Here is a 42935-nt window from a genome sequence, read left to right on the forward strand (position 1 = left end):
TTTTTTGTTTTAAAAACACACCAATTTTACCATCTTTCTTGAAAATACCTGAAAAAAACAATATATTAACGCGAGATTTTTATATAATTTGCACAATCCGGTATTGCCATGAAACACATTCTCTGCGCCCTGATGGAACCGAACGAGGAGATTCTGAGACCGATTTACGAATATGGCCGGGAACACAACTGGCAGATCGAACGATGCGGCCGGCAGATTCCCGGCCACTGGTCGGGGGACGGGATCATTTCGGATTATCTGGAGCTGCCGGATTTTGCTGCGGTCATGGACTTCAAGTCGACTCCGACGGTGTCGCGACTGCTGCCGCCACGGGAAAACATCCGTACAATCCGCCCGGATACGCAGCAGATCGCCGGAATGATCGTCGACTATTTCATGGACAAGGGTTTTACGAGATTCGCGACCGCGGCATCGAAAATCTTCCCGGAAGATATCGACGGCAACCCCCGGGATGTGCTCATGGCCGTGCAGCATGAGCTTGAATCGCGTGGACTCCAGCTCTTCAGTTGTCTCTGGGAGGGATGGCTGCCGAGAGCCGACTGGAATGATTATCACAAACGCCGCAAGCTGCTGCGCCGTTTTTTTTCTGAAATCCCCCGCCCGTTCGCTCTCATTCTCTCGGCAAGCACGGTGCTGCCGATCATCTACCGGACGCTGGAGGAACTCGGATTGCGGGTTCCGGAAGAGGTCTCCGTACTCTGCAATACCGATGACTGGAACGTGACCGAAAACGCAATGGTGCCGACCTCCTACGTCAGCGGCGAATTTCCGGTGCTCGGCCGCAAACTCCCCGAACTCCTCGACCGGATGATGGCCGGCGAAAAGATCCCCGAGGAACCGATTTACGTGACTCCCTCCTCGATCATCTCCCGACGCAGCACCGATTCGCTGGCAGTGACCGACATCCGGCTCGCCAGAGCGGTCGGATTTTTCCTCCAGAACTATATGAATCTCATCGGGGTCGAGGACGCCGCCCGCGTTGCGGGCGTCTCCCGCGGGATGCTGATCCGGCTGTTTCAGCAGCATTTCGGCAAAGGCCCCCGCCGATTTCTGCAGGAGATCCGCATGAACCAGATCCGCTATCTGCTCGACGGTACGGAATTGCCGCTCTCGGAAATCGCCCACCGCACCGGATACGGCTCAGACATGGCGCTCTCTCTTGCGTTCAAACGTGAAACCGGCATGGCGCCGGGAGCTTACCGGATGCTCCGCCGCCACGCACCCCTGAAACGCGATCCGGAGTGAATGCAGCACCCTATGCCCGCTCCCGGACGGGGATGATCTGCGACTGGAGTTTCACCGCTTCGCGCAGGTCGCCGACCAGAATGCAGCCGATGAGGCGATTCGAGTCGTCATAGAACAGTTTCCTGAACGTCCCGGCGGCGGCATCCTGCGTGGTTTCGCTGCGCGCGCCCGCGAGTTTTCCGGCGGAAAAGAGCTTCACACCGAACACCGAGAGCCGGGCCGGATACGCCTGTGACACGAACGGCTGCTCCTCCCCGAGCAGATTGCGGGCGGCGACGCTCCCCATCGACCGCGCGGCGTCATAGAGCCCGTAGGAGGCCCCGGCGACTTCGGCGCAGTCTCCAGCCGCATAGATCTCCGCGACTCCCGTACGCAGGCAGCTGTCGGCCACGATCCCGCGGTTGCAGGGGATTCCCGCCGCAGCGGCCACTTCGATATTCGCGCGGACTCCCGCGGAAACCATGACCAGATCCGCCTCGCATGTCCCGTCCGCAAGCGTCACGCCGACGGCCCGGCCGTCCTTTCCGGCGACCTCTTTCACACTGCAGCCGAACCGCAACGTCAGATTGTCGATTCCGGCGAGTCTTTTCAGCACGACGCCGGCGGCCTCCTCGTCGAGGTTGCGCGGCAGCAGCAGCGACGAGCCCTCGATCACGGTGACCGTACAGCCGCGTTCGAGCAGGCTCTGCGCAAGCTCGAGTCCGAGCAGTCCGCCGCCGATGACTGCGGCCCGTTTCACCCCCGCGTCGAGCCGGGCGCGCAGTTTCTGCAGATCGGCATATTCGCGCAGGGACATCACTCCGTCGAGATCCATCCCGGGCACCGGCGGGTAGAAGCAGTGCGAACCGGTCGCAAGCAGCAGCCGGTCGTAATGCGCCGGAACCCCGGAGTCGAATGTGAGAGTTTTCGTTTTCGTATCGATCGCACAGAGTGTACGCCCGAGTTCGAGTCCGATCCGATTCTCCGCATAAAACGACGCCGGCTTGATGTAGAACTGCGCGTCGGCAAGCTCCTCCGCCGCCATCCGCGACAGCGCCGGACGCCGATACGGCGGAACCGCCTCCCGGCTGTAAATCGTAACTTCCGCTTCGTCCGAAAGGGAGCGGATATTTTTTGCCGCCTCGAATGCGGCGACGCCGCCGCCGATGATCGCAATTTTCATAAAAAACCTCCGTAACGCAGTTGCAATTCCAGTCTCATTCCTTTACATTACCGCGACAGGAACGGCAAGTCAATGAAAGAACTCCACTTTTTCAGCGATTATATCGCAAACAAGTACGGCGGGAAGCGCCATCGGATCGGCATCGACCTCGCGCTCGGCTGCCCGAATCGGCTCAACCGGTTCGGGCCCGGCTGCGTCTACTGCGCCGAGGACGGAAACCGCGCGCGTCATCTCATGCGCCATCTCGACCTCGCCGGGCAGGTCGAGGCGGGAATCCGGTTCGTGACCGACCGTTATGGTGCGACGGCCCCTTACATCGCCTATTTTCAGGCGTTCACCTCGACCTATGCGCCGGTGGAAACTTTGCGGAAACTTTATGGCGAAGTGCTTTCACTGGCGCCGTTCGCGGTGGTCATCGTCGGAACGCGCCCGGATGCGCTGCCCCCGGAAACGGTTGATTTTCTCGCGGAACTCGCGCGCAAATACGAGGTGTGGGTCGAACTCGGCGTCCAGAGTGCGCACGATTCGACGCTGGAATTGATCCGCCGCGGCCACAACTTCGCGGCAGTGGAGGATGCCGTACGGCGGCTCGATGCGGCCGGAATCCGGGTCGGCTGCCACATGATCGCGGGGCTGCCGGGGGAGGATCGTGCGATGTTTCTTGAATCCGCGCGCCGCATTGCACGACTTCCGTTCCGGGCAGTCAAGCTCCATCCGCTTTTAACGCTGAAAGGGACGCCGCTCGCGTCGCCCGATTTTCCGGTGAAACCCGCCGGACTCAACGAGTACGAGTACGCCGACTGGATCGGCGGATTCCTGCGCGAGCTGCCGGAAGAGTGGCTCATCATGCGCCTCACAGCCGAGGCGGAGCCGGAACGGATCATCACGCCGCGCTGGTGGATGTCCAAGAGCCGTTTTCTCGACTTCTTCCAGGAACAGTTCCGGAATCCCGCCCCGGACGGCGGGTTCGCGGGGGTCACGACCGGCGACGGGTCGCCGACGCTCTACCACCCCGGATTCCGTCAGCATTTTCATTCGCTCGCAGGAGCGGCGACCGAGGCGGAGCGGAAGTTCGTGCAGCCGTCCCGCCTGCGGGAACGGCTCGCCGACGGGAAACCGGTCCGCGTTCTCGACCTCGGGTTCGGGCTCGGAACGAACTGCTCTGCCGCGCTGCGCTGCGGGGGAAACTGCGAAATCGTCACGCTCGAAAATGATCTGCGTGTCCTCTCCGCGGCGCGGCGGCTCTATCCGGCGGGCAGTCTCGATTGCCGCCTTGTCGAAGCGCTCGCACAGACCGGGCGTTTCGCCGAAAACGGCAGCCGGGTCGAACTGCTCTGCGGCGACGCGCGCGATATGGTCACCCGGCTTGAACCGGGGAGTTTCGACGTGATCTTTCAGGACGGCTTTTCGCCGGACTGCAACCCGGAGCTGTGGAGCTATGATTTCGTGCGGCAGCTCGCGCGGTTGCTGAAGCACAACGGCGTGATCGTGAGTTACTGCAGCGCATTCCCTTATCGCGGCGCGCTTTTGCGGGCGGGACTCGCGGTCGGGGAGTCGGAACCGTTCGGCCGCAAGCGCGGCGGCACGGTCGCCGCGTTCGATCCGGCACTGCCGCCGCTGCCGCTCCCGGAGAAAGAGCGCGGCATCATCCTGCGCTCGACCGCCGGAACCGCCTATCGCGACCCGACGCTCGCAGGGAGCCGCGAGGAGCTCTTCCGCCGCCGCGAAGCCACCGTCGCCCGCCTCCGCCGCCACGGCGTCCCGAAATGGTTCAAGGCATAGGCTGAGAGACTCACTTCAGGAGCATGCAGTCGCCGTAGCTGTAAAAGCGCATCTTCTCGCGGATCGCGAGCTCGTATGCCGCAAGCACTTTCTCGCGGTCGCAGAAGCACGAAACCAGCATGAGCAGCGTGCTCTTCGGCAGATGAAAGTTCGTCAGCAGCAGATCCACCGCCCGGATCCGATAGGGCGGATAGAGGAAAATCTGAGTATTTCCGTGAGCAGGATGAACGATCCCATCCGGATCGGCACAGCTTTCAAGTGTCCGCACGGTCGTGGTGCCGACCGCGAGCACACGGTTGCCCGCCGCGTGGGTCGCGTTGATGAGCTCCGCCGTCCCGGGCGTGAGAAAATACTCCTCGGAGTGCATCTGATGCTCCTCGGCGTTTTCGACCGAGACCGGCTTGAACGTTCCGGGGCCGACGTGCAGCGTCACGGCCGCTTCCCGCACCCCCTTTGCCGCGAGGTCGGCGAGAATCTCCGGTGTAAAGTGGAGTCCGGCGGTCGGTGCGGCGACCGCCCCGGCCTTTTCGGCGTAGACGGTCTGGTAACGCTCGGAGTCGGCAGTCTCGTCGCCGCGCGTGATGTAAGGCGGCAACGGAATGTGACCGTAACGCGCCTGCAGCCGGTCGGAATCGGGCGTGTTGAATTCGATCCCGAACCCGCCGTCACCGCTGCGCCCGAGCACCGTGAAGCCGTCGCCGTTTTCGTTGAGCGTCCCGTCGCTCTCGAGCAACTGGGCAAAAACGCCGGGCAATGCCCGTTTGCCGGGCTTGAGCAGCACATTCCAGCGCCGCCGTTCCGGGTCGAGCGCCTGCACGAGCAGCAGCTCGAACTTCGCCCCCTGCGGATCGCCGTTCTTGCGCGCATACATGCGCCCGCGCAGAACGCGCGTATCGTTGTAGATGAGCGCGTCGCCGGGGGAAAGGTACTCCCGGATCGCCCCGAACGGATGGATTTCACACTCGCCGGTCACGCGGTCGAGCACGAGCATGCGCGACCCGTCCCGCCGCTCGGCGGGATGCTGGGCGATGAGTTCAGGAGGAAGATCGTAGTCGAAAAGCGAAGTGCTGAGCATGATCGAACCGCCCTATTTTCCGCCGCGCATCTCTTCGCGCGCCTGCCGCAGCCGCGCGAGCTCGTACTCGGAAAGACTGTTGATGCCGTAACGCGACACTTTGTCGAGCAGCGCATCGAGTTCGCGCGCACCGACCGGGCCGCCGCGCTGCGCCGCGTTCCCCGCCCCCCCGACGGGCGGCGGCTCCGGAGCTCCGCCGCGGAACTGCGGGCGCCAGGCCGCAGGCCTCCGCCGGAACGGATCCCACGCGAGGCGGTTTCCGTAAAGCAGCTTCATGTAAAGATATCCGCCGATCACGCCGCCGAGATGCGCGAGGTGGGCGATGCCGTCCTTGTTGTTGGCAAGCAGAAGCACCTCGAGGATCGTGTAGCAGACGACGAGCGTCCGCGTCTTCATCGGAATCGGCAGCGGAATGATGAAGAACTGCCGGTTCGGTTCAAGCAGTGCCGTCGCCACCATCACCGCAAACACCGCACCGGAGGCACCGAGCAGCCCGCCCGGCGAGTTCCAGTTCAAAACCAGATAAAGCAGATTCCCGGAGACCGCCCCGATCAGGTAGAGCCACAGAAACCGCCTGCCGCCGATGTGCGGTGCAACCAGCCCTCCGAACAGATAGAGTCCCCACATGTTGAAGAAAAGATGGAAAAATTCCAAATGCAGAAACCCCGCCGTGACGAGCTGATAAATCCGCCCGCTGCGGATTCCCTGCGGCGTGAGCAGCAACATCTCGGCAAGGCCCGGCAGAATGTTTCCCGCCAGAAACAGAACAACGTTGATGGCGATCAACACCATAATCATCCCCATCCCGGAGATGGCCTGCTCTCCGGGAGAGGAGCCGCGCATATAGCCTCGGTCGTATAAAGCCATGAAAAACGATTCCTTTCGTTGTTTCGGTTCAGAGTGTTCCGGCCGCGCTTTCGGCCGGATTTCCCGGCAGAAGCAGATTCAGCATCTTCTCCGTCGCGAAGATGGCCGCGACGATCTGATCCGGATCGATGCCGGTGGTCGTGACGTGTTTTCCCGGGAACGCCCAGGTGATCGTGGTCTCCACCAGAGCGTCGGTCTTGCCCCCCGGCGGGATGCGCACTTCGTAGTCAACCAGCTTCGGAAGCGTGAGGTTGAAAGTCTTCATGCACTTCCGCAGCGCCCGCATGAATGCGTCGTAACCGCCGTCGCCGGGGGAAGTCGCCTCGGCTTTCACGCCGTCCATCTCCACCGCGACACGCGCTTTCGGTGTGCCGCCGGAGCGGGTGCTGATTTCATAATCGACGACTTTCAACCGCGATTCCAGCGGGGAACTCAGGACCTCCGCGATGATGAACGGCAGGTCCGACGGGGAGACATTCTTCTTCTTGTCCCCGAGCCGGATCACCTCCTGAAGCACTTTCTGACGCACTTCGGGCGCGAGTTCGAGATTCATCGCCTCGAGGTTCTGGTCGATCGACGCCTTGCCGGAGAGCTTGCCGAGCGCATAGTTGCGCCGCCGCCCGAACCGCTCCGGCAAGAGCAGATTCGCGTAGAGGTTTCCCTTTTTGTCGCCATCGGCGTGGACGCCGCAGGTCTGCGTAAAGACGTCGGATCCGACCACCGGATAGTTCCACGCGCAACGCTTGCCGGAGATGCTCTGCACGAGTTCCGACGCATGCTGAAGCTCCATCTCGACCACCCGCACCCTGCGGTTGGTCATGTCGTTGATCGCGACCACGAGCTGGGCGAGCGCCTGATTGCCGGTCCGCTCGCCGAGTCCGTTGATCGTGGTGTGGATTCCGTTCACGCCCGCCCGGACCGCCGCGAGGCTGTTCGCCGTCACCATGCCGTAGTCGTTGTGCCCGTGAAAGTCGAGCCGCAGATCGGGAAATGCGCGGTAGAGCCACTCCAGATAGGTCGCCACCTCGGTCGGGTCGAGAATTCCGAGCGTGTCCGGCAGCATGATCCGCTCGACCGGCAGCCCCTGCAGCCGGGTCAGAAACTCGTGGACGTACGCGAAACTGTGGCGCATGCCGTTCGACCAGTCCTCCAGATAGACGTTGACCTTGATCCCCTGCTGTTCCGCATAATGGATCTCGTTGACGACATCCTCAAAGTGTTTGGCGGGCGATTTGCGCAGCTGAACGCGGCAGTGATTTTCAGAGCCTTTCGTCAGCAGATTGATGACCTTTCCGCCGGTTTCACGAATCCAGTCGATTGACCGGCCGCCGTCGACGAATCCGAGGATCTCCATCGATTCGAGGCAGCCGCGGTGCTCCGCCCATTTGAGGATCGTCGAAACCGCGTCCCGTTCGCCGTCGGATACGCGGGCGGAGCCGATTTCGAGCCGATCCACTTTCAACCGGTTCATGAACATCTTCGCGAGTTCGAGCTTCTCCGCGGGGGTGAACGCCACGCCCGGCGTCTGTTCGCCGTCGCGCAGTGTGGTATCCATGATCTCCACGTAATTGTCGGATTTATGTCTGGATTTCATCTGATTTCAACCTTGATTTTTCCTGTTTCCGTGTACAAAAAGACCATGCCGTGCGATTCCAATCCGGGGTGCGGCATGGTCTTTCTTCCATTTCTGCGGTTTTGCAACCTGTCTATCCGGCAGCTCCCGAACGCATTTTACGGGCCATCCCGGCGCACGCACCGGCATGACCCCGACTAATGCCGATCGGAATCAGTATGATCCGGTTTTTCGGTACCGGTCTGGCAAAACGCATCGGAACTCCCCCGCAAATAAAAAAATACGACAATGGAAATAAATTTCTTTACAATATACAATGTTTCCCGGAAAAATCAACCTCCGCCCGCACGGATTTTCTCCCGATCCGCTCAGGAGAATACGGCGGGGCGGATGTAGACCAGGTCCGCGAGCTTGTTGTCGAACGGCTTGTACTGCGCGAGCGCAAGCGCCTCGGGCTTGACCGAATCGAACGTTTCGATTTTCGCCGCGACTTCCGGCGCAAGCAGTTTCTCGAGCGCGGGCCGCTCCGCCTCGAGCGCGATCAGGTGATCGGCCGGGTAAGAGGCGAAGAACTCCGCCGCCTGCTCCGCGTTCAGCACCTTTTCCAGCCCGGTCGGAACCGGTTCCCCGTTGCGGATCTCCATCTCAAACAAAATCAGCTCGTGATTCCGCCCGTCGAAGAGTGCGCCGATGCGACTCCCCTCCGCCGGAGCGACGAGATTCGCCGCGAGCGCCACCGCGGTCGGCACGCACCGCGTTTCGATCCCCGCCTTGCCGAAAGTCCAGCCGTTCACGAGCGCCGCCGCGAGACGCATGCCGGTGAAACTCCCCGGCCCGGAGCCGACGCTCCACTTCGCGACTGAATTGAGCCCGATCCCCGCCTTGTTCAGTTCCGAGGCTGCCCAGGCCGCAAGCTGCGCCGAGTCCCGCCCCCGCATCGGCCGCGTGGCCGACAAAAGTATTTTCGTCCCGTCCAGCAGCGCAAAACCGGCCTCCCGTCCCGAGAGGTCGAGCGCCGCCGCAAAATTGCCGTTCATAACGATCTGCCCTCTTTCAGAATCTGGTCGCAGAGCTCCTCGGAGCTCAGCCGTCTCCGGACATAGACGACCTTTCCGCCGGAGACCACCACCTCCGCAGGCATCGCCCGGAGATTGTAGACACCGCCCATCGAATAACAGTACGCCCCGGCGTTCCGAATCGCGAGAATGTCGTATTCCCGGATCTCCGGCAGTTCACGCTGCTCGGCGAACCGGTCGCCCGTCTCGCAGATGTTGCCGCACACGTCGTAGACCTGCGGCTTCCCGTCCGGGTTGCTGAGATTCCACACCTCGTGGTACGCATCGTAAAGCACCGGCCGGATCAGCTGCGGGAAACCCGAATTGCATCCCGCGATCAGACGGCTGCGGTTGCGCTTGAGCGTATTGACCTCGGTCAGCAGATATCCCGCCTCGGCGAAGATGTATTTGCCCGGCTCGAACAGCATGTCGAGCTTGCGACCGTAACGTTCCGTGAACGCCTCGAACCGGCGCGTGATCTCCGCGCCCATCGCGACGTAATCGATCCGCGCCTCGCCCGGTTTGTACGGCACTTTGAAGCCGCCGCCGAAGTCGAGGAACTGGAGATCCGGGAAGTTCTCCGGCGTCGCGATCGCCATCAGATTCTCCATCGACTGGTAGACCGACTCCGTCCGCTGCAGGCCGCTGCCCGTGTGTTCGTGCAGGCCGATGACCTTCAGATTCCCCTCGCGGACGAGGCTCTTGACCTCCTCGACCGATTCGAGCAGGATTCCGAACTTGGTCAGATCGCCGCCCGTCATCGTCTTGGCGTTGTCGCCGTCACAGACGTCCGGATTGAAGCGCAGGCACAGCGACATGCCGGGGTGCGTCTTCGCGATCTTCCGCAACCGTGAGAGCGAACCGATGTTCATCACCACGCCGGTCGCGAGAACCTGCTCGAACTCCTCGTCGGTCATGTTGTTGGCCGTGTAGATGATCCGCTCTTTCGGGAATCCGAGCTTCAGAGCCATGATCACCTCGCCGGGACTGACCGTGTCGAGCCCCGCTCCCGCGTCGCGCAGCAACGCGAGCAGACCGGGGTTGTAATTCGCTTTCATCGCGCAGCAGATCTTCAGCCCCGGATACGGAATGAAACCGAAAAGATCCCGATACCGCGCAACAACCATGTCACCGTCATAAACGAACAGCGGCGTACCATATTCCCCCGCCAGCGCGAGAAGAAGTTCCCGATTCAGCATTTCAACGTCTCTCCCCGTCCGGTTCGTTCAGTAGGTGGAAATGACCGCAATGAGCTCAAGCGGCTCGTCGCTGATGCAGCGGATCGCGTGGCCGTCGCCGTTGCCGGTGAGGATCGTATCGCCCGGACCGAGTTCGACGACTTCACCATTGTCATCCGCTTCGGCGCGGCCGCTGATCACCACGAAAATCTCCTCCTCCGCATCGTGCGGATGGAAGCCGATCGAGCAGCCCGGATTCAGCGTCAGACGCGAAAACATCCGGTTTTTCGACCGCATCTCGGTTTTCGGAGCCCAGAACTCTTCGATTTTAACGGTTCCCCTGCCTCCGCGCATCTCCTCGCGGAACTCGACTTTGTACTCTCCGTTTCGGCGGATCATTTTTCACTCCTGTCAAATTACGATTTCAATGCACCGAAGATATTGCCGTACCGCTGTTCGTTCAGCGCTTCGATGTAGGCGGAGATCTTGGTTTCGGTGCTGCACGGGTCGATGGTCGGATCGACGCAGTCACCGTCGAGCACGAGCAGCGGAATCTCCGCCTTGTTCAGCTCCTCGCGCAGATGTTTCACAAACGAGCTGTCCGCCATCGAACAGCGGCCGAAACCGTGATTGTAGAGGATGCAGCCGTTGAAGTGAGCTTTCGGCGCCTGCTCGACGATCGTCTTCACACGCTGCGACGGCTCCATGAATCCCGTCGTCAGAATCTTCTTGGCGAGCGAACGGTACGGATCGGAGGCGTCCAGCGGTTCCCAGCCGATGTAGTTCACCTCTTCAAAGACGATCGGCGCGCGCCGGTTGATCTCGATGTAATCGAGCAGCGACGTGTCGTAGAACGGCGGCAGGTGCAGCCACAGCAGCCGGTGCGTATCCTCAAGTTTCACGGAGTCGCCGATCTCCTCGCGGATCTGCGTAAGCTCCTCAAAGAGTTTCTTCTGGATCTCGACGAGCTCCGGACGTCCCCAGAGCTGGCTGAAGATCGATGCGAAATAGATCGCCTGCGCGCCGCGGATCAGCGGCGGGCTGTTGAACCGCAGATCGTTCGCCAGCAGCGAGTAGTGACGCGCTTCGTTCGAAAGTTCGCACGCCTCGGCGAGCCGCTTCGGGTCGAGCTTCAGGTCCATCGCCTTTTCCATTAAATGCACGGCTCGGTCGATCTCCTCGGCGAGATGCTCGACCGCGAGCGTGTCATCCGCACCCGCCGCCGGCGTCTGCAGCGAAAAGAAGCGGTCCGACAGATCGTAGTTGCGCCCGAGATCGCGGAAGATCCGCTCCCCCTGCTGACACGGCTGCGAGGTCGAAACCCCGAACGCCGGGCGCGGCAGCTGCGACCCCTCGAGCACCCGCAGGAACGAGCAGGTCTCCCCCGAAAATCCCTTGCATGCCGCGTGGTCGAATGCGCGCTTGACCTTGTGACGGCTGCGGGCGAAGAGCGCCGCATAGGTTTCGAGCGTCAGGGAACGCACGCCAAGCGCATTCAGAATCTCGGTCGGGAAAAAGAGGTTGCGCCAGACGAGCGGCTCCTTGCCGTGACCGAGAAAATCCTTGCGGGTCGCTTTCGCGCGCAGATTGATCGATTCGAGATGGCGCTCCGGCGGCGGAAGTCCCCGCGTCACGTCGAGCTTGCCGCGCAGCGTGTGGAACTGCCGCGCGAGGCAGGCCGAGCCGAGCGCGCCCATCACGCCGTGGAGTTCCGGCGTGATGATGTTGTTGCCGGTGATCTCCTTGAGATAGTGCGCAACCGCCCGGTTGTAGGCGACGCCGCCCTGAAAGACGATGTCCCCCTTGTAGTTGAGAAAGAGCTCGCCGACGCCGGACATGATCGTGCGGGCCTGTGCGCGGCACGCCCCGCCGATGATATCGCCCATCGGAAACCGGTTCTTGAATTTGTTGATGCTGGTCGCCGAAAGCACCGCGCAGACACTCGAGAATTCGAGGTCGCTTCCGTAGTTCGCGCGGTCGGCCATCTCCTCGACCGGAACGTTGAGTTTGATTGCGACGCTGTCGAGAAACGCCCCGGTTCCGGCGGCGCAGATCCCGCTCATTTTGTAGTTCCACATGTGCATCTTGTCGTTGTAGACCATCGCCTTGCTGTCCTGGCCGCCGACGTCGAGAATCGCCTTGCAGTCGGGATAGTAGTGACGCGCGCCCGCGACGTGGGCGGTCACTTCGCTGACCTGAAAGTCGTAAGGCAGAAAGTCGTGCGTATCCTCGACGATCTGGCTGCCGGTCACGACCGTGCAGGTGATCTCTCCGAGCCCCTTGACGCCTGCATCCAGGAGGAATTTATCGACAGTCTGCCGCAGCTGACCGAAGTTGCACGCTCCGCACTTCGCGCATACGCCTGAGCAGCGAACCCGCCCGGTATCGACCGGCCGGGTCCGGCGGTAGAGAGCCTGACGAACCTGTCCTTTCTCGTTGAGCAGGACAGCCTTGAATGTAGTAGAACCGATATCGATTCCGAGATAGAGATTTCCCATAGAACCAAAAGTCCCGCCATTTGAATCACGGGGTGGCGCTCCCCGGGGTTGAACGTTAAAAATCATTTTGCTAATGATTACTATACACCACATTTGCAATTTTTTCCAACTTGACTGCGGAATAAACTGGAAAAACCGTGGAATGGCGTTATGTTAAATAATTCATGCTTCGCTTCGCAACGCGGAGAGACCGGAAATTCAGATACAGGCAGGGGAATTGGAAAGCCGATGAAGAAGAGCTTTGAGGAAAGATTGCAGGAGATCTCCGGCCCGGCCGAACTCAAGGCGGCCAAGGGGCTGCTGAAAAACGGCCGCCTCGCCGGAGCCTGGCGCGACCGCGACGGGAGGCTCTGTGGCCATTTTCATTTGAACGACGGAGGCGTCGACTGCCGGGTGCGGACCGGTGAGACGCCCTCCGCCGTCTGCTGCTGCGGTTCTCCCGCCGGAGGAAAGCTCTGTGAACATGCCGTTGCGCTCATTCTTTACGCCGGAAGATTCAATCTCGCCGGGAAAAAATGGGGCGAAGAGGAGGCCCCCTCCTATTACGGCGGACTTCGCCGCGAGAGTCTGCCGAAACTCGTCGAACGGGCCCGCAAGCCTCAGGCCGAACTTTCCATCGACGCGGTCTCCGCGTTTCCGCATGTCCCGAGCAAATGGGAGAACGCCGCGCTTGCCGTGAAACTCAAGGGCGCGGGCCGCGAATACATCGGCAACCTCAACAATCTGCGCCAGCTCTATTTCGACAAATCGCTGACCGTCACGCTGAAACTCGAATCCTTTTCGCTGCACGAACAGCAGATCATCCGCTTCCTCGCGATCAACGGCGAGGCGGAGAATTCGCAGATTCTGCTCAACTCCGAAATGACGGCCGAATTCTTCCACAGTCTCGTGAATTTTCCGCGCTTTACCCGCGACGGGCGTAAACTGCATGTGCGCGGCGAATTCGCCGAGGCGGTTCTCCTGGTCTCCGGGGTCGGCTCGAAAAGCACGATGTCGCCCGGAATCCGCGTGAACGGCGCGGCGCTGCCGACCGCGGGCGCGAAAGTCATCACCGGCCGCTCGGGCTGCTGGATCGGGCGCGAGGGAGAGTATTTCTTCGTCCCGGCGGTCTGCGAAATCAGCTGGCTGCGCAATTTCTTCCGTTCCGGCGTCCAGCCGCCGCCACAGGGAACTTCCGTCGAGGAGTTTCTCGCGGAGTTCCCGCTGCCGGTGATCCGGGTCGACGACTTCGAGCTCGAGACGCGCACTCCGGGCATTCTGCTCGACGGCGGGCTCTCCGCCACGGATGAATTTACGCTCTCGCTCCGCTATCTCTACGATGCCCAGGACGGCGGAAAACGGAGTGTGCCGCCGGAATCGGGCCGGCTTCTGTGCGAAAACGATCACTTCTGGCGACGCGACGAAAGCGGCGAACTCACATTCGAGAACGATCTGGCGATGTTCGGATTCACCCGGTCACAGGGAGATTACGTCATCACCGGGGCGGACCGGATCGGCATCTTCCTCGACCGCGCGCTGCCGGAGTATCTCGCGATCCACGACAATCTCGCGCTGTCGGGTCGGCTCGCGGGGCAGCTGCGCGGCAACGCCGGGCTGCCGGAACTCGAATTCTCCTGCCGCATGACCGCGAAACTCGCGGACGGATGGGCGATCGAATACACGCTCACCGGAGCGGGAGTCCCGGCCGACTGGAAGAGCTGCCTCGAGGCGGCGAAGTCCGGCACCGGATTTCTCGCGCTCCCCGGCGCGGGGATGGTGAAACTTTCTCCGGCCCTGATGCGCTTCTTTCCGGCGGCGGGCGGGGCGATCCGCAAGCTCGATCCGATCGGCCGCACGTTTGAGGTCGCCTCGTTCGCGGCGGAGTATTTCACGTTTCTCGTGCGCGACATCCCCGGCGCGGTGGTGCCGGAACTCGCGGGCGGCGGCATCGATGACGCCTCAACGGGGTACGATCTCACCCCGGACTTCCGGTTCGAGGGGACGCTGCGCAAATACCAGGAGGAGGGCGTCCGCTTCCTGCAGTACATGACCGACCGCAATTACAACGTCATCCTCGCGGATGAGATGGGGCTCGGCAAAACCGTACAGCTGCTCGCGCTGCTCGCATCGCGAAAGAAACGCGGCATGGCTCCGGCGCTCATCGTCTGTCCCGCGTCGCTGATCGACAACTGGGCGCGCGAGGCGGCCCGGTTCGTCCCGGAGTTCAAGGTCGCCTCTCCGCACGACGGGGCCGAACGTGACGTGCTCTGGAAGTCGCTGCCGGAGTACGATCTGGTGATTCTCTCCTACGCGGCCGCGCGGCTTTCAGGGACAAAACTCAAACATTACAGTTTCAGCTTCGTCGTACTCGACGAGGCGCAGCACATCAAGAATCCGGGCTCGTCGAATGCAAAGAACTGCAAGAGCATCGACGGCGCCCACCGCATCGTGCTGACCGGCACGCCGCTCGAGAATTCGCCCGAGGATCTCTGGAGCATCTTCGACTTTCTGCAGCCGGGCATGCTCGGAAGTCTCTCCGGGTTTCGCAAATATTACGCCGGCATCAAGGATGATCCGCAGCTGCAGCGCGATCTCGCCGCCCGCATCGCGCCTTTTGTCAAGCGGCGCACGAAAGCGATGGTCACGCCGGATCTGCCTCCGAAACTCGAGCGGACCATCTACTGCGAGATGGAACCCGATCAGCGGGAGCTCTACAACGCCGTGCTCGAAGAGGGCCGCCGAAAGCTCCGCGCGTTCAAAAAGGACGACGCGCACGGCAATGCCGCGATCTTCAGCACGCTGCTGCGGCTGCGGCAGATCTGCTGCCATCCGGCGCTGCTCCCCGACGGCGAGGGGAACGGCGTCTCCTCCGCGAAGATGGAGCTGCTGCTCGAACTGCTGCACGAGCATTTCGACAGCAACCACAAGGTTCTGCTCTTCAGCCAGTTCACAAGCCTGCTCGCGCTCGCGATCCCGGAACTCGAGAAGAACGGCATTCCGTTCGAGTACCTCGATGGCGGCACCCGGAATCGGCAGCAGCACGTCGACCACTTCAACAACGATCCCTCGATTCCGCTCTTTCTGCTGAGTCTGAAAGCGGGGGGCACCGGGTTGAATCTGACCAGTGCCGACACGGTCATCATCTACGATCCGTGGTGGAATCCCGCCGTCGAACTTCAGGCCGCCGACCGGACTCACCGCATCGGTCAGACCCGCCCGGTGAGCAGTCTCAAGCTCGTCGTGCGTGATTCGATCGAAGAGAAGATCCTCGAACTGCAGAGCCGCAAGCGGGAGATCTTCGACTCGGTCGTCGATTCTCCGGAAGCCGCTGCCGGCGCTCTCTCGATCGAGGAGCTCCGTTTCCTGCTCGACGCCTGAAGCGCAGCACTCACTCGGTTACGACGCGCAGATTTCCGTCCGCAAGCTGTGCGGTGAGGCGGGTCCCGGCCGGAACGTTCCGGGCGCTCGTGACCGGTTTTCCCGCGTTGTCGTCGAAGAGAATCGCATAACCGCGTTCGAGCTGCCGCCGCGGATCGAGCGCCGTAAGCGTGCTCTCAAGCCGTTCGAGCCGGGAACGCTGCTGCGTGTGAAACCGTTCGGCAGCCGTTCCGAGCCGCGTGTCGAGTTCATCGAGCTGCTGGCGGCGCATCTGCACAAGATGCACCGGTTCGCGGAAGACGAAACTCCCGGCCGCGCGCTCGAGTCGCGCTTTCGCCTGATTCAACGCAGCGTCGAGCGCATAACGCATATCTTTTTCACTGCGTTCGAGTTCGCGCACCATCTCCTCGCGGCGGCCGATGACGAGCTCCGCCGCCGCCGACGGAGTCGGCACGCGCAGATCGGCCGCAAAGTCGCAGATCGAGAAGTCGATCTCATGGCCGACCGCGCTCACGACCGGAATCCGGCTCGCGGCGACTGCGCGCGCGAGCAGTTCCTCGTTGAAAGGCCAGAGGTCCTCCATGCTGCCGCCGCCGCGCGTGACCACGATCACATCCGCACCGCCGGTCCGGTTGAAGAACTCCACTCCACGCGCGACCTGCGCGGCGGCGCCCGCCCCCTGCACCGCGCACGGATAGATCCGGATGTTCACATTCGGGAAACGGCGGTTGATGATCTGCAGAAAGTCGCGGATCGCCGCCCCGGTCGGGCTGGTCACGACTCCGATCCGTTCCGGCAGTTTCGGGATCGGCCGCTTGCGCTGCGGGTCGAAGAGCCCCTCGGCGGCGAGTTTTCGTTTGAGCTCCTCGAACCGTTTCTGGAGCTCGCCGATCCCGGCGCGGCGCAGCTGCCGGATCCCGAACTGGTACTCTCCGCGCACCTCGTAGACCGAGAGGTTGCCGAACGCCTCGATCAGCGTGCCGTTCGCGATGCCGAGCCGGGAGCAGGTTGCCGCCCCGTTGAAATAGACCGCCTTGATCTGGCTCTTCGCGTCCTTCATCGTGAAGTAGGCGTGGCCGGAGCGGTGCAGCGTGAGTGACCCGACCTCACCGGCCATCCAGAACGGAAGCAGCGCTCCCTCGACGATCTCGCGCACCGCGCGGTTCACGTCCGACACACTCCAGACCTGCTGCTGATTCTCCATGATGCTCCCCCTCACCCGAACACCAGAGAGAGACCGGCCATCAGATACGCCGTCATCACCGCGCCGATCTTCCAGAGAATTCCGAATGCGAAAAAGACCAGAAAGAACAGAATGAAGAAGATCCCTTTCATCCATTCGGAACTCAAGTCGCCGATGCGCGGCACGAAACTGCGCAGAATCGTCCAGCCGTCCAGTCCCGGAATCGGCAGCAGATTCAACAGAAAGAGGACGATGTTGAGCAGACTTCCGAGCCAGAGCATATCTATAGCGAATTCGTTGTTCGTGAACTTCGCCGCCCCGAAACAGAGCACGCCGAAGATGAGGAAGAGCCCGAAGTTCGTCGCGGGTCCCGCGAATGCCACAAGCGCATCGCTGTGCCGGTGGCGCATCAGATACGGGCGCACGGGGACCGCTCCCCAGGCGATCCCCGCCACCGCGAGCATGATGAGCGAAAACAGTCCCATCTGCTTGAGCGGGTTCAATGTGAGATGCCCCATATCCGCCGCCGTCGAATCCCCCTGTTTCAGCGCGACGTATGCGTGCATGAACTCGTGGCAGCAGATCGAAAAGACTATAAACACCAGCCAGGTGAAGAAAAATTGCGGATCACGAAACAGATTATTGATAAAGAGATTCATTTCTCCTCCATTCCCAGGTTGACCGGCCAGAACTGAAACGCCGGAGTTTCATACGGATGCGCCGTTCGCAGCGCGGCGAGAACGGCGTCGAGACAGTCGGCCGCGACCACCATTTCGAGCTTGTTCTCCGGCACGCGCTCGACCTCTCCCTCGCGGCCGAGGAACGGCGAACTGCCGGGCTGCGGCCGGAACTGGCCGACGCCCGGGCACTCCCAGATGCAGGAGTCGTAATTTCCGATCCTCCCGGCGCCCGCCGCCGCGAGAGCCGCTTTCACTTTCCCGGCATAATCGACCGGCACATACAGTTCAAGTTTGAAATATTCCATCGTAAAAAAGAATATAACCGCTCCGGCCCGTTAAATCAATCGAAAGAACGGTTTTTCCGCTTGCTTTCCGGAAAAAGCAGACTATGTTACCTCTCCTGCATCCATTTGATGGGAGTTTGATATGGAACTGTTCGGAATCAGAAAAGCATTCAACCGCCGGAATTTCATCGGCCGCGGCGGCTATCTTGAAATCTGCCGGATCGCTTATCCGCTGATTTTCATGACGGCGAGCAACAGCATCATGCAGTTTGTCGACCGTTGGTTTCTGGCGCACAATTCGACGCTCGACGTGGCGGCGGCGATTCCGGGAGGAATCCTCTATTTCACGCTCTTCTGCTTCTTCATGGTGACCTGCAACTTCACCTCCGCGATGGTTGCGCAGTATCACGGCGCAAACGACCGGACCAATCTGCTGCGCGCGGTCTGGGCGGGGCAGACGGTTTCGCTTGTGGCGGGATTGTTCATCACATTCGTAATTCCGGTGATCGGCCTGGCGATCCTCCGCAACACCGACCACGATCCGGAAATCGTCGGGCGGGAGATCGACTACTTCACCTCTCTGCTGCCGAGCGGGGTCTTCGTCTGCATTGCGGCGCCGTTCTATGCGTTTTTCTCGGGGCAGGGGCGGACGCTGCCGGTCGCGCTCATCAACATCGGCGGCTGTCTGCTGAACGTGCCATTGAACTGGATGTTCATCTTCGGCCACTGCGGACTTCCGCCGCTCGGAATCTACGGTGCGGGACTCGCGTCGAGCATCTGCGCAGCCGCGAGCGCGGCGGCGGTTATCGTCTACTTCTTCTGCCAGAACCAGCGGAAAATCCCGACCCGGAAGCGGTGGGAGTTCCACCCGGATCTCGTGCTCAAACTCTTCCGTTTCGGGATTCCGGCGGGATTCCAGACGCTCGTCGACACGGGAGCTTTCACGCTTCTGACGTTCCTCGTCGGCAGCCTCGGGGCGGTGGCGCTCGCGGCCAGCGGAATCGCACTCTCGATCAACAACCTCTTTTTCCTGCCGCTGACCGGACTGGCGGATTCGACCGCGATCGTGACCGGGCAGTACATCGGCCGAAAACGGCAGGGCATCGCGGAGAAAGCGGTCTACCGCGCGTGGCGGATCGCGGCGCTCTATGCGCTCTTCGGACTGGCGATCTACCTCTGCTTCCCGGGGGCGCTCGCCTCTTTCTTTGCGCCGGGAGGGGATTCGGCCGTCGATTTCGCCGAAGTCACGAAAATCTGCACGGGGGTACTGACCGCGGCGGCAATGTTCAACGCCTGCGACAGCATCAAATTCATCTTCATGGGGGGATTGCGCGGCGCGGGGGACACGCTCGCGATTTTCCTGCTGAACAGCCTCACGGCGTGGGGAATTCTTGTGCCGGGCATGTTCATCCTGACCAGAGTGTATCCGGTGTCGATCTACGTTGTGTGGGGATTTGTGGCGGTCTGCGGCCTGATCGACGCGATGGTCTTTCTCTGGCGCTTCAGCTCCGGAAAGTGGCGGAAGATCAGGATGATCGAACACGCCTGAACTTCCGCCCCCGCCCGGGCAGCGGTTACTTCATCCCGAACATCTTCTGCTTGAGGTCGAGATAGTAGAGATAGTCGTCCGGGGAGACGTTCGGCGGGCAGCGGTGGTCGCAGAACGGGATGTAGCCGCCGCGCTCGACGTAGGGAACGAGCGTCTCGAGGTAACGCCGGATCGCCTCGCGTCCCGCGCCGAGCTGGATCTTGTCCACGCCGCCCATGATCCGCAGCACGCCCGGGTAGCGGTCGAGCAGTTCCCCCGGATGGGCACACCCCATCACCTCGAACGGGAAGAGGCAGTTGATCCCTCCCTCGAGGAAATAGGGCAGCAGCGGCCGCACGTCGCCGTCGCAGTCGGTGTACCAGAGGTCGATCCCGTAAGAATCGAGCTTGCGCCGGATCCGCTTGTAGCGCGGCATGACCACACTCCGGAAGAAATCGACCGAGACGATCGGCCCGTTCTTGAAGCAGATATCCTCCCAGCCCGACGCATAATCGAAATCGAAATGCGGCAGCACCCGGTCGAGAAAATCCTCCACAAGCACGCAGCAGGTCTCGACCATGTCCTCGACCATATCGGGATAATCGTAGACAGCATAGGCGAGTCCCTCGAACGTCAGCATGTCGCGAATGCGGCCGATCATCGAACCGCACCAGACACCGAGCGGATAATCGCGGTCGGCGGGATGGGCCGCTTTGAACGCCTCGATGTCCGGAATGCGCGCCGGATCGTCGCGCCGGAACCGCTCCTCCTTGCATCGTTTCCAGTCGTCCGGGGTTACGATGCTCGATTTCAGGTAGTGCGGAATCGTGTCGTGACCGTCGGCGGGAACCTCGGCGAGCAGTCCGTCGGAGTTGATGATGATGTTCATTCCGTCGCGCTGTTCGACCACCCGGGCTTCAAACGGCGGTGACATCCAGGTATTGCCGCCGATCTTCTCGATCCGGTCGAAGCTGAAGAAGAGATCCGCCTCCTCGTTGTTGTGAATGCCGTTCTCCGCGAACAGCGGCCAGAGCGTGAAGTTCTCGTTCCAGTAACCGAACTCCATGTTGAAACTCCGGTCGACGCTCTGGAAGTGCATCTGACGTCGGAAACGTTCCCGGCCGGTCATCGTCCCCGGCCACGGCGGCAGCAGCGGTTGGATCGCCATTTTCCCACCTTTCCTCTTGAATTGATGTGCGATATGGATTATTATACTATAAAAAAATCCATTTGCAATGGTTGAAAGTATTGTAGACATGCACGATTGTAATGTTTCCACAGGGAGTGAGTCCCGGATTCATTTCGTGAATTACCGTTCCCTCGAGGAGATCGATTGCCCGGTCTGGGGGCCGCGGCGGCTCTCCGATTTCGAGATGATTCTGTCGCTGCGCGGCGAGTTCGAGTTCGTGAATTGCGAAACGGGCGAACAGGTGCGGCAGCATCCGGGGGAGATTCTGACGATCCGCCCCGGCGAAGAACATGTCTACCGGCTGATCGGCGACCCGGCGGGGGCGTTTTTCAGCTGCATCCACATCGATCCGGGGGCGGGAGCGGAAGTTCCGCCGCGACTCGTCGCATTCCCGCCCGATCAGGCGATGCCGGAGCTGTTCCGGCGCGCCGACCGGCTCTTCCATCATGCCGGACGGCGCGGTGAAGCGCTGCTCTCGGCGCTCGGCCGGGTGATCTGGCTCTATCTCTTCGAGCCGTCGCGCGGGGTCGGGGGAGACGGGAGGTTCGATTCGATGATCGATTTTCTCGAACGGCATCTGACGGAACATCCGACCCGGCTCGATCTCGCCCGGGAATTCCATCTGACGCCGCAGCGGATCAACGCGCTCTTCAAGGCGCAGCTCGGCATCTCCCCCGGGGAATACGTACACAGGGAACTCGCCGAGCGCGGGTATACGCTGCTGCACGACGAACAGCTCAGCGTCAAGGAGGCGGCGGACCGGCTCGGATTTTCGACACCGTTCTATTTCTCCCGGGTGTTCCGGAATGTTTTCGGCGTTCCACCGTCGGCAGTCAGGGGGAATTCCGCCGGATATATAACGGGGAAGTAACGGATTGTTCCGTCACTTCCCCTCAAAACCGGCGTTTTTTCACACTGTGAACAGGCGGTTCGTTCCGTTATTTCGCGTCGCGGACAAGTTCATATCCCCAGATGGTGTTGCCGCCGGCGAAATTATCCGCATGGAATGAGAGTTTTCCATCCCGGCTCTGGAACGGAACTTCCATGAGCCGTTTTCCGGAGAGGCCGAGCGCATGGAGTTTCCACCCCGCCGCCGGCAGTGCAAGCGAGATCTCCGCCGTGCCGTGCCGCAGCAGTCCGGGGGAGTTCGCCGGGCGCTCAAGATAGAGCTTGCGGTCGGCCGAAGCAAAGCGCGCTCCCTCCGAAAGTACGTCGGTCAGCTGCAGCACGAGCAGCCGGCCCGACTCCGCCAGCGGCGCGCCGTCGAGCGAAATCGCCGCGTAGACGCCGAATCCCTTGCCGGAGGTGACCTCCAGAACCTTTCCCGCTCCCGTCGCCCCCTCCGGGAGCACGAACGCCTCCGAACGCGGCGTCACGGCCGAAAAGGTGTTCCGACGGAAATCCGCCTTGAGTTCTCCCGACGCCGAGGTGACCGAATCGGCTTTCCCGTCGGGAAATTCCGGATAGCGCAGCGTCTCTTCCGGCTGCGAACCGATTCCGGCGATGAGCGCGAGCTCATTGAGCTGTCGCGGATAACCGGCGATGTATTCCGCCGTCACCGCCGGGACGCCGATCGGATATTTCACCTCCGCCGGAGTCACGTCGCCGCGGGTGAACAGCGCCATGCCGATCCGCTCGGAGAGCAGCCGGACCGGGTCGTTCACCACGTCGAAGATATCGATCGTCGTGCTCCGGAACATGCTGTCGGCACTGTTCGAGTAGTCGAAGCGGAAGAGTCCGCTCCAGTTCTGCAGCGCCGCATACGAGCCGGTCAGCACCGCGCCCTCCGCCCGGCAGGCGTTCGGGTAGCAGTAGTCGAACTCCGTGACGGTATAGGGTTTCCCGAGCACCCGCGCCGGGGCGAGCGCCGCCGGCACCGAGAGACGTCCCGTGAGCGCACTCAAGTTCGAGAGCCGCACCGGGAACTGCCATTCGACCTCCGGAAAAACCGGGTGATCCCAATACTGATGATTGTCGACATAATCGTATTTCGAGCGCATCCCGACCAGGCTCGGAGACATGATGTAGTTCTGGTCGGTCAGCGGCGCAGTGACGCCGAGTTCGCCGAAAAAGCGCTTCATCCCCTCGAAATAGTTCGCATAAACCTCCCGCAGGAAGCGGTGGAAGAGCGCTTTCCGGTTCGCATCCGTCACAATTTCGCTGTTCCGGGCTGCCCACTGCGCGAAAGCGTTGTCGTACTCTCTGCGCATTTCGGGGGTCGCGTTCAGAATGTTGTGGAAGATCGAGTTCTCGTTGATGATGCTGATCCCGAGGCAGGCGGGATCGGCACCGAGCGTCGTACCCGTGTAGGGATTCGGCGTCGCGAGCAGCATCCGGCAGAACTCCCGCAGGTCGTTGTTGGCCTCCGGCAGCAGCATCGCCGCGAGTTTGTAGTCGTTCATCGAATACGGCTGAACAACGCGTCCGATGTAACAGTCGAGCGTGAGGTACACTCCGCGCTTTTTCAGCGCTGACCAGAGGTAGAAGAAGCCGTCGAGATTCTCTTTCGTCATCGTCTCGTCGAAATGGTGGAACCGCACCGCGTTGTAGCCGATCCGGCTCAGCCGTTCCGCGAGGATTTCCGCCTCCTCGTGCGTGACGAAGTTCGCGCCCATGCAGATGTTGACGCCGTAGAATCGGATCGGCACTCCGGGGCGTTTTTCCAGCTCGAAGTGGTCTCCGACCGTCACGACCCGGCCATGTTTGCCGGCAGGGGCGTCGAGCAGGAACGAGAAGTCGAGCGCTGCCCCCGGCTCAATTTCCCGTTCGCTCTCAAACATGCGCCAGTCGCCGCCGCGGGCGGCGCGCCACTCGAGCGGAGCCTCCACCGCGGCCCGCTCCGTCGCCCCGGAGACCCCCGCGACCATCCAGACAGAATTTCCGTTGGATTTGAACCGGATCGAGCGGATCGGCCGGTCGGGAACCGGAAACGCCGAGAGAAAGAGTCCAACCGGATTGCCCTCGCGCGAAAATCCGCGCCACGCCACGGAACCATTTGCGCAGGAAGAGGGATTCCACCAGTCGCCGACGTCGCGCCCGCCCGAAACCGGGATCACATGGCTGCTGCCGTTCAGGAATTCGAGCGTGATCGATCCGATCTCGCCGTTGCGCGCCCATGCGAGAGCGTGCAGCAGAAAAAGCGTGCGAAACCGTTTCCCGGCCCCGGGAACGACCGCTTCGCGCGGGAAATATTCGCGCCCGCCGCCGCCGAGTGCGATGCAGGCTTTCCCGCCGTTCTTCGCGGGGTCGAGGATCTCGAACCGCGCGGGAGCGGCGTTCAGGGTTCCGGGCTTCAGGCTGCTCAAATCGTTATCGGGGCCCTGGTCGGTCCAGCCGCCTTTGCGGTCGTCGGCCTTTTCATCGGCGAACCCCATGTTCGCGGCACGGCGCAGATTGAGCGGGGTCGACGGGTACGGAACATAACGCATCCGGAACTTCAGATTCGCCCTGGCGATCTCACCCTCCGTGGGCGAGAAAAGCAGCCGCAGCGCATAATCCTCAAGCTGGAACATCCGGAAGTCGAGCAAATGCACGGAAATCGGCGACGGGAAGCTGAATTTCAGAATTCCCGCAGAGAGCGGCACATCGAGCGTTTTGACCTTGTCGTAACCAGCCAGCAGCGGAGAGTCCGCCGTTTTCTCCGGATAGAGGAATTCGGTTTCATCGTTGATGATGACCGGCTTTCCGAAGAACCGGTAGGCCGGAATCGTCATCTGCAGCGAGAGCGACGCCGTCGGCGCGGCCGGATCGGAGTGAAACCGGTATTCAAACGACTCGCCGCTGCGGATCAGTTGAAGCCGGTCGCCCTCCTCTTCGCCCGGGTAGACCGACGCTTTCCAGCCGGCCGTGTAACGGATCACCTTGAAGAGCGCGTGTTCCACCCGGAACGCATCGCCCGGCAGGAATTCGATTTCACCGCCGCCGCAGAGGAAGCCGCCGGCGGCGATACAGAACAAAAGCAGTTTCTTCATCAGATGTCATCCGCAGTGAGTTCGCCGGGGAGTCCCCAGAAAGCCGGGCTTTCCCAACGGTTGCCGGGCAGGCCGTTGCGCTTGCGGTTCCCCGCGTGACCGTCGGCATAGACGACGTTGAACGAGACGCCGCTGTGGCGGAACGGACGGCACTCGAGTTTCGTGCCCTTCCACAGACCCAGGAGTTCCCAGGTGTCGGGCGCGGTCATCGGAGCCCAGGCCGTGAGATGGTCGATGTCGAACACCATCGCCCGTTCGGAGAGCTTCGTCAACTTGTCGGGACGGCGGGAGACTTTCACCACCATCGAATCATCCCACATGCCGTTGTCGCTGGCGAACAGGCGGTTGATCCCGTAATGGCGCGACAGCCGCCCCGCATCGTAGTCCGTACCCGGATCGTACTCAGAGGAGGGACACGCGAAAATTCCATACGGACGTTTCCTGTCGGCGTCATAATGTCCCCAGTCCCGGAGCTCCGAGCCGCTGCGATGGTACAGCATCAGCAGATCCTGTCACTTGACGCCGGTCCAGCCGTTCTTCCAGTAGCACATGACGAACCCCTTGCTGTCGTCGATATACATCTGCATGTAGCTGCCGATCTGTTTGACGTTGTTGAGGCAGCTCGTGTCCCGTGCCCGTGCCCGCGCCTGATTCAGAGCGGGCAGCAGCATCGAGGCGAGAATCGCGATGATCGCAATCACCACGAGGAGCTCGATCAATGTGAAACAACTTGGCTTTCTTCCCTGTGACCGGGGCGGCTGCTTTCATTTTCGTTTCCATGGAATGTTCTCCTTGCTTGGGGTTGTTCTGGATGAATTCGTCCGAATCGTCAAAGGTTATTTCCTCGCCACGGGGGCGGTGGATTCGCGTAACACGAGCCTGCCGGGAAGCATTCGGATTTTTTTCCGTCCGGCTTCCGGCTCTTCGAGACGTCTGAGCAGAAGTTCGCCGGCCTCGACTCCCATCTCGCGCGAGGGAATCTCCACGCAGGTGGCGGGGGGAAACGCATAGCGGGCCAGCGGCGGATTGTTGAACGTAACGAGACTCACATCCTCCGGCACCCGCATCTTCCGGGCGTGAAGATGGTGACACACCTCCATATACAGCTCGAACGAGTAGGTGACGAAAGCGGTGAAGCCGCGGGCGATCCCCTCCTCGACCGCCTCTTCCGTCGTCGCGGTGCAGTCTTTCGCACTCTCGAGCACCGGCAGCCCGTTCGTGAGGCAGAAATCGAAATAAGCCGCAGTGCGCCGGATCACGCTGTAATGCTGCTCCGAAAAACCGATCGGAATCAGCTCCGGATCCCGATAAGGATTCACATAACCGATTTTGCGGTGCCCGAGCTCGTAAAGGTGTCTGAGCGCGCACTCCATGTTCCCGGTGTCGTCCGCCTGGACCGCGCTGCCGCGGGGACCGGCGACGCCGTTCAGGACCACATAGGGCAGCTCGCTCTCGTCAAGCTCGCGGATGAGTTCGCTCTTGCGGACGTCCAGCGCAACCGCTCCGGCGACTTTCCACTGCGGCAGTCCGTAAGTCGCGCGCTGTTCAAGGGGTCGGACGAGATAGTGGACGCTGTATCCTTTCTCGAACAGGCGATTGTTCAGGGCGTCGACGCCGCTGCTGATGTCGGTTTCCAGAGTCGTTTCAAGATAGTCCGGCAGAAAAATCGCGATCTGCAGATTCTCCTTTTTGCGCATCGCCTGATACATCGGATTCGGCCGGTAATTGCGCTCCGCAACCCGATCCAGAATCCGCTTGCGCAGTTCCGGCTTCACAGTGAAGTTTTTATGGCAGCCGTTCAGCACGCGGCTGACGGTCGACGTCGATACGCCCAACTCGGCTGCAATCTCTTTCAAAGTCATGATCGAAAGTCCTGTTCGTTACGCATTCTAGCAAACTGTTTTCTTTCTTTAATTATGGCTCATTTCTCATTAAATGTCAAGAGGTAACCGGATGAAAAAGCAAAAAAAAAATTTAAAAAATTCCATTTTACGCAAACTGTTTGCTAAAATTGCGTAAAATGCAGGAAACCCAATCTTCCGCTAGTGAACGGGGAGAAAAACGTTGCGGAAAGAGATTCCGGAATTCACTCTGCCGAGCCGAGGGCAAGCCGGATCGTCTCGAAGATCGTGCCGGGTTCGGCCATACGCCCGACCCCGTCTTCGCCACAGGCGACGCGACCGGATTCGGGTCCGACAAAACGGACTCCGCGCGAACGGAGCACTTCGACGTTCGCCCGGCAGGCCGGGTGCGCCCACATCTTCGGATTCATCGCGGGAGCCAGCAGCACCGGACCGCCGAACGTCGCGGCGAACGTGGAGAGCGCATCGTCCGCGATGCCGTTCGCATACTTCGCGAGAAAATTCGCGGTGGCGGGCGCCACGACGAAAAACGCCGCCTCGTCCGCCAGCGCAACGTGCTCCGGACGCCACTCCGGCACCTCCCAGAGCGAAGTCACCACCGGCCGCTGCGAAAGCGTGCGGAACGTCAGAGGCGTGATGAAACGGGTCGCGTTGTCGGTCATCAGCACCTGTACTTCAAATCCGTTCCGGCGGAGCATGCTGCACAGTTCCGCCGCCTTGTAGGCGGCGATCCCGCCGGTCACGCCGAGGGTGACAAGATTCGGCTTACGCATCGAACAAATCCTCCGGAAGCGCGGCCGTGCGCAGCGCAAAACTGCGAAAAAGTCCCGTCATTTCGGCCGCAGCGGTCTCCAGGTCGCCGTTGATGACCAGATAGTCGTAGTTCCTCCAGAAAGAGAGTTCGCGGCGCGCATTCTCGAGTCGGAGCGTAATCTGCTCTTCGGAGTCGGTCGCGCGCCCGCGCAACCGTTTTTCAAGCGTTTCCACCGAGGGCGGCCCGATGAAGACGAAAACCGTGCTGCGCTTGAGCTCAGGGTCGGTTTCCGCCGCGCGGCGGATCTGCATTGCCCCCTGCACGTCGATGTCGAGAATAACGGAACTGCCGCCGCGAATCCGGCCGAGCACCTCGCTTTTGAGCGTGCCGTAACGGTTCGCAAACACCTGCGCATGCTCGACAAACTCCCCGCGCTCGACACGACGGCCGAACTCTTCGTGCGAAAGGAAGTAGTAGTGTACACCATTCCGTTCGCCCGTTCTCGGTGCGCGCGTTGTGCAGGAGATGGAAAATTGAAGTTCCGGCATCGCCTCGCGGACTCTGCCCACCAGCGTCGACTTGCCGACGCCGGAGGGGCCGGAAAGCACGATGATCGTTCCTGTTCTGTCACTCATTGCCGATCTCCTGTGTTCCTCTTTACTCGTTTTGCGCCGGCGCACTCCAGTTCCCAGCCGGGAAAATTCCATTTTTGCGGAAACGTTCCGCACTGAAAGGGCTTGACCGGATGAATCCGGCACCGGCTTCCGCCCTCCTCATCCTCTTCGAGGAAAATGCAGCTGCCGTCCGGCTTCTCAACCAGGGTGAGCCCCTGCCGGTCCGGCATCAGGGCCGTGTAACGTTCGATGAACTCCGACTCATCCATCTCCAGGAATGCGGCGATGGCGTCGATTTCAGAGCCGCTGACTTTCACGCAGCCGGGCCAGCGACAGCAGTTTCCGCAGCGAACGCATTCAAAATCTCTCATATTCCGCTGAAAAAAGGCGGGGACGCAATCGCCGCCCCGCCCCCTTTGTTCTCCGGTTCTCCGGAAATCACCAGGTGAAATCGTCGAAAATCAGATCGTCCCCTTTCAGGTCGTAGAAGAAGATCCCCGTGATGAAGTCGGCGATGTCGACCGGATGAATGTAGAGGTCGCCGATGACGATCCCCCCGAGAGAGCCGCCGATCGCCCAGTAGTCGCGGCTGCCGTTGCGGTAGACGGGATTGAACGGTTCGGGAAATCCGGTGCGGTTCTCGGTGTATTTGTTCACGAGCGCCGTACTGCTGGTGACGCCGAGATTCTCCTCGCCGATGGAGACGAACTCCCAGTACCAGCCGTCTTCGATGCCGAGCCCGTACTGGCGGTTGTACGCTTTGTAGATCTTCCCGCAGGTGCCGACGCGGCCGCCGCCCCAGATGGCGGAAGTGGCCTGAAGCCGCGCTTCAAGCACAGGCCCGATGCCGACATTCACCGTGAACGTATCGAGAGCGTCCATCACGAGGTTCGCCGGATAAAGCACGATTTTCTCAAGAATGCGGTTGGTATCCGCTTTCGCCGCTCCGCCGGCGAACAGCAGGCCGGCGATGCCGACGATCATCAGAAATTTCTTCATCTTGTTGCTCCTGAAAAGTTTGACTCAGCGTCACAAATCTTTATTTCATCAATTCGGGGAAGCGCGGTCCGCTCTGCCGCTGCGGCGCGGTGAACGGCGGCGGCTCGGGCGGCTGCGGGGAGGCCGCGGCCGGACCGGGCAGCGGCTCCTCGATGATCTCGAAGTCACCGGTCATCTCCGCTTTCTTCAGGTCGAGCCCCTCGACCGTGAGACGGGTGATCCGCCTCTGTTCGATCAGAATCTCGGCCAGCGTGGTCTGCATCTTCTTGATCTGTCCGGCCAGGCCGATGAGATCCTCGTCGAAATCGCGGCGCTCCTGTTCAAACTTCGCCAGAAAGCGGGTGAGCTGCACCAGCACGAGAATCAAGGCCGCCAGAAACAGCACGGCGATGATGACTGCAAAAAGCATTTCGGGTTGCATAAATGATCCGTCTCCGCCTATCGATGAAAATTACGTTGTACTTCCTGATCCTGTTAAGAATAATATATTGCAATTCTCCCGGCTGTCAATGCTCCGGCGGCAAATTTCTCAAACATTCCTCGATTTTCCGCCCCGTGTCGGGGAAGCGGGCCTCCGGAATCAGTTCCGCGAGCGGTTCGAGCACGAACCGCCGCTGTTGCGCGCGGGGGTGCGGCAGCGTGAGTTCCGGGGTGTTTCGGACCTCATCGCCGAAGAGAATCAAATCGAGGTCGAGCGTCCGCGACTCCCGGCTCGAGTGGTCTGCGGGTCGCCCCGCCTCTTGTTCGAGTTTCCGGCACAGACGCAGCAGTTCGAGCGCGTTTCCCGGCCAGATGCCGGTCAGCGCCGCGTCGGAAAAATCGGGTGTGCCCGGCACGCAGTCGACCGGCGCGCTGCGGTAAATGCGGCTCATTTTGAGTTCCCCGCATCCGGCGGCGGCGAGTTTTTTCACCGCTTCACGAAAGATTTCGGCGGAATTCCCGAGATTTCCGCCGAGCATGATTGCAAATTTTGTAGATTTTACCATTTTGCCAGTAGCCTTTTCCGAATATTGCATTTATATTTATAATCGCATGGGATTTGTTTTTTTGCAATAGAGAATTTATGACAAACAGGCCGAAAATTTATTTTCTGGGATCCGGCGTCATCGCCTGCCCGGTATTGAAAGCGATCGCCTCCTCGCCGGAACTCGAACTGGTCGGCGTCGGCACACAGCTCGACCGGCCGGCCGGGCGCAGCCGGCGGCCGACTCCGACGCCGGTCGCCTCCGCCGCGGCCGAGATCGGGATCGAGGCGGAACGCATCGCCTCGGTCAATGCACCGGAGTATCTGGATGGCCTGAGACGGAAACAACCTGATATCGTCCTGGTCATCTCATTCGGCCAGCTGCTGCGTGCGGAACTTCTGTCGCTGCCGGCGGCGGGATGTGTCAACATCCATGCGTCACTGTTGCCGCGGTATCGCGGCGCGTCACCGATCACGCAGTGCATCCTGAACCGGGACTCCGAGACGGGAGTCTGCTTCATGGCCATGGAACGCGGCCTCGACACGGGAGCGGTCTACCAGACGATCACGCTGCCGCTCGACCACACCGAGTATGCAGGCGAACTGGAGTTCAAGCTCGGCCGCATCGCAGCGGAAGCCGCTCCCGGAATTCTCTGCAGCATCTGCCGCGGCGAACTGCGCCCCGAGCCGCAGGATCCCGTCAGCGCGACGGTCTGTACGAAAATCCGCAAATCGGACGGACGGATCCGCTGGACCGGATTCTGCCAGGAGATCGAGGCGATGGTGCGTGCATACTGCCCCTGGCCCGGCGCATTCAGCATGGTCCGAACCGCAAAGGGGGAGGAGTCAATCACACTGCTGCGGGTCGCGATGCGTCGCGATCTCGCCGGCCGCCCCGGTGAAGTGCTTCAGGCGGACAAATATGGTCTCGTCGTCGCCTGCGGACACGGCGCAATCGAGATTTTCGAGCTGGCGCCCCCGGGGCGGCGCAGCATGTCCGCAACCGCCTGGCTCAACGGGCTGCGCGGAGAGATTCCCGAATTCCTGCCGCGGTAACACGCCGCGGATGAAGAACAATTTTTTTACGATGGAACAAAAAACATGGAAAAAAGCGGCAAGCAGATGATTCTGAACTGCGAGAAGCTGGAACGTCGTTTCGCGATGCTGAACGACGGCCGTCTCGAGGAGTATCAGATCGAACGTGAAGATTCCGGCCCGAAGGTCGGAAACATTTATCTCGGCAGAATCATCAACCTCGAACCCTCGCTTCAGGCGGCGTTCATCGACATCGGCGCGGAAAAGAACGCGTTTCTGCACTACCACGAAATGCTCCCCGGCGGTGACGAGCTGCTCGAGAAACGGATCAGCGAAGAGGAGGCCGAGGAGGCCGAAGAGGCTGCGGCCCGCAACACCGGCGTCGACGCCCCCATCGCCGCAAAACGCCGCAAACGCCAGGAGGCCCATCCCGGCAGCCGGGCTCTCTCCGAGGCGCTCCGCCGCAAGAAAAAGCTGACCGTGGCGGACATTCCGGAATTCTTCAAGCCCGGCATGGAGCTGCTCGTGCAGGTCGTGAAGTCCCCGATCGGGACGAAAGGGGCGCGGGTCACGACGAACATGTCGATCCCCGGACGCTATCTCGTGCTCATGCCGTACAGCGAACACATCGGGCTCTCGACCCGCATCGAGGGGGCGCAGGAGCGCGACAGGCTGCGCAAAATCCTCTCCTCGCTCGAACTTCCCGAGGGGATGGGGCTCATCTGCCGCACGGCCGGAGAGGGAAGAAAAGCGGCGTTTTTCAAGCGCGACCTCGATCTGCTGCTCGACTACTGGCGCAAGATCGAACATGCGATGGAGACGCAGAAAGCTCCGGCGGAGGTTTTCACCGAGCCGAACCTCGTCGCGCGCACAATCCGCGACTTCATGACCGACGAAATCGGCGGAATCGTCGTCGACGACAAGACTGCATGCAAACAGATCGCCGACACGCTCCGCCGGATCGGCGGCGCGAAGATGGCCGGGAAAGTCACACTCTACAACTCCCCGAAACCGATCTTCGACCAGTACAAGATCAACGACCAGCTGCGCGAGGTCTACCAGCGCGAGGTGCGGCTGCCCGGAGGCGGATACATCTGCATCGACGAGACCGAGGCGCTGATTGCGATCGACGTGAATTCCGGACGCGGCCGCAAGGGAACCGACCAGCCGGAGTTCATTCTCAAGACGAATCTCGAGGCCGCCGCGGAGATCGCGCGACAGCTCCGGCTGCGCAACATCGGCGGACTGGTCGTGCTCGATTTCATCGATATGAAGAGCGCGAAAGACCGTGACGAAGTGCTGCGCACCATGAAGAAACTCGTCAAAGACGACCGCGCCAAGACGAAAGTCCTGCCGATCTCGAAACTCGGCTTGATGGAGATGACCCGGCAGCGCGAACACGAGAGCATTCTCGACCAGGTCTACAATCCCTGTCCCTACTGTTCCGGGACGGGACGGGTCAAATCGCCGCTTACGATGAGCGTTGAAATTCAGCGGCGGCTCAACTCCGTCCTGCGCGAAAAGCGTTACAAAGACGTTCCGGTGCGGGTCATCATGCACCCGGACGTGCTCGCGCGGCTTCGCAACGAGGACGCGAAGCTGCTGACCGACATCGAGGAGAAATACGACCATGTTTTGAGTTTCCGCGCCGATCCGCTGCTTCACTACGAGGAGTTCCGGCTGGTCGATCCCGACACCGGGGCGGATCTTCTGTAGGGCGAGGCGGCGGATGGAAGAGGAACGCCCGAAACTGCTGATCGTCGATGACGAACACAACACCCGTGAAGCGATGGCACGTTATCTCGGCCGCCGTTACCGGGTCACGACCGCCGCGGACGGCGGTGACGCGCTCGAAAAACTCGCCGGAGAGAAGTTCGACCTCGTGCTGACCGATCTGCGCATGCCGAAACACGACGGCATGGAAGTGCTTGAAGTTGCAAAGGCGCAGCCGGATCCCCCCTCCTGCGTGCTGCTGACCGCCTACGGGTCGATTGAAGACGCGGTCGCGGCAGTCAAACAGGGAGCGTTCGACTTCGTGACGAAACCGGTCAAGCTCGATAAACTCGAGTCGGTGATCCGGGCCGCACTCGAGGAGCGGCGCAAACACCCCGCCGAACCCGCCGAGGGCGAACTCGTCGAAGAGCGCGCGCCCGAGGCCGTGACGCACGTTCCGGCGCTGCTGGAGCTGCACGGTCCGACGGAACTCACGCCTGAATACATCCTGCCGGAACCCGCCGAGGGAAGCGGTCCGATGGCGGAGGTGATGCGGCTGGTCAACACGGTCGCACCGACCCGTTCGACCGTGCTGCTCACGGGGGAGAGCGGCACCGGCAAGGAGGTGATCGCACGGCTGCTGCACGAACGCAGCGGCAGGCGCGGAGAATTCGTCGCGGTGCACTGCGCGGCGCTGACTTCGACGCTGCTGGAGAGCGAACTTTTCGGTTATGAGAAAGGGGCGTTCACGGGGGCGCAGGAGCGGCACATCGGCCGTTTTGAAGCGGCGGACGGCGGAACGATCTTCCTCGACGAGATCGGCGAAATCGACGCCGCCACGCAGGTGAAGCTGCTGCGGGTTCTCGAGAGCCGTTCGTTCGAGCGGGTCGGCGGGACGGAAACGATCAAAGTCGATGTCCGGCTGATCTCGGCGACAAACCGGGATCTGCGCAAGATGGTCATGGAAAACCGTTTCCGGGAGGATCTCTTCTACCGGCTCAGCGTGGTGAACATCGCGCTGCCGCCGCTGCGGGAGCGACGTCAGGAGATTCCGCAGCTCGTCGCGCGGTTTGCGGCGGAGTTTGCGCGCGAGAACAACCGCCCGGTGACGGGGATCTCGCCGGAGGCGCTCCGGGCGCTCATCGACTATCCGTGGCCCGGGAACATCCGCGAACTGCGCAACTGCATCGAATCGATGGTCGTGCTTGCGCAGGGGCCGCTGCTCGAGGTGCGCGACCTGCCCGCGAGCGTGCGACATCCGGAACAGGCGGAAGAGCTTCTGCCGCATGGAGCGGCTGCTCCCGCTCCGGGCGACAAGCCGCTGAAACTCGAGGATAACGAGCGGATTCTGATCGACGAGGCGCTGCGCAAATGCAACGGCAACCGCACTGCCGCGGCGAAACTGCTCGGCATCAGCCGCCGTACGCTGCATCGCAAGCTCGCAAAGTAACGGTCTGACTTTGTGATTTCCGGCGCTTGAAATTTTCCGGCTCCGGGAGTAAATTAATAGAATTATGTTCAATACCCAACCGATTGGAGTCAAAAATGTCCGGGCACAGTAAATGGGCGAATATCAAGCACAAGAAGGAAGCCGCCGATAAGGTGAAAGGCAAGGCGTTCTCCCGCATTGCCAAGGAGATCATGGTTGCCGCGAAGATGGGGGGGTCCGACCCTGACGGGAATCCGCGGCTGCGTTCCGCACTGGTCGCCGCGAAAGCGGTCAACATGCCGAACGTGAATATCGAACGCGCGATCAAGAAGGGCGCGGGCGAACTCGGCGACGTGGTCTACGAGGAGATCGTCTACGAGGGGTACGCTGCCGGCGGCGTGGCGGTCATCGTCGAGTGCCTGACCGACAACCGGAATCGTTCGATCAGCGACGTCCGCATGGTGTTCGACCGCAACGGCGGGAATATGGCCGGGTCGGGCGCGGTCGCGCGCATGTTCAAGCGGCAGGCGCACTTCACGATCACGGGCGAATGGGCCGATGAAGAAAAACTCATGGATCTGGTTCTCGATGCGGGCGCGAACGATCTGACGGTCGAAGACGGCGTGGCCGAGGTGTGGGCCGATCCCGAAAACTTTGAAACGCTGGTGAAGCTCTTTGAAGAAAAGGGAATCCCGACCGAGGAGGCCGAGGTGATCCGCAAGCCGGAAATGGTGACCGAAGTGACCGACGTCTCCATCGCGCGGCAGGTGATGCGTCTCGTGGAACGCATGGAAGAACTTGACGACGTTCAGCAGGTGACGGCGAACTACGAAATTTCCGATGCAATCGCCGATCAGCTCGAAGAGGAGTGAGGGATTTTTCCCATAACGATTCACGGGGCGGCTCCGGGAGCGAATTCCGGCGGGCCGCCCTTTTTTCATGGCGAACAGGGAAGTCGGAGGAGAGAAACATGGTCATTCTCGGCATTGACCCGGCGATCCGCACGACCGGGTACGGCGTGATCCGGACGGAATCGGCGGCGCGATTCGAGATTCTCGATTGCGGAATCATCGCGAATTCTGCGCGGCTGCCGCACACGGAGTGCCTGCGCCGCCTCGCAGGGGGAATCCGGGAGCTGGTCGGGGCGTTCACGCCTGATTACGCCTCGATCGAAGATCCGTTTGTCGGGCGGAATGCGTCGACTGCGATCATCCTCGGGATGGCGCGCGGCGCGATTCTGACGGCGCTGGCGGAAGCATCGGTTCCGGTCTACGCCTACTCGCCGAGTTCGGCCAAACGTGCGGCGTTCGGCAGCGGCAAGGCGACCAAGGAACAGGTTGCGATGATGGTCTCCGCCGAAACCGGGATCGGAATCGAACGGATTCCCCTGGATGCGACTGACGCGATCGCACTGGCGATCTGTCACGCCCAGAAACTGCTGCACTCGGGGCTCTGCGCTGCCGGGGCCGGAATCGGGAAAGCGCTCTGAAGCATGGCGACCGATTTCCATGCCCATCGCCCGAAATCGGCGGCGCGTACGCTTGTCTCCTGCGTGGAGGAAGAACTGTCGCGCTACCCGCTCGCTTCGCTTGAACTGCACCCGTGGAAACTGCCGGAACGGTTCGAGCCGCTCTCTCCGGCGTTCCGGGAGGCGCTGAACGACGCCGCCGCACTCGGGGAGATCGGGCTCGACCGGTTGCGCGGCCCGACGCTCACGGTGCAGCAGAACTATCTCGAAGAGCTCCTCGGACTGGCGGCGGAGCGGCATAAGCCGGTGGTCATTCACTGCGTCCGGGCGACGGAGGAGCTGCTCGGAATGCTGAAGCATTTTCCGGAACTCCGGGTGCTGTTCCATGGATTCCGCGGGAAACCGGAGCGGCTCGCGCGGCTGCGGGAGCGGGGACTGCGTGTCTCGCTCGGGCGTGCGGCGCTGAACGACGCCGCGCTCGTTGAACATCTCCGCTCTTCCGGGCTCGACGGCATCGGTTTCGAGACGGATGAGGCGCCGGAGCCGATCGAGATCGTGCTCGAAAATGCGGCGGAGAAGTTGCGACTTCCTCCGGCGGAACTCGAGGCGCGCACGGACGAAACGTTCCGGGAGTTCTGTTTCCCGGCGTGAGTCGCGGGGTACGCGCCGCGTGATTCTCCTGTTACTTTTCGAGCAGCCCGAGATACTTCTTCCGGAGTTCCGGATCGTCGAGCAGCCGGATAAAGAGTCCGCCGACCACGGAACGGGCCTGGAATCCGACCATGCGGCCGTCAGTCGTCTCGAACCAGTCGGTCATCGGCACCCGGGAGGGGGTTTCGTTGAGCCAGGTGCGGAGCGGAGCGACGAGCGCGTCGAAGTCGTCGCGTTTTCCGGTCAGCGTGGCGCTCCAGACGATCCAGTCGAGTTTCGTGTAACTTCTGCGGCTGTCGAGCGGGAGGCCGTAACGGTTCTGCATGCGGCGGTAGTGAGCGAGTTCGGTCCCGGCGATCTCTTCGGGAAAGAGATTGAGCCCGAACAGTTTATCCCAGACGAGGTTGTACTTCTGACTCCAGGAGCAGGGCTGGTCGAACGCGAGGCGGTAGCAGCCCGATTCATCGAAAGCGTCCTGTTTCCACCGTTTTGCGGCTTCCGCGGCGGCGGAGCGGTATTTCGCGGCTTCGGCGTCATCGCCGAGTTTCTGTTCGACGAGCGCCCATCCGCCGAGCGCGAGAATCGCCTTGAGCGAGAGGTTCGTGTTGTGCGCGAGATGCCCGGCAAAATCGTCCGTACAGAGCTGATTTTCCGGATCGTACCCTTTGTCGAGCAGGTAGTCGGCCCAGAGTTTGAGTGTGCCCCGGTAGCGGCGGGCGAACTCGAGATCGTCATGGAACTCGACCAGCGCGGAGGCGAGCAGCAGCATGTTGCCGCACTCCTCGACCGGCATCTGATTCTCTTCGGAGCGTTCGCCGCCGCCGTAAACCTGGCCGTTCGCGAGCGGGTAGGTGCCCAGATCGTGCGGGGCGAACGGGAACTTCCAGCGGCGGCTCCCGGCGTAATCGAGGATCGGAATGAGCATCCCCTTGAGCAGTTCAGGCGCCGTCAGCAGAAAGAGCGGCGCGGATGGGTAGGTCACGTCGACCGTCGCGATGCAGCCGTTCGAGAAGTTCTCTTTGGAGAAGAAGAGCGGCGTACCATCGAAATCCGCCACGAGTTTGTGGGCGCCGATCGCCTGCCGGAACGCGAGCGCGCAGAGATCCGCATACGCTTCGCCGCCCGCAGCCTCCGCGTCGGTCAAAAGCATCCGGTCATATGCTTCGCACTCGGCGCGGAGCGAATCGAATTCGGTGGCGGCGCGCGTCAGAAGTTCATCGAATCCGTTGAGTGATTCGCGCCAGTAAGCCTGGAGTTTCCGATTCAGATATTCGATCGACCAGACGTCGTCGTAGGCGATCACCGCCCACGCCTCGGCATGGCCGTTCGCCGGAACTGAGAGCGGGAGCGTGAACGCCATCGCGATCCAGTTCTCCTTGACCGCCTGCGGCATATTGAGGTCGTCCGGAACGGAGGTTATTGTGCCGTTCTGAGCGAAAGGGCGGCGCAGGCTCGGGTTCTCCGCGATCGCGGTTTCCGCCTGGAATTTCCGCGGGATGCCGAAGAAGAGGCGTCCCCATTCGATGCGCAGATTGTCTCCGGAACGGCGCAGCGGCCGCTGGTCCGCCGCCGCAAGGCTCAGAAGCTCGAACTCCGGATGGCGGAATCTCCCCCAGACGATCTGGTCGCCGATCTGGTCGACGCACGGTTCGCCGCCGCAGTCGAAATAGACGCTGCAGTCATGCGCGGCGCCGTCGAGCGACTCGATCTCGAAGACCAGATAGGTCAGAGGCCGCGAAAGCACCTCGAGTTTGTGCGGCAGCGCGGGCGTCAGGAACGTGACGGTCAGCCGCACGCCGCCCGCTTCAAACGTATAGACCGTCCGGGTCGGCAGCACACGGCAGACGGTCTGTTTCATCGCGGGAGCGAACTGGGGACGGCCGCACCAGACGAAAGAGTCGCCGTCGATCCGGATCATGCCGGTCATGCCGATGAAGCTGCCGGTCCAGTGATGCGCCCAGTCGTCGTTGAGCGCGTCGCTGAACGACCAGATGCTGAAGTAAGGGTCGTGCACCACCAGCGGCACGGCCGGATAACGAAGTTGCGAATCCCGGGTCATGAAAAACCTCCATTCATTAAGTCGTTTTGCTTTTTTGTAATATATTGCCGTAAATCGGAAATAAAATAGAGAAAATAGTCGATTCGATGAGAGATATCGTCATTCTCCCGGTGAAAAACCGGAGTCCCGCGGCAGATCGGTTCTGCGTGCGGCCTCTCCGGCGAGTTCGTCGCAGCGGACGTTCCCGGCATGATCGGCGTGACCCTTGACCCAGACGGGGTTGACCCGGTGACGTTCGAGCTGGCGGAGGAGTCGTTTCCAGAGATCTGCGTTGAGGACCGGTTGTTTGTCGGCCTTGCGCCAGCCGCAGCGGTTCCAGCGTTCGAGCCACCGCCTGGAGACGGCATTCACGAGGTAGCTGGAATCGGAGTGGAGGGCGACTTCACAAGGTTCTTTCAGCGCCTCGAGAGCGGCGATGGCGGCGAAGAGTTCCATGCGGTTGTTCGTCGTCTCCGCGAATCCGCCGCAGAGTTCGCGGCGGTGGGGGCCGTATTCGAGGATTGCGGCCCAGCCGCCGGGGCCGGGGTTTCCGTGGCAGGCGCCATCGGTGTGAATGACGACTTTCTTCATCTGGCCCGCCGTTTCTTCGGAACGACCCGGCAGGGAGTGCACTCCAGCGGGGAGACCCGTCCGGGGGTGACGCCCGCGTATTCGAGCAGCGTCTGCCAATCGTCCGCGCCGGTGAATTCCAACATCTTGTGGACGAGAAACGCGGCAGCGGCGGCGTCTTCCCCGGCCTGATGGTGCTGAAACTCGAATCCGACGTGGCGGCAGAGCGTGTTAAGCCGGTGGTTCTCAAGTTCCGGCCAGAGTCGGCGGGCGAGTTTGCAGCTGCAGAAGTAGGGGAACTCCGGAAGCTCAAGTTCGTAAAGTTCCATGACCCGTCGAAACGCGCCGATGTCGAACGCGGCATTATGCGCGACGACGACACTGTCCCGGAAGTGATCCGCGAGCAGCGGCCATACCGCATCCCACTCCGGAGCGTTGCGCACCATTTCCGGCCGGATACCGTGAATCGAGACGTTGAACGGATGAAACCACCCGCAGCATTCGTGCGGCCGGATCAGAATCTCCCTGCGTCGGGTGATCCGTCCGCTTTCCAGCGAGGCGACTCCAACCGAACAGATGCTGCCCGGGTCGGCATTCGCCGTCTCAAAATCGAGCGCAAGAATCATATGTGTTGAAAGTTCCGGGTGAATAGGTTCAAAACTGCTGCGTAACATAGCAAAAAACTCCTTTTTTTGCAAGTGAGAGGGGCTTTTTTTTGATAAAAAATCCGTTTTTCCGGTTTGCAAACCGGATCTTCCCATTGTATAGTTAACTAGTTATCCAAATATGAGAACAGGAGCTGACGGGATGAAGATTTCGATCATGGCGGCATTGGCCGCGCTCGTATTGGCAGGATGTACAACGTCCCCGGAGATGCCGGCATTCCGGAAGATGCTGGTGGTGGGAGATGCGCTTACGGCATGCGCCCCGGATGCGTCGCTCGGGTGGCCGAATGACTGGGGGATGGCGGCGACGGCGCGGGAGAACGATTTCGCCCACCGGCTGCACGCGGCGCTGCGAAAGGCCTCTCCGGATCTGGAGCTGGCGACGGACAGCATCATGTATCAGGATGAGATGACCGGCTGGGTGCACCTGGTGCCGTGCAGCGCGGATCTGGTGGTGATTCAGCTCGGAGAGAACTACAAGGGGGGAATTTCTCTGGACGAGTACGGCGAGGCTTACGGGCAGATGATCGACGAACTGCGCGAGGGTTCTCCGAAGACGGTGGTCTGTCTCGGGCCGTGGGAAAACGTGCAGCTCGAAGAGGTGATCGCGAAAGCGGCAGCCGCGCACGGGGCGAAATTCGTCTCGCTGCGGGCGATTCACGCGGCCCCGGAGAACCGGGCTGCGTCGGAGGGTAAGTTCCCGAAGATCGACGGAATGCCCGGCGATCGCGGGATGGAGAAAATCGCCGAGGCCGTTCTGAAGTCGCTCGGCCAGTAACAGGAGGGAGGAATCATGTTCAAACGGAGTCTGCTGTTCGTCTGTGCCGCGCTGCTGGCGGCGGGAGTCGGAGCCGGAGCCGGAGAGATCCGGAAAGTGATGATCATCGGGAACAGCATCATGAAGCACGGAGTCGCGCCGCAGCTCGGCTGGAACAGCGACTGGGGGATGGCGGCGACGGCGCAGGAGAAAGATTACGCGCATCTGCTGCACCGGAAGATCTGCGACCTGGTGAAGCAGGAGAAAGCCCCGGAACTTCAGCTTGCATGGATCTCCAGTGAGAAAGAGATGAAAGGGTGGGATGCGCTCAAGGGGAATGATGCGGATGTGATCGTGATCCAGATTTCCGACAATTATCGCGGGAAGAAGAACAAGGAGGAGTTCCAGAACAACTATTCGCAGATGATCCGGGATTTGCGCGGGGATCGTGATCCGATCATCGTGTGTCTGACGAACTGGGGGGATGGTCCGTTGAACGAGATGATCCGTGCGGCGGCGGCGGAAAACGGGGTATTGTCGGTGAATCTCGCGCCGCTGGCGGCGGACCCGGCGAACAAGGCGGGGAGCGAGGGACACTTCAAGAACGGCGGAGTGAACTGGCATCCGGGAGACCGCGGCATGGCGAAGATTGCGGAGGCGACCTTTGCGGCAATCGAAAAACCGCTCCGGGAAAAGGCGGCGAAGTAAAAAAACAGAATAAAAATCGGGAAAAAAATGGATTTCCGGTTTGACTTTTCCTGAAAACGGTGTTTATTATGTGATGTCAAGCGAAACAGCGTGACATTTTGGTGGCAGGATAGCTCAGTCGGTAGAGCAGGGGACTGAAAATCCCCGTGTCCCCAGTTCGATTCTGGGTCCGGCCACCATTTTTTTTGCCCGGAAATCAAAGATTCACCTCGGATTTTCCCATTTCAGCAACTTGCCGTCCGATTTTCAATTAACGTACTTCAAGGCCCTTTCTGCCTCAAAGTGTAACCAAACTGTAACCAAAAATAATGGTTCTTTCGGAAAAGTCAAACGGCAAGTAAATCGCCTCCTCCAAAATCTACTTTTATAATCCGGCTGCATTTTGAGAATTAAAAAAGAGGCTCCGGTTTTAATCGGAACCTCTTGCCGGATCAAGCCTCGCGATAACAGGGCTTGAAACCGGCACTGATGGCGGAAACCAGCCAAAACAGACCGGCAAGCAGCATCAGGCCGATACCGACCTCGAACAGAGAGGGCAGCAGAGCGATCAACAGCCATGCGGCGACGATGGCAAGGGCGGCAGTCAGGATTTCTTTCAGCATAGTTCGGGTTTCCTTTCGTGTGGTTGAAGATAAAACCGACGGCAGAGGAACTGCCGCCGGGGTACTTGGGTAGGCACCGTTCCGAGTGTACCAAGTTCGGAGCGGGAGCGGGTCTGTTTTGGTCGGACCGCAGTGTTCTTTACTAACCAATTGGCATATAGCGGGAAAATCTGACACTCTTCTCAAGAAATATCCATTTATTTCCTCCAGAGAATGGCTTCCCGTCCGTCAAGCCCGAACAGGCGGGTCAATCCCCGGTAACAGAGATCGGCGCGGGCGGGACTGTACTTTTTAGCGGTTTCAGTGAAGGCGTTCAACAAACTCCACCGGGTCGGCTCGGCGAACTCCTCGTGTTTCGGCTCCTTGAACTCTTTCCAGACGTTCAGGATGTCGCAGCTCGGAATCGCCTGAATCTCGGCGGCCTTGACGATGGAAGCCCGTACCTCATCATCTCCGACTTCATCGATCTTCAGCCCTTCAGCCACGGTTTCGAGTGTCAGGAACTCTTCTTCGAGCGCGTCCACGGCATCGATCACCAGATCGCGCACCCGAATCTGCCGGGTATGGCGGCGTTTGATGACCATTGAACCGCCAAAGGCGTTGTTAGAACAGACCAGCACCGTAATCCCGGCGGTCAGACCGACCGACAAACTGCGGTCATGGCTGTTGCGGATGCCGATGCAGCGGCTCCATTCGGGCGAACTGCTGCGGTTGATCCGCATAACTCCGAAGAGCTTCTGTCCATCCCGCGCCAAGCCGTACTGTTCATCGAGAATCCGCCAGCCGCGCGCGTTCACCACATCACCGACCGCATCGATCACCTCCATGTGCGGCACCGGTTTCCAACTGACCGTCCCGATCGGAGTCGGCACCTGCGCAATCTCATCACGCCCGACAAAACGGGCATTACTCTCAATCATCAGTCCCATAGTTACCTCCATTTCTTTAAATGCCACTGCCTGCAACGATGCCAGTAAGGACATTCGCCGCAGGCAAACGATGTTTCATTCGGCAGAAACACGCCTTGATTGATCGCATACTGCGCCCGGCTCGCCAGCGCCTCGAATCTGCGGAAGTCGTGAAAGCCACGACTGGTGTAATGGCTCTCATAACTCGGCTTCTTCGTCTTGGTGACCACATCGAAACGGAAAAGCGGAGTGGTGCCGGTCAGTTTCTCATACGCATAACTGAACACGGTCGCCTGAAGATCGCGTTCGGCCTTTCCGGCGGGCCAGCGGCTCGCGGATGTTTTCCAATCCACGATGCAAATGTCCCGCCCATCCTGAACGACGCAGTCCCACTCTCCGATCAGAGAGCAGTCCAGTCCGGGAACTTCGACTTTGAATGCCCGTGCGACAGCCTTGACCGTGTAACAGTCCGACCAGTTCGCCGACACCGCATCCAGCATCCGGGAGGCCAGTTCCACCATCGAATCATAGTTCTCACCCTCCTTGTAGA

At 61.0% G+C, this 42935-nt stretch carries 40 protein-coding genes, 1 tRNA gene and 1 pseudogene; 14 read left to right on the top strand and 28 right to left on the bottom strand.

Annotated features, from left to right (window positions below; all coding sequences use genetic code 11):
* Positions 1-108 precede the first annotated feature (108 nt).
* Complete coding sequence (locus Q0J85_RS09815) at positions 109-1266, top strand: helix-turn-helix domain-containing protein (protein ID WP_294480936.1); 1158 nt, start codon at positions 109-111, stop codon at positions 1264-1266.
* A 10-nt stretch (positions 1267-1276) separates the two neighbouring features.
* Here the strand turns inward: Q0J85_RS09815 and Q0J85_RS09820 are convergent, their stop codons facing one another.
* On the bottom strand, positions 1277-2428 hold the full coding sequence (locus tag Q0J85_RS09820) for an FAD-dependent oxidoreductase (protein WP_294480938.1): 1152 nt from the start codon (positions 2426-2428) through the stop codon (positions 1277-1279).
* A gap of 72 nt (positions 2429-2500) precedes the next feature.
* Here Q0J85_RS09820 and Q0J85_RS09825 point away from each other — a divergent pair, with 72 nt between their 5' ends.
* A complete protein-coding gene (locus tag Q0J85_RS09825; RefSeq protein WP_294480940.1) occupies positions 2501-4210 on the top strand; it encodes a TIGR01212 family radical SAM protein in 1710 nt (569 codons plus the stop codon).
* 10 nt (positions 4211-4220) lie between these two features.
* Here Q0J85_RS09825 and queA read toward each other — a convergent pair whose 3' ends face one another.
* From queA to Q0J85_RS09860, 7 genes are all read right to left on the bottom strand, one after another.
* Positions 4221-5285: a tRNA preQ1(34) S-adenosylmethionine ribosyltransferase-isomerase QueA gene (gene queA, locus Q0J85_RS09830; RefSeq protein WP_294480941.1), complete on the bottom strand. Its 1065-nt coding sequence runs from the start codon at positions 5283-5285 to the stop codon at positions 4221-4223.
* 12 nt (positions 5286-5297) lie between these two features.
* The gene (locus tag Q0J85_RS09835; RefSeq protein ID WP_294480942.1) at positions 5298-6152 is read right to left on the bottom strand and encodes a rhomboid family intramembrane serine protease; all 855 of its coding nucleotides are present in this window, start codon (positions 6150-6152) and stop codon (positions 5298-5300) included.
* A 28-nt stretch (positions 6153-6180) separates the two neighbouring features.
* Positions 6181-7746 (bottom strand): alpha-isopropylmalate synthase regulatory domain-containing protein, encoded by a 1566-nt coding sequence (locus Q0J85_RS09840; protein WP_294480943.1) that lies wholly within the window; start codon positions 7744-7746, stop codon positions 6181-6183.
* A 347-nt stretch (positions 7747-8093) separates the two neighbouring features.
* Positions 8094-8762 (bottom strand): tRNA (adenosine(37)-N6)-threonylcarbamoyltransferase complex dimerization subunit type 1 TsaB, encoded by a 669-nt coding sequence (gene tsaB / locus Q0J85_RS09845; RefSeq protein ID WP_294480945.1) that lies wholly within the window; start codon positions 8760-8762, stop codon positions 8094-8096.
* Positions 8759-9979: a diaminopimelate decarboxylase gene (lysA, locus tag Q0J85_RS09850; RefSeq protein WP_294480947.1), complete on the bottom strand. Its 1221-nt coding sequence runs from the start codon at positions 9977-9979 to the stop codon at positions 8759-8761. The genes tsaB and lysA overlap by 4 nt, the downstream gene beginning before the upstream one ends.
* Positions 9980-10006: 27 nt before the next feature.
* Positions 10007-10357, bottom strand: a complete 351-nt coding sequence (locus tag Q0J85_RS09855) for a cupin domain-containing protein (RefSeq protein WP_294480950.1) — start codon at positions 10355-10357, stop codon at positions 10007-10009.
* Between the two features lie 17 nt (positions 10358-10374).
* The gene (locus tag Q0J85_RS09860; RefSeq protein ID WP_294480951.1) at positions 10375-12456 is read right to left on the bottom strand and encodes a 2-hydroxyacyl-CoA dehydratase; all 2082 of its coding nucleotides are present in this window, start codon (positions 12454-12456) and stop codon (positions 10375-10377) included.
* Between the two features lie 228 nt (positions 12457-12684).
* Here Q0J85_RS09860 and Q0J85_RS09865 point away from each other — a divergent pair, with 228 nt between their 5' ends.
* Positions 12685-15813 (top strand): DEAD/DEAH box helicase, encoded by a 3129-nt coding sequence (locus tag Q0J85_RS09865; protein WP_294480953.1) that lies wholly within the window; start codon positions 12685-12687, stop codon positions 15811-15813.
* A 10-nt stretch (positions 15814-15823) separates the two neighbouring features.
* Here Q0J85_RS09865 and xseA read toward each other — a convergent pair whose 3' ends face one another.
* From xseA to Q0J85_RS09880, 3 genes are read right to left on the bottom strand one after another with little or no spacing between them, the layout of a single operon-like run.
* Complete coding sequence (gene xseA, locus Q0J85_RS09870) at positions 15824-17017, bottom strand: exodeoxyribonuclease VII large subunit (protein ID WP_294480955.1); 1194 nt, start codon at positions 17015-17017, stop codon at positions 15824-15826.
* A gap of 11 nt (positions 17018-17028) precedes the next feature.
* Positions 17029-17655 (bottom strand): site-2 protease family protein, encoded by a 627-nt coding sequence (locus Q0J85_RS09875; protein ID WP_294480956.1) that lies wholly within the window; start codon positions 17653-17655, stop codon positions 17029-17031.
* Positions 17652-17981: a hypothetical protein gene (locus Q0J85_RS09880; protein ID WP_294480957.1), complete on the bottom strand. Its 330-nt coding sequence runs from the start codon at positions 17979-17981 to the stop codon at positions 17652-17654. The genes Q0J85_RS09875 and Q0J85_RS09880 overlap by 4 nt, the downstream gene beginning before the upstream one ends.
* A 121-nt stretch (positions 17982-18102) precedes the next feature.
* Here Q0J85_RS09880 and Q0J85_RS09885 point away from each other — a divergent pair, with 121 nt between their 5' ends.
* Complete coding sequence (locus Q0J85_RS09885) at positions 18103-19509, top strand: MATE family efflux transporter (protein WP_294480959.1); 1407 nt, start codon at positions 18103-18105, stop codon at positions 19507-19509.
* Positions 19510-19534: 25 nt separating this feature from the next.
* On the opposite strand, the gene Q0J85_RS09890 is transcribed toward Q0J85_RS09885, so the two are convergent.
* Positions 19535-20656: a uroporphyrinogen decarboxylase family protein gene (locus Q0J85_RS09890; RefSeq protein WP_294480961.1), complete on the bottom strand. Its 1122-nt coding sequence runs from the start codon at positions 20654-20656 to the stop codon at positions 19535-19537.
* 136 nt (positions 20657-20792) lie between these two features.
* Between Q0J85_RS09890 and Q0J85_RS09895 the strand changes: the two genes are divergently transcribed.
* Positions 20793-21548 (top strand): AraC family transcriptional regulator, encoded by a 756-nt coding sequence (locus Q0J85_RS09895; protein WP_294480962.1) that lies wholly within the window; start codon positions 20793-20795, stop codon positions 21546-21548.
* A 67-nt stretch (positions 21549-21615) separates the two neighbouring features.
* On the opposite strand, the gene Q0J85_RS09900 is transcribed toward Q0J85_RS09895, so the two are convergent.
* From Q0J85_RS09900 to folK, 10 genes and pseudogenes are all read right to left on the bottom strand, one after another.
* A complete protein-coding gene (locus tag Q0J85_RS09900) occupies positions 21616-24648 on the bottom strand; it encodes a hypothetical protein (protein ID WP_294480963.1) in 3033 nt (1010 codons plus the stop codon).
* Positions 24648-25148, bottom strand: coding sequence for a hypothetical protein (locus Q0J85_RS09905; protein ID WP_294480964.1), 501 nt, complete (start codon positions 25146-25148; stop codon positions 24648-24650). Before Q0J85_RS09905 ends, Q0J85_RS09900 begins: the two co-directional genes overlap by 1 nt.
* A gap of 63 nt (positions 25149-25211) precedes the next feature.
* Positions 25212-25373, bottom strand: a pseudogene (locus tag Q0J85_RS09910) (type II secretion system protein); the annotation flags it as partial.
* Between the two features lie 111 nt (positions 25374-25484).
* Complete coding sequence (locus Q0J85_RS09915) at positions 25485-26510, bottom strand: LacI family DNA-binding transcriptional regulator (RefSeq protein WP_294480966.1); 1026 nt, start codon at positions 26508-26510, stop codon at positions 25485-25487.
* 224 nt (positions 26511-26734) lie between these two features.
* Entirely contained in the window at positions 26735-27283 is a 549-nt protein-coding gene (locus tag Q0J85_RS09920; RefSeq protein WP_294480967.1) for a flavoprotein, read from the bottom strand.
* On the bottom strand, positions 27276-27899 hold the full coding sequence (gmk, locus tag Q0J85_RS09925) for a guanylate kinase (protein WP_294480968.1): 624 nt from the start codon (positions 27897-27899) through the stop codon (positions 27276-27278). The genes Q0J85_RS09920 and gmk overlap by 8 nt, the downstream gene beginning before the upstream one ends.
* Positions 27896-28249, bottom strand: a complete 354-nt coding sequence (locus Q0J85_RS09930) for a YkgJ family cysteine cluster protein (protein WP_294480969.1) — start codon at positions 28247-28249, stop codon at positions 27896-27898. Before Q0J85_RS09930 ends, gmk begins: the two co-directional genes overlap by 4 nt.
* A 67-nt stretch (positions 28250-28316) precedes the next feature.
* Complete coding sequence (locus tag Q0J85_RS09935) at positions 28317-28877, bottom strand: hypothetical protein (protein WP_294480970.1); 561 nt, start codon at positions 28875-28877, stop codon at positions 28317-28319.
* 40 nt (positions 28878-28917) lie between these two features.
* Positions 28918-29298, bottom strand: a complete 381-nt coding sequence (locus Q0J85_RS09940; protein WP_294480971.1) for a hypothetical protein — start codon at positions 29296-29298, stop codon at positions 28918-28920.
* Between the two features lie 85 nt (positions 29299-29383).
* A complete protein-coding gene (folK, locus tag Q0J85_RS09945; protein WP_294480972.1) occupies positions 29384-29863 on the bottom strand; it encodes a 2-amino-4-hydroxy-6-hydroxymethyldihydropteridine diphosphokinase in 480 nt (159 codons plus the stop codon).
* A 77-nt stretch (positions 29864-29940) separates the two neighbouring features.
* Between folK and fmt the strand changes: the two genes are divergently transcribed.
* From fmt to Q0J85_RS09975, 6 genes are all read left to right on the top strand, one after another.
* Positions 29941-30897 (top strand): methionyl-tRNA formyltransferase, encoded by a 957-nt coding sequence (gene fmt, locus Q0J85_RS09950; protein WP_294480973.1) that lies wholly within the window; start codon positions 29941-29943, stop codon positions 30895-30897.
* Between the two features lie 45 nt (positions 30898-30942).
* The gene (locus tag Q0J85_RS09955) at positions 30943-32592 is read left to right on the top strand and encodes an Rne/Rng family ribonuclease (protein ID WP_294480975.1); all 1650 of its coding nucleotides are present in this window, start codon (positions 30943-30945) and stop codon (positions 32590-32592) included.
* A gap of 13 nt (positions 32593-32605) precedes the next feature.
* Positions 32606-34039, top strand: a complete 1434-nt coding sequence (locus Q0J85_RS09960; RefSeq protein ID WP_294480976.1) for a sigma-54 dependent transcriptional regulator — start codon at positions 32606-32608, stop codon at positions 34037-34039.
* A gap of 95 nt (positions 34040-34134) precedes the next feature.
* The gene (locus Q0J85_RS09965) at positions 34135-34890 is read left to right on the top strand and encodes a YebC/PmpR family DNA-binding transcriptional regulator (protein ID WP_294480977.1); all 756 of its coding nucleotides are present in this window, start codon (positions 34135-34137) and stop codon (positions 34888-34890) included.
* Between the two features lie 98 nt (positions 34891-34988).
* Positions 34989-35507 carry a crossover junction endodeoxyribonuclease RuvC gene (gene ruvC, locus Q0J85_RS09970; RefSeq protein WP_294480979.1) on the top strand — a complete coding sequence of 173 codons (519 nt, stop codon included), beginning with the start codon at positions 34989-34991 and terminating at the stop codon, positions 35505-35507.
* Between the two features lie 3 nt (positions 35508-35510).
* Positions 35511-36137 (top strand): TatD family hydrolase, encoded by a 627-nt coding sequence (locus Q0J85_RS09975; protein WP_294480981.1) that lies wholly within the window; start codon positions 35511-35513, stop codon positions 36135-36137.
* A gap of 31 nt (positions 36138-36168) precedes the next feature.
* Here the strand turns inward: Q0J85_RS09975 and Q0J85_RS09980 are convergent, their stop codons facing one another.
* From Q0J85_RS09980 to Q0J85_RS09990, 3 genes are all read right to left on the bottom strand, one after another.
* Positions 36169-38196: a glutaminase family protein gene (locus Q0J85_RS09980; RefSeq protein WP_294480982.1), complete on the bottom strand. Its 2028-nt coding sequence runs from the start codon at positions 38194-38196 to the stop codon at positions 36169-36171.
* A 99-nt stretch (positions 38197-38295) separates the two neighbouring features.
* The gene (gene rnhA, locus Q0J85_RS09985) at positions 38296-38766 is read right to left on the bottom strand and encodes a ribonuclease HI (RefSeq protein ID WP_294480983.1); all 471 of its coding nucleotides are present in this window, start codon (positions 38764-38766) and stop codon (positions 38296-38298) included.
* The gene (locus Q0J85_RS09990) at positions 38763-39371 is read right to left on the bottom strand and encodes a 3'-5' exonuclease (RefSeq protein WP_294480985.1); all 609 of its coding nucleotides are present in this window, start codon (positions 39369-39371) and stop codon (positions 38763-38765) included. Before Q0J85_RS09990 ends, rnhA begins: the two co-directional genes overlap by 4 nt.
* A gap of 181 nt (positions 39372-39552) precedes the next feature.
* On the opposite strand from Q0J85_RS09990, the gene Q0J85_RS09995 reads away from it, so the two are divergent.
* The 3 genes from Q0J85_RS09995 (at position 39553) to Q0J85_RS10005 (ending at position 41054) form a co-directional block, all read left to right on the top strand.
* Entirely contained in the window at positions 39553-40188 is a 636-nt protein-coding gene (locus Q0J85_RS09995) for an SGNH/GDSL hydrolase family protein (protein ID WP_294480987.1), read from the top strand.
* 15 nt (positions 40189-40203) lie between these two features.
* Positions 40204-40875 carry an SGNH/GDSL hydrolase family protein gene (locus Q0J85_RS10000; protein WP_294480988.1) on the top strand — a complete coding sequence of 224 codons (672 nt, stop codon included), beginning with the start codon at positions 40204-40206 and terminating at the stop codon, positions 40873-40875.
* Between the two features lie 103 nt (positions 40876-40978).
* Positions 40979-41054 (top strand) — tRNA-Phe (locus Q0J85_RS10005).
* Positions 41055-41306: 252 nt separating this feature from the next.
* On the opposite strand, the gene Q0J85_RS10010 is transcribed toward Q0J85_RS10005, so the two are convergent.
* The 3 genes from Q0J85_RS10010 to Q0J85_RS10020 all read right to left on the bottom strand — a co-directional run.
* Positions 41307-41477, bottom strand: coding sequence for a hypothetical protein (locus Q0J85_RS10010; protein ID WP_294480990.1), 171 nt, complete (start codon positions 41475-41477; stop codon positions 41307-41309).
* A 197-nt stretch (positions 41478-41674) separates the two neighbouring features.
* Positions 41675-42406, bottom strand: a complete 732-nt coding sequence (locus Q0J85_RS10015) for a DUF932 domain-containing protein (RefSeq protein WP_294480991.1) — start codon at positions 42404-42406, stop codon at positions 41675-41677.
* 2 nt (positions 42407-42408) lie between these two features.
* On the bottom strand, positions 42409-42935 hold a 527-nt coding region (locus Q0J85_RS10020), incomplete at its 5' end, for a PD-(D/E)XK nuclease family protein (protein ID WP_294480992.1).

Source organism: uncultured Victivallis sp., from assembly GCA_944389935.1.
GTDB lineage: Bacteria > Verrucomicrobiota > Lentisphaeria > Victivallales > Victivallaceae > Victivallis.

Coding starts and splice junctions, on each gene's coding strand:
- tsaB (WP_294480945.1), bottom strand. CDS start 8,762: ATGAACGGCAATTTTGCGGCGGCGCTCGACCTCTCGGGACGGGAGGCC.
- Q0J85_RS09935 (WP_294480970.1), bottom strand. CDS start 28,877: ATGAAGAAATTTCTGATGATCGTCGGCATCGCCGGCCTGCTGTTCGCC.
- Q0J85_RS09835 (WP_294480942.1), bottom strand. CDS start 6,152: ATGGCTTTATACGACCGAGGCTATATGCGCGGCTCCTCTCCCGGAGAG.
- Q0J85_RS09915 (WP_294480966.1), bottom strand. CDS start 26,510: ATGACTTTGAAAGAGATTGCAGCCGAGTTGGGCGTATCGACGTCGACC.
- Q0J85_RS09825 (WP_294480940.1), top strand. CDS start 2,501: ATGAAAGAACTCCACTTTTTCAGCGATTATATCGCAAACAAGTACGGC.
- gmk (WP_294480968.1), bottom strand. CDS start 27,899: ATGAGTGACAGAACAGGAACGATCATCGTGCTTTCCGGCCCCTCCGGC.
- Q0J85_RS09815 (WP_294480936.1), top strand. CDS start 109: ATGAAACACATTCTCTGCGCCCTGATGGAACCGAACGAGGAGATTCTG.
- Q0J85_RS09890 (WP_294480961.1), bottom strand. CDS start 20,656: ATGGCGATCCAACCGCTGCTGCCGCCGTGGCCGGGGACGATGACCGGC.
- Q0J85_RS09820 (WP_294480938.1), bottom strand. CDS start 2,428: ATGAAAATTGCGATCATCGGCGGCGGCGTCGCCGCATTCGAGGCGGCA.
- ruvC (WP_294480979.1), top strand. CDS start 34,989: ATGGTCATTCTCGGCATTGACCCGGCGATCCGCACGACCGGGTACGGC.
- Q0J85_RS10015 (WP_294480991.1), bottom strand. CDS start 42,406: ATGGGACTGATGATTGAGAGTAATGCCCGTTTTGTCGGGCGTGATGAG.
- Q0J85_RS09875 (WP_294480956.1), bottom strand. CDS start 17,655: ATGAATCTCTTTATCAATAATCTGTTTCGTGATCCGCAATTTTTCTTC.
- lysA (WP_294480947.1), bottom strand. CDS start 9,979: ATGCTGAATCGGGAACTTCTTCTCGCGCTGGCGGGGGAATATGGTACG.
- Q0J85_RS10000 (WP_294480988.1), top strand. CDS start 40,204: ATGTTCAAACGGAGTCTGCTGTTCGTCTGTGCCGCGCTGCTGGCGGCG.
- Q0J85_RS09965 (WP_294480977.1), top strand. CDS start 34,135: ATGTCCGGGCACAGTAAATGGGCGAATATCAAGCACAAGAAGGAAGCC.
- Q0J85_RS09900 (WP_294480963.1), bottom strand. CDS start 24,648: ATGAAGAAACTGCTTTTGTTCTGTATCGCCGCCGGCGGCTTCCTCTGC.
- Q0J85_RS10010 (WP_294480990.1), bottom strand. CDS start 41,477: ATGCTGAAAGAAATCCTGACTGCCGCCCTTGCCATCGTCGCCGCATGG.
- rnhA (WP_294480983.1), bottom strand. CDS start 38,766: ATGAAGAAAGTCGTCATTCACACCGATGGCGCCTGCCACGGAAACCCC.
- Q0J85_RS09990 (WP_294480985.1), bottom strand. CDS start 39,371: ATGATTCTTGCGCTCGATTTTGAGACGGCGAATGCCGACCCGGGCAGC.
- Q0J85_RS09960 (WP_294480976.1), top strand. CDS start 32,606: ATGGAAGAGGAACGCCCGAAACTGCTGATCGTCGATGACGAACACAAC.
- folK (WP_294480972.1), bottom strand. CDS start 29,863: ATGGTAAAATCTACAAAATTTGCAATCATGCTCGGCGGAAATCTCGGG.
- Q0J85_RS09930 (WP_294480969.1), bottom strand. CDS start 28,249: ATGAGAGATTTTGAATGCGTTCGCTGCGGAAACTGCTGTCGCTGGCCC.
- Q0J85_RS09995 (WP_294480987.1), top strand. CDS start 39,553: ATGAAGATTTCGATCATGGCGGCATTGGCCGCGCTCGTATTGGCAGGA.
- Q0J85_RS09880 (WP_294480957.1), bottom strand. CDS start 17,981: ATGGAATATTTCAAACTTGAACTGTATGTGCCGGTCGATTATGCCGGG.
- queA (WP_294480941.1), bottom strand. CDS start 5,285: ATGCTCAGCACTTCGCTTTTCGACTACGATCTTCCTCCTGAACTCATC.
- Q0J85_RS09885 (WP_294480959.1), top strand. CDS start 18,103: ATGGAACTGTTCGGAATCAGAAAAGCATTCAACCGCCGGAATTTCATC.
- Q0J85_RS09840 (WP_294480943.1), bottom strand. CDS start 7,746: ATGAAATCCAGACATAAATCCGACAATTACGTGGAGATCATGGATACC.
- Q0J85_RS09975 (WP_294480981.1), top strand. CDS start 35,511: ATGGCGACCGATTTCCATGCCCATCGCCCGAAATCGGCGGCGCGTACG.
- Q0J85_RS09855 (WP_294480950.1), bottom strand. CDS start 10,357: ATGATCCGCCGAAACGGAGAGTACAAAGTCGAGTTCCGCGAGGAGATG.
- Q0J85_RS09865 (WP_294480953.1), top strand. CDS start 12,685: ATGAAGAAGAGCTTTGAGGAAAGATTGCAGGAGATCTCCGGCCCGGCC.
- Q0J85_RS09860 (WP_294480951.1), bottom strand. CDS start 12,456: ATGGGAAATCTCTATCTCGGAATCGATATCGGTTCTACTACATTCAAG.
- Q0J85_RS09955 (WP_294480975.1), top strand. CDS start 30,943: ATGGAAAAAAGCGGCAAGCAGATGATTCTGAACTGCGAGAAGCTGGAA.
- Q0J85_RS09940 (WP_294480971.1), bottom strand. CDS start 29,298: ATGCAACCCGAAATGCTTTTTGCAGTCATCATCGCCGTGCTGTTTCTG.
- Q0J85_RS09905 (WP_294480964.1), bottom strand. CDS start 25,148: ATGCTGTACCATCGCAGCGGCTCGGAGCTCCGGGACTGGGGACATTAT.
- Q0J85_RS09920 (WP_294480967.1), bottom strand. CDS start 27,283: ATGCGTAAGCCGAATCTTGTCACCCTCGGCGTGACCGGCGGGATCGCC.
- Q0J85_RS09980 (WP_294480982.1), bottom strand. CDS start 38,196: ATGACCCGGGATTCGCAACTTCGTTATCCGGCCGTGCCGCTGGTGGTG.
- xseA (WP_294480955.1), bottom strand. CDS start 17,017: ATGGAGAATCAGCAGCAGGTCTGGAGTGTGTCGGACGTGAACCGCGCG.
- fmt (WP_294480973.1), top strand. CDS start 29,941: ATGACAAACAGGCCGAAAATTTATTTTCTGGGATCCGGCGTCATCGCC.